Genomic DNA, 57,671 nt, shown 5'->3' with positions numbered 1-57,671 from the left:
CTCCAGGAAATGTCAAGGTGCCCGTAACGGCAAGGGCTTAGATCGCGGCTTCGTCCTCGGTCGACGAATATTGGGAGGTCCTCGAAAGTTATTCGCAGCGGCTGCTCCCCGAAATCAACTGGCGGCGCACGAACCAGGGCAATGTCGACGCCCTCAACGAAACGGCCAAATATTACCGTTACATCGACTGCAGCCGCCACGCCGAGTTCCTATACGAATGCGTGGAACAGACTCTCGAGCACGACCTTCCCGAGGAGGTCCGTTTCCTCAAGGCGTTCGACGCCTTCAACGGAGCAGTGCAGCAGCTGGTCGACATGCCGTCCACCAAGGTCGAGCTCCTGCGCAAATTCCTCGCCCAAAATGAGGGGCGCCTCTCTGCGCGCGCGCGACAAGGAGTTCGAAGCGCTGACGGATGACGAGACCGAACGGATCGAGGGGATGTACGCGGACAATTTCGGCGCGCCGCTACGGCTTGACGGTGCCGGGCCCCTACATCCGAGAAAATTATCAGCAGAATTGAACCCAGTTCCCCCTTGACTCGGCACAGCCAAGCAGCCGAACAAATCGAGAGGGGGGAATTATGCTGCAGTCCCGTTCGGTAAAACGCGCCGAACTCAACGAACAATTGCGAACGGCATTGACGGCGAAGGATAACCATTTCTTCGCCGACACTTCGTTTCTGATTACGGCAGCATCGCTTAACCCCGTTGCGCGCAGCGACCTCGACCGCTGGATTGCGGGTCTCGGAAACAGATTTCACGTACCAGCCTGGGTAGGGCATGAAGTCTTTGGCAAGATATCGGCCAAGCCCGAGCTGTTCATCCCAATGGCCAAAGCGGCCGAACAGGCCATTCAAGCCGTCGAGACACTGCAGGTCGAGGCTCGGCGATACGTCGACGACGGCCGCGCCAAGGCGACGGACGAGCAGTCCGACCGGCTAAGCTATCTGGGCAATCTCGACTCGCTTGCGCGGCCGCTGCTTCGGCAGGCGGGACTTTTGCGCCAGGCAAGGCAAACGGTCGAAGACTGTAGCGACTGGATCGTCGAGGTCGTGAACAAGTCGGTTCTGCAGAGCGACATCTACCGCGGCATCGCGAATCTGGATGCGGAATTCGCCGCTCGGGCGATCGGTGGCCACCCGCCCGGCTTCCTTGACAAGGGAAAGGCGGACAAGCAGCGAGCGGCCGACAATCGATACGGCGACCTCATCATATGGCGCGAGATACTCGATCATGTGCGAACACTCGAAAGTGGAAGCGTGGTCTTGTTGACCAACGACAACAAGCAGGACTGGGTTTATACGCCGCCAACCGTCATCGAGGAAAACGGTCGCCCGCAAGGAAATGATGGCCGCAATGGCTTGAAGGTAATTCTCCCTCTTCCGCTGCTCGTCCACGAAATGAAACAGGCGCGGGAGGATGCGGGGCTCGCGATCCTCAACCTCGGCATGCTCGCTCAGACCTTGCATAGTTTTCAGGGTGACGCCGAGCATCTGTTCAACGCATATCAGCCGATTGCCTTTACCCCGACCGAACCGGTCAGCCCCTTGCCCACGACCCCTGATGGCGCCGAAACTGACGCACCCGCAGCGCCCGAGCCTGCGGAACCTGTGTCCAGCATTGATGTAGGCCAGCTCGTCGAAGCGCTCGCCAGCAGCGATCCCGCAGCCGCCACGGAAGCCGTCGCGGGGCTGCGCGACGCGCTGATGAAGAACGCCGCCATCGATGATGTCAGGGCCTTCGTGCAGCGTTTGATGATGGCTGCCGAGAGGGATGTCGAAGCCGCCAGCATCCTGCTTCGGGAAATCATCACCGAATCGTTCGGGATCAACCGCGAGGCGCGCGTGGCCATCCTACGCGCTTCGATCGAGGCGCTCTATTATGATGCGCAAGGGAAGCTCCGCGACCGGCCGCTCCGCGAGCCTCTGGAGGATGTTTTCGCACTGCAAACCGTCCCGCAAATGCGGGATGCGGTCACCAGCCTTGCAGAACGCATCGGCCCGAGCCGCAGATTCTTTATGGTGACGCCGGATCCGGCCGCGCCACAGCTCAGCCTGTCGCCCGTTGCCGAGCGGGACGCTGAAGGCGTGCGCGAACTCAAGGGTCTTTACTTCGGCGAACTTGCGCTGCTCGAAGATGTCGCGCGCGACAGCCCGCGGTCGCTCACCAGAATCATGGGCGGAGTGACGCAGGCGCGCGTGGCGGATCTGCGCCATGCACTCGCTGGCTATTTCTGCGTTCCGGAGAGCCAACTCGACGTGGGTCTGTCTCGATTTGACAGCGTCTGCTGGGACGGGCTTACCGGGTTGATCGATTGGGGCACCAGCACCGGACTGCAGTTGCGGTGATGGAGAAGGGATGAAAGATGACGAACGAAAGCGAAGCCCAGCCCAAGACGGATGAGGAACCGAAATTTCTGATCGGTTCCTATGTCCTCGAGACCTTGACGACGGGCATGTATGTCGAGCCGCGCGACGCGATCCGCGAATATGTGCAAAATGCGTTCGACGCGATAAGGAGTTCTCGTGACGGGTCGGTCGCGCTCCAGGCTCCGCCCCGCATCGATATCGTAGTTTCCGAGAGCGGCGACGGCTTCATTCAAATCCGCGACAATGGTGCGAGCATCACGGCTGAAAGGGTCTGGGAGACGCTGACCTCGATCGGATCGTCGCGAAAGACCGCGCGTCGCCAAGCCGGTTTTCGCGGAATCGGAAGGCTCGCGGGCATAGCCTATTGCGACAGGCTCGAATTTACCTGCAAGGCCCCCGGAGAAGCCGTTACCAGCATCGTCTCCTATAACTGCTCTGAAATCCGCAAGGCCCTGCGCGAAGGAAATGAAGAGCTCGAGCCCGTCTTCAGACGCAGTATTTCGCACGAGACGCGGGATGGCGAGGCCCTCGACGATCACTACACGCTCGTCACGCTCCACGGCCTCTCGGAAACGCCGGCCGAGATGAAAGACATCGCCTCGTTGGGGGACTATCTGCGCATGGTCGCGCCCGTCGACTATAAATCGCACTGGGCACCGGGCGAGGAAATCAAGCGGCACGCCGAGAATATCGGCCAGACCATTCCGACGGTTCCGGTCTTTCTGGGTCCGCCGGACGAACCGGGCGAGGAACTGCGAAAGCCTTACCAGCAGACCATCCATGCCGGTTCGAAACCCGCGACCATACGCCGCATCAATTTCTTCAACGGCGGCGAGGCTTCGGGTTCGCGCTGGTGGGGGTGGCACGCCGAGACTGCATTATACGGGATCGTCAAGGACGACTTCGGAGGCTTCCGCCTGCGCACGAAAAATATCCAGCTCGGCGACGCGGAGATATTGAGCCGCACCCTCGCAAAGCACGGCAAATCCTATTCGCGCTTCAGTGCCTGGCACATTGGCGAGATTTTCATCGAAGGCGACACCGTCTTTCCGAATGCGCGTCGCGACGGGCTCGAGGACTCGACGGCCTGGCGCGAGATAGAAGGTCAGATTCTCGCTGAAATCGTACCGCTCGCCCGCGAGGCCTACAAGGCGAGCCGGGAGCGGAAATCGAAGGATTTCGACAAGGTCAAACTGCAGACCGATACGGAAATCAAGGAGGTCGAGGAATCGCTGAAGCCGAAGGCAAATCCTCAGGCCGACGAGCCCCCACCGGATCGCAAGGCAACCGAGCGCAAATTGAATGCGGCCTTGAAGCGCCTCGAGAATCTCAACCTCGACGATTATACTGAGGAACAACAGACCGATATCCGCGAGTCCGGGGTTCGCCTTCGCGCGCTCGCCCAAGAGGCATCGGTTGTCCTGAAGCCGACGATCACGTCACGCCGGTCGTCGCCCAACAACGGCGACGTGCCCCACCGCGATATTCTCGACATCGTCTTCGACGTGCTCCAGTCGCTCCTCGATACCCGGACCTTCAACAAGGCGCGGCAATTGCTCCTGAAGCGGTTCCGGGATCTATGACCATGAAGGTAAAATTGACCGCCACAGGAGACCGTCATGGCCGGTCGTAGGATTCTGCTGATCGAGCCGGGCTACAAGAATAAATATCCGCCGCTCGGCCTGATGAAGATCGCGGCCTATCACGGCCCCCATGGCAAGGGCGACCATGTCACCTTCATCAAGGGGCAAGACCCGCGTGCCGAAGCGAGCGTGTGGGACCGCGTCTATGTCACCACGCTATTTTCCTTCGAGTACCGCAAGATCGGCGAGACGATCGACTATGCGCTGAAGCTGGTCGGCGGGCGCGCCGACCGCGTTTTCGTCGGCGGCATTGCGGCGTCGCTGATGACCGAGCGGTTCAAGACAGAGGCGCGCTGGCGGGGGGTGCGGTTCATCTCGGGCCTGCTGACACAGCCCCCGGCAACCGCCCTCCAGCTCGACGAATTTTACGGCGACCTCTACGCGGACGACCTTGGCGGAACGCCGATCGAGGATCTGATCCCGGACTATGCGATCCTCGACCAGATCGAATATGTTTACCCGGTCAAGGATGCCTATTTCGCCTATGCGTCCCGGGGCTGCATCCGCAAATGTCATTTCTGCGGGGTACCGAAGCTCGAAGGTGCGCAGCGCGACGCAGCTTCCCTCACCCACTATGTGAACGGCATTCGCGAGCGCCACGGCGAGAAGCGCGACCTTACCTTGATGGACAATAATGTCGTCGCGTCGCCGCGCTTCCGCGAGATTATCGCCGAGATTCGCGACCTCGGTTTCGAAGCAGGCGCGACGCTGAAGCGCCCGGGCGAACGCACGGCATCGAAGCGCCGGGTCGATTTCAACCAGGGCGTCGACGCCCGTATCCTGTGCAAAGATCCGATGTATCTGCAGGAACTTGCGACGATTTGCCTGAAACCGCTACGCATCGCCTTCGATCATCTCGGGCTGAAGAAGCCCTATGAACAGGCGATCCGATACTCGGCCGATGCGGGCCTTCGCGAATTGTCGAACTACATGCTCTACAATTTCCGCGACGACCCCGCAGATCTCTTCGAGCGGATGTGGCTCAACGTCCAGCTCAACGAAGAACTCGATATTCGAATCTGGTCGTTTCCCATGCGCTACCAGCCGACCGACCTGCCCGAGCGCAGCTTCGTCAGCGACGGCTGGACCCGCTATGAGCTGCGCTCGCTTCAGCTCGTCCTGCAGGCAACCCATGGTGTGGTCAGCGGCGCGCCAGAGTTTTTTCGCCGTGCCTTCGGCGCCGACGTCGATGCATTCCGGCGTATCTTGCTCCTGCCCCAGCATTTCATTTTCAATCGCGAATGGTTCGAAGCGGAAGGCGGACGAGGGCAGCTCGACGATTATGAAGCGGCGATCCGCCGACTTTCACCCTCGCAGAAGGGGGAGTTGCTCGCTAAGCTCTCGTCGCGGCATCCCAGCCGCTTCCGCGACCTTCGCGACGAGGAGGAGGATGACCTCCTCCGCCATGTTCTCGATTTCTACATCCCTTTGAGCAAGGATGCGGAGCGCGCGATTTGGGACAAGCGGGCGCGGACAACGAAGATTCCGGCCGACGCCCCTGCCCCAGATGAATTTGTCGAGGACGCCGGCCTAGAGGAAGAAGACATGTTCGTTCCATCACACACTCGCGCCGTCGGCTCCGAAAGGCTCGGTCTGTGAAGCGGGCCGCGCGCCAACCGTCGGCCTCGCCAGCCATCACCGGAACGGGCGCCTCGGCCTCGCCGGGCGACCTTGTCGTCATCGGAAAGGACATCTTGGAGCTGCTCAGCAGCGCTATGTACACTGACCCGCTGACGATCTACCGCGAATATGTACAAAACTCAGCCGATGCCATCGAGGCACGACGGCTCGACGGACCGCGAGGCAGAGGCCGGGTAGATATCCGCATCGACCATGATGCACGCTCGGTCCGCATTACGGATGATGGCACGGGCATACCCGTCAGCGAGGCTCCCCGGAGACTTCTGGCGATCGGAGGAAGCCGCAAGCGCGGAACGGATGCGCGCGGTTTCCGGGGCATCGGCCGCCTCGCGGGCCTCGCCTACTGTCGCCAGCTCCTGTTCCGGACCCGCGCCGCAGGCGACACCGAGGTTGTAGAGCTCAGCTGGGACTGTATGCGGCTGCGAGCGGCGCTGCGCGCACTCGGACAGAATGATGATCTGCCAGGCGTCGTCGACGATATTGTCACGTTAACGGTGCAGCCTGCAGATCCCTCCGACCCGCCACATTTCTTTGAGGTCGAGCTGCGCGACATCGTCCGACACCATCGACGGGATGCCTTGCTTAATGAGGAACTTATCGCTGATTATCTCGCCGAGGTCGCACCCGTCCCGTTCGACCGCGCCTTCTCCTTCGCGTCGGCTATCGAGCATCATATCAAGGCGCACGCACCGCTGCCCGAACTAGAGATCCGGATCAACGACGGCGAACCGTTGCGGCGCCCCCACCGCGACCAATTCCCGGCAAAGGCCAATGAGGACGGGCATATCTCGGAATGCGAACTTCTAACCTTCGAAGACCGCGACGGCGGTGTCGCCGCAGTCGGCTGGATCGTTCATCACGATTATCTCGGCGCCCTGCCGCGTCGTGCGCGCATCGGAGGAATCCGGCTGAGGGCCGGCGACATCCAAGTCGGCGACCACCAAGTCCTGATCGATTATTTCGCGGAACCCCGGTTCAATTCTTGGGCAGTCGCTGAAATCCACGTTCTGGACCGCCGGATCATCCCCAACGCTCGGCGCGACTTTTTCGAGCATAATGTCCATTTCAACGATCTGACCGCCCAGCTCGAGCCGCTGACCCGGAAGATAGCGAAATGCTGCCGCTCTGCTTCTGTTGATCGAAATCGAGCGAAGGCACTTCAGCAGACTGCGTCGGCGCTAGGGCAAGACATCCAGCTGCGAGACCTAAATGCCATCAACAGCGACATAAGACCCAAGCTGGAAAAATGCGTCAACGCGATGCGTGCCTTCGCCCGAAGGCACTCCAAAGGAGACAGTGTGGACGAGCCAGTTTTCGCCGCACTCAGTGAGTTGGAAGAGGCGTTGGGAAAGCAACCATAATTTTCTCGCCCCTAGCGACGAGCTTGTGCACTTTCTTGCCCGCTCCCGAAAGTCAGCTTTCAGGTATTATGCAACATCCGTTCGAATGACCAATATTGGGCGCATTTCTGCCGCATACCAAGGTGAGGTCGCGGTGATCGCGCCAAGCTTTTGACGGAGCGTGAAGGGATAAAGATGACCATATGCTGGTCGAAACCCATCGTGACGTCTATGTCAGACCCAATCAGAAGCGCCCCTTCACGGTCAGGCCGAACGTGCGGCGATCGCCCGGTATCTTGAAGAAGGGTGCCACGGGATTGGCCGACTGGATGCCGACGGCATAGATCTTGTCGAGCAGGTTGCGGCCCCAGATCTGCACCGACCAGCGATCGTCGGGATCCTTGATGCCCAGTCCGGCATTGGTCAGCCCATATCCCTCCTGCTCGCCATAGACGGACAGCGGATTGAGGAGGTTGGTCCGGCTGCGATAGCTCTGGTTCACGAATGCCGAAATGTTGAGGTTCGACGTGACCGGGGCTTCATAGTTGAGGCTGGCTTGCCCCGACCATTTCGGCGCGCCGGTTCGTTGTCCGGACAGGTCGAGGATGCCGGAACCATATTCGATCGGTGCCGGCGCGTTGGCATAGGATTTGTAAATCGCATCGTTATAGGCGCCGCTCAGCGACAGGTTGAAATGCCGATCGATGCGGTAAGCCGCATCGAATTCCACACCCCGCATACGAACCGAGCCGGCATTGCCGAGATAGGTGCCTAGTGCGAGGCGGTCCGGATCGATCTGTCCCGCCTGATAATCCTTGATGTCGTTCCAGTAGAGGTCGACGTTGAACGTGCCGCGGCGATCGGCGAAGCTGGTCTTGATACCAATCTCATAGGCCGTCGATTTTTCCGGATCGATCAAAAGCGGCCGGCCCGGCAGGGCAGAGAGATTGGCCGCACCCGATTTTTCACCATAGCTGACCGAGGCATAAGCAAGAATATCGTCGGTCAGCTTGTAGGACGGATTGATCAGCCAGGAGAAGGAGCGGTAGGTCCGTTTGCCTTCGACAAGGAAAGGACCGCCAAAAGCACTGACCAGCGCGGCGCGGTAGGGTTCCAGCCCGGCGGGGAGCGTCTCTCCGCCGAAGCTGCTGCCCGTATTGGAGGCTTCCTTGGTCTCGATGGTGTAGCGCAGGCCGCCGGTCAGCGTCGCGCGATCGGTGACGTGCCAACTCGCCTGGCCGAACGCGGCGTAACTGGTGATCCTGGCGCGGCCGAACTGGTCATATTCCACGCCGTCGAGCACCGACGCCGGTAAAAGCGGGCTGAGAAAATAGGTGGTCGCGTCCTTCTGGAACCGCGAGCGGTTGTTGCTGTCGATCTTCTCGCGCAGAAAATAACCGCCGACCTGATAATCGAACGCGCCGCCGGTGGGCGAGGCCAGGCGGATTTCCTGCGACAGCTGCGATACGTCGAGGTCGAACCCCGCCTTCAGGATCGAGAAGGGCGACAGGTCCGAGTCATGATCGGGCCGATAGCTATAGTCCCGCCAGGCCGAGACCGAGGTCAGCGTATGATCGCCGATTTCCACATCGAGCTGGTTCGACAGACCGTTGGTCTTCGATTTCATCAGGCCGAGCTGATCGGAATTGGCATTGTTGGGGAAATCATAGTTCGGGTCATAACCGAACAGGGTCCGCATCTTCCGCTCCCAGCCATTGCGGACGGTGCCGTCATTCAGCGTATTGACGTCGGCGAAGGGCGAATAGAAGTTGTTATATTCCGACGTTTCATAATGTTCGGCGATGACCCGATTGGTCACGTTGCCATTTTCGAACAGCAATTGGCCGCGCACCGCCCAGCGGTTGAGGTCCAGCAGCTTGCGGCCATTATATGCGTTGCGGGCCCAGCCATCCCCCTTCGTGTTATAGAAAGTGACCCGGTAGGCCAGCGTGTCGCCTGCAATCGGCCCTGTCGCATTGGCCCGGATTTCATAGCGATTGCGGTTGGCGACCGTGCCTTCCAGCTCAAGGCCCGGATCGAAGCTGGGCTTCTTGGTGGTAACGACCAGCGCACCGATGGTCGTGTTTTTGCCAAGCAGCGTTCCCTGCGGCCCGCGCACCAGCTCGACATGATCGAGATCGACGAAGTCCAGCCAGCTGAAGCCCACATGGGTGAAGAAGACATTGTCGACGATGAGCCCGACGCCCGGTTCCGCGCCGTCATTGTTGGCGTTGCCGCCCACGCCCCGGATATAGAGGCCGGACGTACGTGTATTTTGCTGAAGCGCGGAGAAGTTCGGTATTTTTCCAGCATAGTCGCTGATGCGGAACAACCGCTCATTGGCCACAGTGTCGCCGGAAATTGCCGATATGGACAGCGGCACATCCTGAAGCCGCTCTTCCCGCTTTCGCGCCATGACCACGATGTCACCCGGGGCGGAGCCATCCTCTTCCGACACGGCCGTGGCGGGCGCCTCGTTCTGCTGTGCCATGACAGGCGGGCAAAGCGCCAGCCAGGAAATCCCTGACAGGGCGGCAAACAGGTTGCGGTTCGGTCGGTTCATCTTATCCCCCTTGATGCTGCACGGACGGCCTCCTGCGAACCGGGATGCCTGATGCGTCCGCGCGCTTCGGGTCATCGACTTGTGCTTGTATGGCGCTACATGGCAGCATCGCCGGCGACTGTTCCTGGGGAGACAATTGGTTCGATGGTGAACAAAGCCGCTGTATTCGAAGCGATGCTGCGCAGCGGCGGCTGGCTTGCGACCCTGCCCGAAGCGGTGCGTCAGGCCGTTTTCAAAGCGAGCAGCGTGCGCACGATCGCGCCCGGCGCGGCGCTGTTCGAACAAGACGGCCCGCCGACCGGCCTGCACGGCGTTTTCTCCGGCGACATTCGTGTCGTCGGCCATTCGCGCGATGGCCGGGCGGTCATCATGGGCGTCATCCATCCCGGTGAGTGGGTCGGCTATCTGAGCTGCCTCGACGGCCTGCCGCACGCCTATTCAGGCATTGCGAGATATGGCGCCCGGACCTTGTCGCTGGCTCCTGCCGACGTGGCGCGTATCTTCGAGCGCGACGTCGCCACATACCGCTTGCTGCTGGCGCCCGAACTGGCGGCGGAGCGAAAGCTGGCTCAGTTCATCATCGAAGGCATGGGCCTGCCGCTCGTCCAGCGAGTCGCCGCGCGTCTCTGCGATCTCGGTCGATGGCCCTATGGCGAGGATGCGGGGCCGGTGTCGCCGCTGGACCATATCAGTCAGGAGGAGTTGGCGATGTCGGTCGGTGCCACGCGCCCCCGGATCAACGAGATACTGCGCGATCTCGCAAGCCGGGGCATGGTAGAGCTGGGCTATGGGCGCATCGTCGTCCGGGATGTAGCCGCGCTCGAACAATTTGCGCGTGGCGAGTGATCCAATTGTTCCCCTGAAGACAGACCCCGGCAGGCCATGCGCCAATATTCGCCTTCTTGCATGCGCGAATGGGGAGATACTCGATGTTTGTACGATTACTGGCCGCAACCTTGCTGGCAAGCCTCAGCCCGACGTCGGGCGCCGCCGGGGCGGACGCCCCCTTACCGACCGTCAGCGGCGCAAGCTTTGCTTCCGCGCCAGTCACGCTTTCGAACGGTATCAAAGGAACGATCATCTCGTTCGAAAGTCGCACGCCCACCGAGTGGGCGGCCACGATTCAAGGGGAAACAGGACCGGCGGTGACACTCAATGCGCAGATATTCCTCCCGGTCCGCCGCGAGAAGGAACTGCCCGCGATCATCATGGTGCCGGGCAGTGGAAATATCGGCACGCACCATCTGGCCGAGGCAGCCGCACTCAATTCGGCAGGCTATGCGGTACTGCTCATCGATCCGTTCCGCGCGCGCGGAATCGCGGACACCATCGCCGATCAGGGACGGCTGACCTGGGTCGCCAGCACTTATGACGTGCTGGCGGCGGTCCGCTATCTCCAGTCCAGAGGCGACATCGATCCGGCGCGGATCGGCGCGCTCGGCGGAAGCCGTGGCGGCACGGCCGTGATGATGGCCGCCGCCGCGCCCTTTGCCGAGGCGGTGCTGGGGCCAGGCAAGGGGCTGCGCGCGGTGGTCGCCGGCTATCCCTGGTGCGGGACGCAGTTCCAGTCGGCGCGCCTGTCCGGAGGGGCGGCGTTGCTCGTCCTTCAGGGCGACCGCGACGACTGGGTGTCGCTTCAGCAATGCCAGGATGCGGTTCACGCGATGATCGTCGGCGGCCAGGCGGCGTCGATGCGGATCGTGCCCGGCGCTCTCCACGCCTTCGACAGGGCAGACGTCCCGCCGACGCCGATCCCCGGGGCGATCACCTCCACGACCTTTCCGACCATCTACATGACCGATACGGGCATCTATATCGATCCACGCACTGGACAAGCCGACCCGGCGCTGACGGCGAAGGATTTCACGAGCTATGCCGCCAAGGCCGGTTTTGGGCGCAAGGGCGTGACGATCGGCAGCCGGCCCGGCGATGCCGAGGCCTTCATGAGCGAAATGACCGCCTTCTTCGCGAGGGAGCTGTGAAGCGCGTGTCTGCTGCGATCCTGATCGCCGCAATCGCCCTTGCATCACCGATAGCGGCAGCGCCCGAGGCGCCTTCCGGAACGATCCGCGTCGGCTATCTGCGCCTTGCCAACGCGCAACTGGTCAGCAAGGCGCTCGGCCTCCACGAGCGGGCCGGGCTAAAAGTCGAATGGGTGCCGTTCGAAACGGGCGGACAGGTCAACGCCGCCATTGCCGCCGGCCGGATCGACTTCGGAGCCGTTGGCACACCCCCCGCTGCGGCGGGCATATCGGCCGGACTTCCTTATCGCGGCCTCTTCATCCTCAACATGCTGGGCAGCGTCGAAGGCTTGGTCGTGCGGGCCGACCTCCCCATTTCCGCACCCACCGATCTTTCGGGTAAGCGGATCGCGGTTCCGTTCGGGTCGACGTCCTACTATCTCCTGCTGTCATTGTTGCGGCTGGAACATATTCCCGAAAATGCCGTCACGCTGGTCGACATGACACCATCGCAAGCGCGGACCGCATGGGACCGGCGAGAGATCGATGGCGCCTGGCTTTGGGAGACGGCACTTCATCAGATGGTAGCAGATGGCGGCCGTATCCTGATAGACAATCGCGACATGGCAAAACATGGCCTGGCTGTTGGCGACATCGCCGTAGTAACCAAGGCGCTAGCCGAGGCGCGGCCGGAACTGGTCGCCCGCTATGTACAAGCGGAATGCGCTGCGATCACGTTCTGGCATGACCACCCCGAGGAAACGGCGCAAATCGTCGAGCGCGAGCTGGGTGTCGATCCACAGGAGGCTGCGCGAATGATGCGCGGCACGGGAGTCCTGCCCTGCCGCCAGCAATTGACGTCGGCATATCTGGGACAAGACGGAAATGCAGGTGCCTTTGCACGATCACTCCATCCGATCGCGCGGTTTCTCTCAGGGCGGGGCAGAATCAGAGAGGTGCCGGACGACCGCAACTTTGACAATTTCTTTGACCTACGGTTCCTGAATAACGCCTACGCCGTTGAAACGACACAAAAATAGACACTTCCGGCTTCCGCCCGGCATACAAGCTGTTCCTCTTGGACCCGATGCGCTCATCGGCAACGCCGGCCTGAATTCGATGCTCGAAACTTTCTGTCCGATTTCAGAATTCTGCGACGACCGCCAGAGCAACCGATATCCGGCGCGAAGCCGACTGGTCGCTTCTCCGTTTGGAATGCTCGTTATCGCAACCGGCGCTCCTGAAGGGAGGCACTCCGGTTCGTCCGCAAAATAGATCACGACATCGACCGATTCCACGGGTTAGGTCGGCTTTCAGAATTAGTTGGGTCGGATCTGCGAGGCGAAGATCGAGACCGGCGTGGATAGAAACGAGCGTTTGCCGGAACGAAAGGGACTCGAATGGTCGCAGATGCACAGTCTGTCATGCGAACCTGCATCGTCTCGATGGCCCTGCGGACAATTCCGCCGCCACACCCGGCTCCGATTGCCTCGCTCCGGAGCGCGATGAGGGCCGTGTTGAAGCGGTCGACAAAGTCCTGATCGACCGGCAGACCCGAGCCAGACATGGCGTTCTCCTTCTTCGATTTTGGATTCACTGCGGCCGCTGGTCGATGATTGCTGCGAGGATTTCGTCGGCCTTTTCAGCCGGAAGGAAGAGCCGCGTCTTGTACTGGATCACCTCGCTGAACGCGCCGCGAGCCTTGAGCCATTCGCGATCCTGCGGCTGGAAATCCCGGACCTCAAAGCGCCGGCTACTGTTCACCATCGTGGAAACGAGGCGCGCGCCGTGGAGGCCCGGGATCAGTGTGCCATCGCCGCCACGCGCCGCCTCGATCAATTCAGCAGGGGTAAGCTTGATGGACGATTCAAGACCAAATGCGGTTTCCAGTTTCTCGAGCGCCGCGGGCATCACGATGCGTCCGAGTATCGAGGTTCCCGCTGCGTCATCGATCCGCCAGACGCGAACATCATCTTGCGGCAGCTTGTTCCAGACGGGCAGTAGGAGGCCGGTCGCAACGCTGATCGTATGAATATCGACCTTCTCGAGCGCCTCGGACACCTCTACGTCCCAGAAGGCCTTGAAGCTGTCGCGATCAATTTCCTTCCAGAAGGTCTGCCAAAGCTCGGCGAGTTGGATGCGCTTGGAACCCGTCGGTCGGACAAACTCCAGCATCTTGACTGGGCGCCCCTCGTCGTCGGTAATCGACCAGGATGGAACGCAAAGGGCGACGCGTCCCGAACGATTGTTGCGGAGATACTGGACATCTGTGGTGCCGCCCCAGATTCTGTCGAGGCGCGCCCATCCTGTAACGTGCGGCTTCAGATGAAGCTCGAGGCGGAGCAGCCGGGTTTCGGCGCCGGACACCGGGTCCTTCTTGAGCACCCGCTCCGAGATCGGGACGATGTGCTCGGCGCGGATCGCCTCGACGCCGAGATCGAGCGTTCCGGCTTCGCGCGCGGCGTCGACCCGGGCCTGTATTAGACCCATATACTCCTCGAAGATCGCATTCTGAGTCGCGATCCGCAGCGCGAGGATGCGGTTGAGCCATCGCTGGATCGGCGGCAGCTTGTCGAGCAAGGTGCCGTGCTCATCGACGAGCTTCAGACCGGTGATGATCTGGAGCTTCTCGAGGCTGACGCTCGCGAGCTTGCCCGCGTGGAGAAGGTGATACCACTGGGTCAGGGCCTCGCGGGCGTAGCAGCTTTCGAGATTATCGGCCGGATCGAACAGGTTCTGGCCGCCCGTCTGGCGTTGGCCGCGCGTGAGCGCGCCGAGCATGTCGAGGCGGCGAGCGATGGTGCTGATGAACCGACGTTCGCCCTTGCAGTTGGTCGTGACGGGGCGGAACACCGGCGGCATCGATTGGTAGGTGCGGTGGGTGCGGCCGAGGCCCTGGATCGCGATGTCGGCGCGCCACCCGGGCTCGAGCAAGAAATGGATGCGCCGCTTGTGCGCTGTGGGGCAACCCAAGTCGGCATGATAAGAGCGTCCGGTGCCGCCCGCCTCGGAAAAGACGAGGATAGGCTTTCGCCCCGACATGAAATTGTCGGTCTCGGCGATGTTGGAACTGGACGTGCGACGCTCGACCTTCTGCCGGCCTTGCCCGTCGACGACGATGCGCCGCGTGCGTCCCGTGACTTCCGCGACCATGTCGGTCCCGAAATGCGCGAGCAGGAAGTCGAGCGCAGCCGGAACCGGCGGTATCGAGCAGAGCCGCTCGATCAGCTCGTCGCGCGCGTCGACCGCTTCCTGGCACAGGACACCGTTGCCCTCGTCGTCAAGCATCGGCTCGGAGCGCATCGATCCATCGGTCGCGCGAAAGGCGCGCATCTGGCGCGTCGGGAAGGCCGTTCTCAGATAATCGATCAGCGTGTCGAGCGGCGAGACATCGATCGACAGGTTCGCGCGTTCTTCGGGCGAAAGATCTGCAAGGCGGCGGCCGAGAATTGCCTCGGCCGTGCTGGTGAGTTGGACGACGGCGACATGGCCCGTGGCGAGTTCATCCTCGATAGCGCGAACGACCGTCGGCATCTTCATCGAGATCAGGACCTGCGAGAAGAACCGCTGCTTCGCGCTCTCGAACCGGCTGAGCGCCGATCCCTTGGCCTGGGCGTTCATCGTCTGGCCCGACATGCGGTCGACGATGTTCGATGCCATAAGGACCTCGTCGAGGTTCTGGTGGATGATGGCCCACGCGTCGGCATAGGCGTCGTAGATGTCGATCTGGTCGGGCGTGAGCTGATGCTCGAGTGGGTCATATTCGACGCCGGCGAAACTGAGGGCGCGGGCCGTATAGAGGCCCATGGACTTGAGATCGCGGGCGACGATTTCCATCGCGGCGATGCCGCCATCCGTCATCGCAGCGAGAAAGCTGTCACGGTTGGCAAAGGCGGTGCCCGGACCCCAGAGGCCGAGCCGCGAGGCGTAGCTCAAATTTTCGGGCTTCGTCGCACCGGTGGCCGATTCATAGACGACGCGGGCGCGCGGCAGCGCATTTTGCAGGCGGACCCCGGCAAGGCCCTGTTCGGAACCCTTGGCCCGCCGATACTCGTCCTTGGTGCCCGCGGCGTTGCCCATCGAATGGGATTCATCGAACAGGATCACGCCTTCGAAGTTTGCGCCAGTCCACTCGAGAATCTGCTGCAGGCGCGAGCATTGGTCGTGGCGCTGGGACCGGAGCGTCGCATAGGTGAGGAAAAGGATGCCGCTCGCCATGCCGATCGGCTGGCCGAGCGGAAAGGCGTCGAGCGGCTGGACATCGATCGGAAGTCCGCCAAGCGCGCTCCAGTCGCGCCGGGCATCTTCAAGGAGCGTCGCGCCCCTAGATATCCAGATCGCGCGCTGGTTGCCGCAGTTCCATTGGTCCCGAATGATCGCAGCGCCTTCGCGGCCCTTGCCCACGCCCGTCCCGTCGCCGATGAAGAAACCCATGCGATAGGCGGGGCCTTCGGAATCCTCGATCAGCAGGTCGCCGGCGGTGTTGGTGACGAACCGGCTCGGCAGGTCGCGCGAGAAGGCATCGCCTGCGTAGATGATCGCTTCGAGTTGGGCGTCGGACAGCGACTCGCTCGCCCGCTTCTGGAAGAGCGGACGATATTGGGGGATCGGCGGCAGAACCGACGCCATGGCGAGCGATTCCACGAGATTGTCGGGGTGTGGCTTCGCGCCCGGAATATCGATGCGGGCGAGCCGCCAGGGCGCGTAGATGCCGACCGGATCGCCGACCGGCAACGGCGTATCGCGAACCGAATAGGCGAGCGGCCGCGCCGAATCATCCTTGGCGGCAATCCGTGAAGGCGCAATGATCCTGGGGCCAGCGAGGCCGGAGAAGAGCGAAGACGACGAAGGCCCCAGCGCGGGCCGCATCGGGATCACCGCCGGGGACGCGGGCGGCGGTTCGTCGGACGGGTCAAGCCGCGGCGGAAGCGCGAGCACGATCGGCAGCGCCGCCTCGATCGTGTCGACCGTGTGTCGCTCAGTTTGGCCGATCCAGCCCTTGTCGAAGACGATCAGGCGGATAGCGACGCTGGTACCATGCTTCGCATAGGGGCGGCCGAGAATCGTGATCTCGACGCGCGGGCGGGCAATTTCGGCGACGGAGACATAGCCGCTCGCACCGCTCGCATCGTGCGCGAAGGTCGGCGACATGATCGCGACGCAGCGTCCGCCCTCGGCAAGACGCAGCAGCGCGGAGCGAAGATGGCGAGCCCCGGCATGACGGTCCTGGCCGCGCGCCTCGCTACGGCTGAAGGGCGGGTTGATCAGGACGACGGTGGGCCGAACATCCGCCGGCAGTCGGTCGTTGATAAATTCGGCGTCATGGGTCGTGACCGCGCGGCTCGTCACGAGGGAAAGCAGCGCCGCCCGGCAGGGATCGCGCTCGTTGAGCGAGACGCTCGCGCCGGCGGCAATCGCGTGCGCCGCGAGCATGCCCGTGCCCGCCGACGGTTCGAGCACATGATCGTCGGTCATGATCGCCGCCGTTCGGGCCGCTAGCCAGGACAGCGCGGCGGGCGTGCTGAACTGCTGCATGTCGATCTGGTGCTCGCTGCGGTAGGTCTGGGTCGGCAGCGCCTTCTCAAACGCGAGGATATCCGCGAAATCATCTTCGGGCGCGCAGTCCGGGTTCGGTTCATTGTCGGGCGCGAGCGTGTCAGAAGCCTGCGCGGCTTCGAGCGCGTCATAGGCATCGCGCATCGACCAGCGCCCGTCGGCATCGGACCCGCCGAACGCTTCGGTCATCAACCGCTTGAGCAGGGAGCGAGTCACCGATTGCGGAACAGCAAGCCGGTCGCGCAGTGCGCGCGCGACGCCATAGAGGCGTTCGGCGTTTTCTCGGGCCGCGGTATCCGGGATTTCGGCAAGCCTCAGAAGCGGAAGGGTCATGGCAATTCTCCTGAAGAAGTTCGGGAGCAACACGCCCCCGCTGCCATCGCCCTTCCCCCTCTCCTCCCGACGCGAATGGCAGGAAAAGAGGGGCCGCGGCGTGTGGCCGCGACCCAATAGGCCGGACGGAGAATCAGGCCGCGTCGGAGAGCTGCTCGTCCTCGTCGACATCATCGGCAGGATCGCCCGCCGCCTCGGGATCGACGGCGTCGGTCATTTCGTCATCGCGATCATCGTTCACCGGTTCGGCGACCGGGTGCTCGAAGCGCATGGCGTCAGGGAGCCACGCAAGCGCCTTTTCCTTGACGTCCGCCTCGACGATGATGTTCCCGGCGAAGAGCTGTTCAGCCGAGGACGCGAGCAAGTCCTTCTTCGATGCCCCGTAGCGCTGGCTGAGTTCGCTGCCACCGATGTCCTGGAAGAGGTCGATGATGGAGCTCTTGGTCAGCCGCTTGAAGTAATTCGCGGCCGTCGGGCGCCACCAGGCGGCGACGTCGATCTCGAGCTTGCGACCGAGATGATCGACGAAACCGCTGGCGGAATCTTTCATGGGCACCGCATGGATCGTCCGGGCAATCGCCCAGGCGAGCCAAGCCGCACGCGCTTCTTCGCCGAGCGCGCAGAAGGCATCGTAGCGCCCGGCGACGCCGATGTTCGGCTGGACCCAGCTTCGATCGAGCCCCTCTTCGAGCTTCGTCCATTCGTCAGCCGCGAGCGATCCGCTCTCGAAGCCAATGACGCGCGACGGCGCAGAGTCGGCGCGAAGGTCGCTCGCGAGATCGGAGGCGTAGCGCCGCAAAGCCGCATCGACCATCACGAACGTGCCGAGATCGAGCGCGAAGCGCGGATCGCTTGCGACATGGACCCGGAGCAGCTCGGCTTTCATCGTCGCGAGTTCGTCGATGAGCCGCTGGCTCATCGACGGTTTCGCCGAAACAGAGCCTTCGGTGTCGCCGTCGTCATCTTCGTCGCCATCGATGTCTTCGTCGGCCTCGTTCGGGACCATGTAGGCCTGATGATGAACGCGGGGCTGGCCGTCTTCGCCGATGACGAGGAAGGCGAGGGCCGCGGCTTTCTGGTCTTCGGTGAGGACTGCCGGTCGATTCTGGATGCCGCTCAGTTCGGATTCGAGTTCGCGATACCGCTGTTCCTCGTCCTCGGTGATGCCGTCATCACTCTCGTCAGCGGATTCGGCGATGGAGTTCATCTCGGCCTCGATCTCGGCGCACCGCGCTTCCTCCTCTGCCGTCGGTTCGGGGATCTCGCCGCGGACCGGGCGGAGGCCGTCATAATCCGCGAACGAGATGCGCGTCATTGGGACCGCGCGAATTTCCGCGTAGCCCTCGCGCGCGCGGATCGATTCAGCTTCCGCCGCAAGCTTCTCATCGGCGAGCCGGTCGAGGACGTCGCCGTCGATCCAGTTTTCGGACGCGCTGTCGGAGAAGAGGTCGGAGTCGATCCGCCCGCCCGCTTCGACATAGGCTTCGCGTCCAACGAGCAAAGCCTTCGGGTCGTTGCCTCGATAGTTGCCGGCGGCGAGCTCACGCCGGATGGTGAACGGGTCATTACGGTAATAGCTCTCGCGATATTGCTCGAAGACACGGGCCTGTCGGGCTGTGTCCGACGTGCTGCCATAGGCTTTCGCGATTTCGAGGGTGATTTCGCCCTTGCGCAGCGCATCGAAGACTGTCTCGTGCAGGTCCGCGAGACGGACGCGACCGAGAACAAAACGCTCGGTTTTGCCGAAGCGCGCCGCTACCTGGGCCGCAGTCTTGTCCTCTTTCTCGATCATATTCTTGAACGCCATGCATTCGTCCGCAGCGCTCATCGGCAGCTTGCGATTTTCAGCATAGCTGAGTTCGATCGCGTCCTTGGTGTCGGGCCGAACCATGACCGGTACTTTGAAATCTTCCGGAAGCTCGCCCTTCTCGATCAGCGCGTGCACCCTCGTGAGACGGCGCCCGCCGCCGAAGATGCTGTACTGATCCTTCTTGCGCTTGACAGCGGTGCCAATCAGATTCTGGATGATGAAGCCGGCCTGGCCGATCATAGCTTCCAGTTCGGCATCGGCATCCGGGTCGCTTTCGGTTCGGACATTGAGCGGCGACACGACGCAATTGCGCGCGAGAGCGTATATGATGGGAAATGTCATAGTCTGTCTCCTGGCGGCGATGGCCCGACCATTCAGGCCGCTCGGCGCCGCCAGTCCCTCGCTCCCTTCCCTCCATGTCGTAGGACGTCGTTCCAGTCGTTCCGATCGTTCCATGGCCAGATCGTCTCGATACGCCGTCCGGAGACCGCCTGCGCCTTCATGGCGAGCGGCACGGCGAGGCGGCCGGCACGGTCGTTGTCGGGCAACAGGATGAGACGCGACACCGAATCTGGCGTAGCAATACGTGGGATGCGCTCATTGCCGAGCGCAGCCCAGACCGGAATGCCGAGGAGGATCATCGCCGAGATCGCTGTCTCGATGCCCTCGGCAATTCCGAGTGTATCAGTGGCGGGCGCGAGTCGAACCGCACCTGTGCGGGGGTGACCGAGCAATCTGCGAGGATGCTGGAGGTCGCGCGCGCGTCGGCCCTTGCGATCCAGGAAGGTCCGGTGGACGGCCACCAATCCCGAATCATCTGTTACCGCGGCGAGCATCGCCGGTCGGAACACGGCCAGTCGCCCCCTGCCAAGCGGCGTTCGCGGAGCGAAGCGCAGGCAGTCAGGTGCAATATCGATCGACCTATTCCGCAAATAGGTCTCCGCGATTGTCCAATTTATTGGCCGACCAATGCCCCACAGCTCACGGGCACGCCGCTGTAGCCATTCCTTAGGCAGGCAGGATGGCACACCCCTGCCGTCATGCGCGTCGAGGGCGGTCAGATCGTCGCGACGGAGAGCCCGGAGCACATCGGAAATGTCGCAGCCGGCAAAGCATTTGAACAAAAGTCGTGTTTCGCCAACCCTGACCGACAGGCTCGGCGTTCGATCGTCATGAGCAGGACAGCAGCACATGCCAGAATCGCCTGACCAAGCCCCGCCTAAGCGGCGCACAAGAGCAGCCCCGGCGACCTCGAGTTCTGGCTTTCGAGACGTTGAAAACCCAGCAGGCATGGCAAGCCTCTTCATCAGGACGGACACGCAATCCCCCCCTCTCTTCCTCCTCGCTCGGCTTGGCTGCAGCATTGGTCCGATTGCCCCCGCGGCGCAGGAATGCCGCCGACCGGCAGATTTATGCCCTAACCCTTGTGACGAACGTGGCGCCGGGAATACTCGAGCCGGCGAAAGCTGCGTTGGAACCGCGCGCAAAAATGTCTCGTTGCGAGGACACGAAAGATGCGGGATTCTGATGACGCTCCGGTCGAGATCGTATTTGTCGAGCCCCTAACGGTGCGGATTTCGACCGCCGTCAAGCTTACCGGCATCAGTCGATCACGAATATATGAACTCATCGAGTCCGGCGACCTCGACACCGTCAAGGTCGGCCGGTCCACATTAATTCCATTCAAGAGCCTCAAGGCGCTGACCGGCGGCTAGCCACTTGAGTTCGCCGGTTTCCCGAAAGCGGGTCGCAGAATTTGAGCGCCATCGCGAAGCTCGTTCAGATAGTCGGACCAATGTTGCATCATGCGGACGCGCTCATCCCAATATTCGCCTCGCGTGTAGATACGGCGGGTCGCATTGGCATCGAGATGGGCGAGCTGCCTCTCGATCGCATCAGGGTGCCACATGCCCATCTGGTTGAGGAGCGTGGCTGCTGTCGATCGGAACCCATGCGCCGTCATCTCCTCGCGGCTATAGCCGAGGCGACGCAGTGCCGCGCTCACCGTATTCTCGGACATGCACCGCCGGGAGGTCCGAAACGACGGAAACAGAAATTGCCCATGGCCGGTGAGGCCGTGCAGTACTTCAAGCATTTCGAGAACCTGCCTCGACAGGGGAACACAGTGCTGGCGACGCATTTTCATTTTGTCGGCCGGGATCGTCCACACCGCGTCCTCGACATCGATCTCTGTCCATTCCGCCTGTCGCAATTCCCCCGGCCTGACGAAGACATGCGGAGTCAGTCGCAGCGCAATCGCCGTGATTTCGTGACCGGTATATCCTTCGATAGCGCGCAAGAGCGCCCCTGTTTCCTTGCGGGTCGTGATCGCGGCGTGGTGCTTTACCTTGGGTGCCGTGAGCGCGCCGCGCAGGTCAGCCGCGAGATCACGGTCGGCCCTTGCGGTGGCGATTGCATAGCGGAAGACTCTGCTAATAACGCTGCGCATTCGACGGGCACTTTCATACCGGCCATTTGCTTCGACCTTTCGGAGAACGGCCAGAACTTCCTGGGGCGTGATTTTTGAGATCGGCCGGCTGCCGATCAATGGATTGGCGATATCGAGAAGCCAGCGAATTTTGCGAAGCGTGACGGCCGCGCGCTCTTCCCGTTCGTTTTTCGCCAGCCATTCCGCCGCAATCGTCTTGAACGTGTTGTCCTCGGCGATCTTTCGGGTGATCCGTTCGACCTTCTTTTCCGCGGCCGGGTCGAGACCGGAGACGATTTTCTTGCGGGCCGCGTCTCGCAACTCACGGGCGGCGGAAATCCCGACGTCCGGCCAAGACCCGAAGTAGAGCGTCTTTTGCCGTTCGAGGTGCCGATAGTTCATTCGCCAGAGTTTGGCCCCGTTCGGCCTTACCAAGAGGTACAGCGCATCCGAATCGGCCATTTTATAGGCCTTTTCCATGGGCTTGGCGTTCGAGATCTGGATGTGGGTAAGCGTCATGATGGTTTCACCTGCAAGAGGCTGACCGGAACCATCAAAAACACCATCAAAGCTGATGGTATGCTGATGGTTCCGGCTGGATCAGCCTGGATTCCATTCAGCGATTCTCATCGAAAAAACGGTGGAAAACCAGCCGCTTGCTGGACATTCCCGGACGTTGCCGGAAAGGTCACTGGTGCCCAGAAGAGGATTTGATGGGCCGACCACTAACTATTGGAAAATAAAGAGATTTCCTAAAACGCCTAGTCCGGCTGTACTAACCCTTTGTACTAGGGAAATCAACGGTTATCCGTCGATGTGGGTCCCTGTTTAGGCACCGCATTTGCCGGTGATCTCTGATTGTCTGCCAAAACAGGGACCTGATTGCGAAGAATGTCTGCAACCCGCTCGCAGTTAAATGCTCCGTCCAAGCAGATGAGAAATGCAGTCACAGATAGAGCAATAGGAATATACTTCTCCAAAGCGGTAAAGCCAACTCGCTGAGACCTGCTAATTCTACTCGATATTATCTCTATTCTCTTAGAAAAATTAATGGTTCTAACTTCTATATCTTCAATTTTATTAAATATTTTATTATGAATTTTGTCAATCTTGCTCCATTTATCTTTAATGGATTTACTGTCTTTAAGGTATAATTGTATACCTACACTCATAGCATCCTTAATCTGGCCAATATGATCAAATAAACTATAGCCCTCCTTAGATTTTAGTTTTTCATAGTCATCCCCAATAGAACGAAGTATATTGATTTGCTTGTCCATATTATCTATATTTGATCTAAGCTTGGATCTCAGAATTTCAATATCGTCATCACCATTGCTACTCATTAAGGGTTTCACTTGGGCGTGAAATTCCGTGACAGCAGATACTTCAGCCTTAAGGGATGTCACAAACGCATTGAGCTTTGCAGCGACCCCGGCGCCCGTGCTGTCAGCCGTGATCTCCGAATTTCTCGCCTCAACAGCTAGAAGCTCGACCCAGTAGGACCAGAAGAAATAGAGCAGCGCAGCGCCGAGCAGGAAGTACGCAGCCGGGCCGGGGACCTGACTATCCCCTACTCCCGGTATCTTCACCTGATCGGGGGACGCTACGGCCAGTATCGCAACGATGGCCGAGACGAACAGGAGGTTGCGCTTATGCTTCGCAAAGCTCTCCGATAGCGACAGTTCGATATTTTGCCCTGACAATTTCGTCTCCCCCTAGCCCTTGCGGTATCACAACCGGCCACGGCCTGAAAATGATACTGTCATGCGCGGGGGTACCTCAGAGCATTTGTGCGCGATTGTCCCCGTGGGGTGGGCTGGCCGTAGCTGGGCTGCGCAAGCCGATCATTGCCGTATTGCATCCTACGTTGTTCATGGGTATACGAGGGTAGACATATGAACAGATAGGGCAGACAATGAACGATCATCGCCATACCAAGGCTATCGCATACCTACGGGTATCGACCGACCGACAGGGCAAGAGCGGGCTAGGACTAGATGCGCAACGGGATGCCGTAGCCAGATACCTAGCGAGCAATGGGCTTGGGCTTATCGCTGAGCATGTCGAGGTTGAAACCGGCAAGGGCAGCAATGCGCTAGCCCGACGGCCTGAGCTTGTCGCTGCGCTGGCTGCGGCGAAGAAGGAGCGGGCTGTATTGATCGTGGCCAAGCTGGATCGCCTAGCCCGTAACACTCGCTTCCTGCTTACCCTGATCGACAGCGGGGCAGATGTTGCCTTTGCTGATATGCCTCAGGTGTCCGGGCCTATGGGCCGGTTCATCGTCACACAGATGGCAGCCGTTGCTGAGCTAGAGGCTGGGCTGATTTCTCAGCGGACCAAGGCAGCCCTTGCCGCCGCAAAGGAGCGGGGACAGGTGCTAGGGAAGCATGGGAAGGTGCAGGCTGCCCGGAACAAGGCTGAGGCCGTGGAACGCCTAGAGCCGGTCCTGCCGGTGCTACGGGAATTGAAGGGCGAAGGGATGACCATGCGCCAGATGGTCGCGGCCCTGAATGACCGGGGGATTGCCAGCCCTGCCGGGGGGAAATGGCACCTAGCATCGCTGCACAAGGCGCTGGGCCGGATGGCCGCATAATCGTATTGGGACACCCTTGAGGAAAACGGCAGATTTTGGCTGTCTTATATCACTGATACACCTTGGATATACTGTGTTAGTGTATTGCTACACCCAATCGCTACACACTTGAGAGAAGAAACCTGCATCTATCTGAACCGGGAAGGGTCCAGCGCACTCACCGGCCTGCAATCGGGACCGCGACACGCGCTGGCTGATACACACTTGAGGGATGATCCGGCATACCAGATGCTGTGGCCGACGATGGAAATTGGCCACAAACTCTAGCTGGTACCGTCTTGAGAGAAACGGGCCGATCCATTTCGGCATCGTCTTGAGGAAAACGGCAATTCGTTACCGCTTTGAAGGATAGACCATTTCGCCGCCCTCTTGAGGACTAAGCCGCCCTCACCCGCCCATGTTGAACAGCCGGGCATATTATCGCGCCACCCGTAAAGCCGGGGAAACGTCAGGCATGACGGACTAAACATGATCGTTCCATACGTGCGCCGAAAGGTGCGCTAGCGTAAGCGGAGAGCAGCAGGAAAGGCTAAGGCCAATCATGCTGGGAACGAAACGAGACGGGCAATGCAAGCCAAACTCAAGTCAACTCAGGATCATGCAACCGCATACCTAGACTAGAGGCTGTGTTGTTTCGATCCTCTATATCCTCAGGGTGTTAGCTGAAAAGTTACATCTGTATTTGAGGGGAGAGGAACGAGACGGGATACAGCCAAAACTCAGTCAATCTAGGATCATACTATTATAGTATATCCTGATATGATCATATCATTCTCATAATCAGCTTAGATGCTTAGTTAATTTGCATCATCTAACTATCTAGGCTGTTTACGGGAATGATCCCTTACCCTTTATCCGGCTAGGTCAGCCTCCCTTGGTATGCTCCCAAGGTTTCCTTCCCGCTTGTCTGACAACAGGCGAGTAGCAGGCTGATCTAGTCGGGTAAGTTTCGGACAATTGGCCACGATTGGCCACAATTTCACCAAGTCCTCTGCCCTTCGGAACCAGTCCGAGCGCGGGAGGCATCTATCATACTCTTTGGGCCAATTGGCCACAATTCAGGACACGCATATGCTGACCATTGATATTTCGGTACTCCACGGGGAGGCCGTCACAGATTACCTTGCCTGCGCTGATCGTCGGGCAATTGGCGGCTTCCGTACCGCCCTTGAATTTTTGAACATACCGCTGCCCATCGCAGCCCTTCGGAAACCGGACCAGCGCCGGGGCATCCGTCATGTCATGCAGGCTTACAATGCCGATAATCCCGTTGAGGCGATCCGGGACAATCACGAACGGCTGAGCGCCGGGAATGAAACCAGCAAGGCGCAACAGGCTGCCCGCTCGAATGGCGACATACTGAACAGCTTAGACCCCTCAGACCTATTGAAAGGATCGGACGACAATGCCCGCTAATACGAAGGCAGCAACCTCTGCCGAGCTTACATCACAGCTTGAATATCTCCGGGCCGATCTGACCAAGGTCAATGCGACGATCGAGCTTATCGGTAAGCCCGCAATTACCAAGGCCGAGCAACTGGTAAAGGCTATCACCGATGCCAACGAACAGCTTGCCGTTGCCCTTGCCAATGAGGCTGAGGCGGAACGACAGGCCCGACTTGCCGGGTTTGGCAACATCACCGTCACCGTTGCTTACCCGTCGAACTATGAGGGCAACCTACTGCGGGCAATCTTCACCGTCGAATATACCCGGCTGCAATACAACATGGCTTTCCGGGCTGCGGTGATGAAACCGCACAAGCTGATTGGTTTCTCTGCACTCCCCGCCGATGCGCTGGAATATCTGGTCGAGAAACGCCCTGAGGCTATCCCTGTCGAGATTAGCAACCTTGCCCCCGGCGATCCTTGGGAAGCATTCCGCCGCTATTTCCTTGCCCTGCGCCGGGGACGCTTGGACAGCTATGCCATCGCAGCCTAAGCCCGCCACGGGTCACAAGGCGAGTTGGACCCCGGAACGCCGGGCAAAGCAATCTGCGGCCATGAAAGCTAGGCAGGCAGCGATACTTGCCGATCCGAACAGGAAGCCGAGCAAGGCCGAATTGACCCGACAGGCGCGAGCTAAGCGGGAAGCTGCCAAGGCCAAGCGGGACGCGCAACAGGAAGCCCTGCGGCAATACATCACCGACAAGGGCAGCACCATCAAGACCCCCGAACAGCGGGAAAAGGGACGACAGGAATATCTTGCCCGGAAAGCATCACAGCCCCGCAAGCAGGATTACAATGCACCCCCTTGGCCGCAATCGCTCGACGCCCTGCGATCTGAGTGCGGGGAGCATGGCGAGCTAGTCGCTTCCCATGCCGTCGCTATAGCTGCACGGGGCTGGGCCTGCGACCGTCTAACCGTTGATGGATTAATCCAGCCGGGCAACGCTAGCCGCAATCCCGCTGCCATCGTCCGAACCAGCCTAGATCTCCACCTATGCCAGCTATGGCAGGATGCCGGGGCCGCTGGGCATTGGGTCAAATATGGCAACCCTGCACTCCGCGACCTGTCCCCGGCATCACGACAGGAAGCCATGCTTGTGGTCGAAGAAACCATTGCCGAGTGGGAAGCTGCGGGCAGCCCCGGCTTGAACCATGCCGCCCTCTATGCCGCCTATCGGTATCTCTGCGGGCACGTCTGGACCGGGCAGCTAGCCCACTTTGCCCGCTGCATAGATGCCCCGCCCGAATTGATCGAGGCCGGGCTGGCCGAACCTATTAAACTCAAGGAAGGAACCGAATGAGCTTAACCCCCCGACAGCGGATCGAGCTAAATGCTGCCCTGTCTATGATTACCCTGCACGGGCATAATCCCCGCACTGTACAGGAAGCCGCTAAGGCGCAAATTGCACGGGGCATTCCCCATGTAGACGCATACAGCAACGCCCTTGAGGGCTTCGCTAAGCAAGTCCCAGGTATCCGCGAAACGCTGGCCACGATCATTGAGCTAGTGGCACATAGCGATGCCCCGACGCTGGCCAAATACGATGCCGCTATCAGTCAGTTTAACCAGACCGGCGACAACAGCGCGCTTACCACCCTTGAACCGATGATCGTTGAGGATTTCAAAGCCCTGATCGTCGCCAAGGGACTAGCAACGCCTGAGGATGCCGCTTCGCTGGATTGGGGCATTACCGACGCCCTCGCGTTTAGCGACCAAGCTGTTGCCGCTGAACCTTGGGCACCCACCCCCGCCGAGATTGCTGCCCCGACCGGGCAGACCGATACCCCACAGGAAGGAAATAACATGAACTCACGCGAATATGCCGAGGCCGTCCGCCAGCTTCGAGCTAACCTCAAAGGCCGTCCCATCGACGACAGCCCGGAATATGCGGCCCTACAGGCTCAGTATACCGGACGCCCGCCCGCTGCTGCCGGTCCCGCCCCGGTAATTCAGAACGGGCAGGTGGTCATTCCCGGCCATTGGACCGTCACCGGATACCGAGCAACTCAGACCGGCGAGCGCGCCCGATCATATGCGGGCGTCCCGGTTACCGACACCCCGGCCTGAGGCCCGACAGGGAATCTCTCAGGGGCAAATGAGGCGCTGGATAGGGCAACCTACCCGGCGACCTCTGCCGCCTCTGTACGGGCCGCAAATCGGCTCAGGGAGCGGCGTCGTTTTCCGCCCGGCGCTGCCGATCAAATTCCTCCCACCAATCCTTCTTGCGGCCCTCGCGGTAATTCCACCAGCCGAACGCTGCGGCTGCCGCAAAGCCGCCTAATATGAAGTTATCGTTTGGAGTTACATTCGCCCCATACATACCGACTGCGATTAACAGGCCGATCAATACCAGCCAGCCGGTATCGCCCGCTTGCCACTTTTCATAAGGCATCTTCATTGCAGCCCTCCCCCATCCGGGGATTAAGACGGCGATGGCGGAAATATCAACCCCGGCACCCGATAGGATGCGATGGCTTCAACGAGCTTTGTCATTGATGGCGCTGCCCCGTATTTGTCTGCGGCATCCTTACCCTCATGCCCTTGGAACTCCCGACAGACACGCTCAGCAATGCCCGCGTCAACGGCATAGGTTTTCCATGTATGGCGGAATGAGTGAAACACCTTGGTCCTGTCGGTGATACCGATCTGGCGCTTATACCGCCCGAACCATTGCCCCCACTTATCTGTAAGTTTTTGCCCGACCCCTACCGGCTTCAATTCGGGAAACACCCTGCCCTGTTGATTGGCTAGACCCTGCACATAGCGGATAAATCCAAGCTCGATCAGCTTGGGGTGCAGCGGGATAAGGCGGCGGCTGGCAGCGTTCTTAACCTGATTGGCCAGCCCTTCCCCGTCATCCGGGGTATCCGTAATATCAATGCACCATACCTGTTGCCGGTTTTCGTCCCCGTCCACATACGGGGCCTTCCGAACATCGCTGACCCGCAACTGGCCTAGCTCCTCTCTGCGCGCTCCCATGAACAGGGCGAGCAAGGGCAGCCAGTATGCAGCCTCTCCGCCACAGCCACTAGGCCGCTCGCCATTGGCATGAACCGGGCCAGCTAGCAGGGCGGTTAGGTCATCTATGTCAAAGTCTTTCCGGGCCTCTCCCTTATCCGTCACCCGCATACGAACATTTTTGACGGGGTTGGCCTCTATCTTGTCATCTTGCGCTGCCCAATCGAGCAACGTCCTGAGGTATCCCAGATGGTCCCGCACATTGACTTGCGACCGGGCAGGGTCCGCTATCAGCCGTTGCTTGTACGCCATGACATCGGCCTTGCTGATTAGCTCGACAGACTTACGGCCCATGATCGAATGGAACAGGTTGGCGGAACTGAGATAGGCAGCCTTGCCCTTGGCCGATGGATTGCGCTCAGCGGCCCACCCGGCAACAATATCGGTATCGAGATAGATGCCCTTCCCTTTCGGCTCAGGAATGGCCTCACCGGGGACGAGGGGAGCAATACGGGCAATCCGCTTGTTCGCTTCCTGCTCGATCCTGATTGCCGCCATCTCCCTTTCATGGGCAAGGGCTAGCTGAGCGGCGCGGGCAACGTCCTGCGGGGCAGCATCGGGAACCAGCCCGGCGCTCAGGGCATCCATGACAGGCTCAAGCTCAGCAATCTCTAGGTCAGCATCTATGTACGCCTCAGATGCAAGGGCGTCCTGTTCCTGATCGAACTCCCACCGCTGCCGGTCACGGGCAAGCTGGGCCTGCGATCTAGCCGGGGCGGGTTTAGGGGCTGGGCGGGTTGATGCCCTCGCCTGTTCAATCTGACGCTGGGCTGCCTTGGTCTGATCGGGGATAAGGCGCTTAGCGGTATCCCGGTCCTTTGTTCCGAGGCTGAATTTAATTTCGCGCTTCCCATCGAAGCGGGGGCGAAGCTCCACAGGGATGCCCATGCGGAAATAATAGACCCCGTTCGGGGCCTTGTGGAGATAGGTACACATAGCGATTGCTCCCTAGCACGTTTGTACTAGGAGGTTGTGAAAATCCCTAAATTTCCTATATTTCCCAAGGCTTTCAAAGCCCTAGTACAAATGGTGCCCAGAAGAGGACTCGAACCTCCACGACCTTGCGATCGCCAGCACCTGAAGCTGGTGCGTCTACCAATTCCGCCATCTGGGCACGGGGTAGGAGCGGGCGCTTAGCGGCGCGTATGTCGGCTTGTCAACCGCATCGGACGAGCCGAGGTGCATTTTATCGCAAAGCCGTCGGTTTCGCGTCACAATGCCGTCCTCGCCCCTTGCTCCCCTCTCCGCTTCGCGGCATGGGGAAGGCCGTCGGCGCGCCCCGCGCCATCCAGAGAATCGATCACAGGCGGACGACATGCAGAAACTCGACGGGCAATTGATCACGGTATTGGGGGGCGGCGGCTTCCTCGGCCGCTATGTCGTGCAGCGCCTGCTCGCGCGCGGCGCACGCGTCCGCATCGCGCAGCGCGAACCGCGCGCCGCGACCTTCCTGAAACCGCTCGGCGGTCTCGGCCAGACACAGTTCGTGGCATGCGATGTCCGCGATCCCGCCAGCGCCCTCCGCGCCGTGCAGGGCAGCGACGCCGTCATCAACCTCGTCGGCGCGTTCGGCGACATGCAGGCAGTGCAGGCCGACGGCGCGGGCCATGTTGCCGCGGCCGCCAAGGCTGCGGGCGCCGGCGCGCTCGTCCATGTCTCGGCGATCGGCGCCGATCCCGAAAGCGCCTCGGCGTACGGCCGCAGCAAGGGCGACGGCGAAGCGGCGGTTCGCGCGGCCTTTGCCGACGCCGCAATCCTGCGCCCGTCGATCCTGTTCGGCCGCGAGGACCATTTCATCAACCGCTTCGCGGGGATGATGCGCATGGCGCCGGTCGTTCCCGTTATCGCGCCAAATGCGAAGTTCCAGCCGGTCTATGTCGGCGACGTCGCCGATGCGGTGGTCGCGGCGCTGGGCGATGGCGCCGCGGGCAAGACTTTCGAACTCGGCGGGCCACAGGTGCTGACGATGGGTGAGCTGCTGCGCTGGGTCGCCGATGCGACCGGCCGCTCGCCCGTGTTCGTCGACGTGCCCGATTTCGTCGCGTCGTCGCTCGCGAGCGGCTTCGGCTGGGCGCCCGGCGTGCCGATCACCAAGGATCAGTGGCTGATGCTCCAGCGTGACAATATCGTTGCCGAGGGCGCCGTGGGGCTGGCCGAGCTCGGCGTCACGCCGACCTCGCTCGCCTCGGTCACCGAGGGCTGGCTCGTCCAATATCGCCGCCATGGGCGTTTCGCCGCGGTCGCTTCGCGATAATGGGCATCTGGCTGACCGCAATCATCCTCGGCATCGTCGAGGGTTTGACCGAGTTTTTGCCCGTCTCCTCGACGGGCCACCTCATCCTCGCTACCGAATTGCTCGGCTACGACGCCGCGCGCTGGGCGATCTTCAACATCGCGATCCAGCCGGGGGCGATTCTTGCGATCGTCGTCCTGTACCGGAAACTATTCTGGGAGATGTTCACCGGGTTTTTCCGGCGCGATCCGGTGGCGATCGCCTTTGTGCGCAACCTGCTGCTCGCCTTTTTCCCCGCAGTGATCCTCGGCCTCGCCTTTGGCGATTATATCGAGCTGTTGCTGGAAAATGCCGTCGTCGTCGCCTGGGCGCTGATCATCGGCGGCTTTGCCATCCTGCTCGTCGAGCGCTTCGCCAAGACGACGGACGTCGGCGGCGTCGCGAATGTGTCGGCGCGGCAATCGATGCTCGTCGGGCTGGTCCAGTGCATCGCGATGATCCCGGGCGTCAGCCGCTCGGGCGCGACGATCCTCGGTGCGATGTCGTTCGGGGTCGACCGCAAGACCGCCGCCGAGTTCAGTTTCTTTCTCGCGCTCCCGACGCTGACCGGCGCGACCGTACTCCAGCTGTTCAAGCACCGCGACGCGATCACGACCAACGACCTCAGCCTGATCGCGGTGGGCTCGCTCGTCTCGTTCGTCGTCGCCTGGGCGGTGATCAAGGCGTTCCTCGCGGTCGTCACGCGTTACGGCTTTGCCCCCTTCGCCTGGTATCGAATCATCGCGGGCGTCGCGGCGTTGATCTGGCTTGGCATGAGATAGGGCCGGTACGGTATCAATTGACGAAAGATAATTGCGCGAACCTATTTTGGGGAAAAATCACCCTCCTTTTAGGTTAGCAATACTGTCCTAACTCGCAATTTGGTCGTGACAGGCCAATTTCGCCCATGCAATTCGCCTCTCAACGAAGGGGATATTGCATGGCTTCCGATCGCATGCTCCAGTTTGTGGAGCGTGAACAATCCTATCCGGACAAGCGCTCCGCCGAAGAACGCGCGCGCGACTTTCGCGAGATCGCCGAGCGCTACGCCGCGCCCGACGCCGACGCACAGGCGGCGCGCTGCTCGCAGTGCGGCGTGCCCTATTGCTCGGTGCATTGCCCGCTCCACAACCATATTCCCGACTGGCTGCGCCTGACCGCCGAGGGCCGCCTGCGCGAAGCCTATGAGCTCAGCAACGCGACATCGACGATGCCCGAGATCTGCGGCCGCATCTGCCCGCAGGATCGCCTGTGCGAAGGCAATTGCGTGATCGAATTTTCGGGCCATGGCGCGGTGACGATCGGCAGCGTCGAGAAATATATCACTGACACCGCCTGGGCCGAGGGCTGGGTCGAGCCGCTGCACGCGGGCGCCGCGACCGGCCAGTCGGTCGGCGTCATCGGCGCCGGGCCTGCGGGCCTCACTGCCGCCGAATATCTGCGCGCCGCGGGGCACGAGGTCCATGTCTATGACCGCCACGACCGCGCCGGCGGGCTGCTCACTTATGGCATCCCCGGCTTCAAGCTGGAGAAGGATGTCGTGATGCGCCGCATCGACCGGCTGGTCGAGGGCGGCATTCATTTCCACCTCGGCTTCGCGGTCGGCGAAGACGCGACGCTCGATGCGCTGCGCCAGAAGCATGACGCGATCCTGATCGCGACGGGCGTCTACAAGGCGCGCGAGATCAACGTGCCGGGCAATGCCGCCGACGGCGTGATCGCCGCGCTCGACTATCTGATCGCGTCGAACCGCAAGAGCTTTGGCGACGCGGTTCCGGCGTTCGACGACGGCCGCCTCGATGCCAAGGACAAGCATGTCGTCGTCATCGGCGGCGGCGACACCGCGATGGACTGCGTCCGCACCGCGGTGCGCCAGGGCGCGAAGTCGGTGAAGTGCCTCTATCGCCGCGACCGCGAGAATATGCCGGGGTCGCAGCGCGAGGTCGCAAATGCCGAGGAGGAAGGCGTCGAATTCGTCTGGCTCTCGGCACCCGAAAGCTTCACCGCCGACAAGCATGTGAAAGAGGTCGCGGTTGCGGGCATGCGCCTCGGCGCGCCCGACGCGAGCGGGCGCCGCAGCCCCGAAGCCGACCCCGGCCGCAAGTTCGACGTGCCCGCCGACATGGTGATCAAGGCGCTGGGCTTCGACCCCGAAGAGCTGCCGCACCTGTTCGGCTCGCCCGACCTGTCGGTCACGCGTTGGGGCACTTTGCGCGTCGATCACCAGACGATGATGACCAGCCTGCCGGGCGTTTTCGCGGCGGGCGACATCGTGCGCGGTGCCAGCCTGGTCGTCTGGGGCATCCGCGACGGACGCGACGTCAGCGAACAGATGGCAAAGTGGTTGAAAGCCAAAGCGAAAAGCGAAAAGAAGGCGGCATGACCAACAGGGAAGGAAATATATGATGCCGTCGTTCCAATCGATCCTGCTTGCCGGTGCTGCCGCGATGCTGCCGCTGGGCGCATCCGCCCATGCCGCGCAGAAGGAAGCGCCGGTCGCCGAGGTCGTCGCGGCGCCCGTCGAGGATGAGACCGCCGCCCCGTACGACAGCGAAGCCGCTGCCGCCGAGGCCAAGGCGAAGATGCAGAAGGAAATGGACGAGGCGATCGCGCTCGTCGAAAAAATGTTCGACACGAGCAGCCTGCCGCCGATCGACCCTGCCCGCCTGACGCTCGCAGAGCAGACGACCGCCGCGCTGATCCCCGCCGGCAGCATCGAGAAGATGGTCGACAATCTCTACGGCAAGATGTTCAAGACGATCATGGGCGAGTTCGGCGGCCAGTCGGACCTGATGCTCTCGATCCAGACCGGCGTCGAAAGCGAACAGATCGCCAAGCTCGACGAAGCGACGAAGGCCAAGGTCGCCGACATGTTCGACCCGCACCGCAAGGAACGCGAAGACCAGATCACCAAGGTGATCAAGCCGCTGATCAGCGAAGTGCTGGGCGACATGGAACCGCCGATGCGGAGCGGCCTCGCCAAAGCCTATGCGCGCAAGTTCACCGGCGCGCAGCTCACCGACATCAACGGCTTCCTCGCGACGCCCACCGGCACACTCTACGCCAATGAATGGATGGCGCTGCAGGCCGATCCCGAGGTGATGCTCGCGGTGATCAAGGCGGTGCCGCCGCTGATCACCAAATTCATCGACCGCGCGCCCGAACTCGAGAAGGATTTCAAGGATCTGCCGAAGGAAAAGCAGCTCTCCGACTTCGACGACAAGGAACTCGCCAAGCTTGCCAAGCTGATGAAGGTCGATGTGAAGCTGCTGAAGGAACAGCGCGACCAGTGGAACAGCGCGACCGACGATGCCGTCGAAGCGACCGAGGCGGTCGCGGTTGAAGCTGCCGACGATTATGCTGTCGATGCGGCTGCCGATGCTGCGGCTGCCGATGTGGCGACTGCAGCTGCCGCCGCCGAAGCCGTGGACGCTGCGGTCGTTGACCCCGCCTATGACCGCGGCAACTGGTCGGCCGCCGACCTGAAGCGCGTCGAGGAACTCGAAACCGCTTACGAAAATGCCTCGCTCGCCGCGCAGCAAGCCGCCGAGGAAGCGGAGGCGAATGCGAGCAAGCGTTCAAAACTGCCCAACAACTAGACACCTACCCGTCAGGACGACAATGATGACCCACTATCCCACCCCCGATCACGCGCGGCTCGAAGCCGAAGGCATGTATCGCCCCGACATGGAATCCGATGCCTGCGGCGTCGGCATGGTCGCGGCGACCGACGGCAAGCCGTCGCGCCGCGTCGTCGAGGCGGCGATCGAAGCCCTGCGTGCCGTGTGGCACCGCGGCGCGGTCGACGCCGACGGCAAGACCGGGGATGGGGCGGGCATCCATGTCGACCTGCCCGTCCGCTTCTTCGACGATGCGATCGCCGCGTCGGGGCATAAGGTGCGCCCGAACCGTCTCGCCGTCGGCATGGTCTTCCTGCCGCGCACCGATTTGGGCGCGCAGGAAGAATGCCGCACGATCGTCGAGGCCGAGATCATCGACGCGGGCTTCACCATCTATGGCTGGCGCCAGGTGCCCGTCGACGTGTCGGTGATCGGCGACAAGGCGCAGCGCACGCGCCCCGAGATCGAGCAGATCATGATCGCGGGCCCCCTGCCCGACGAACAGTCGATCGCCGAGTTCGAAAAGCAGCTCTATCTCGTCCGCCGCCGGATCGAGAAAAAGGTCATCGCGGCGCAGATCGCCGACTTCTATATCTGCAGCCTGTCGGCGCGCTCGATCATCTACAAGGGCCTGTTCCTTGCCGAGAGCCTTGCGGACTTCTTCCCCGACCTCACGAACAAGCTGTTCGAGAGCCGCGTCGCGATCTTCCACCAGCGCTATTCGACGAACACCTTCCCGCAATGGTGGCTGGCGCAGCCGTTCCGCTGCCTCGCGCATAATGGCGAAATCAACACGATCCGCGGCAACAAGAACTGGATGAAGAGCCACGAGATCAAGATGGCGAGCCTCGCATTCGGCGAGCATTCGGAAGACATCAAGCCGGTGATCCCCGCGGGCGCGTCGGACACCGCCGCACTCGACGCGGTGTTCGAGGCTTTGTGCCGCGCCGGCCGCGACGCGCCGACCGCGAAGCTGATCCTCGTCCCCGAGGCGTGGACGACCGAATGCGACGTCCCCGACAACCACCGCGCGATGTACTCCTACCTCGCCAGCGTCATGGAGCCGTGGGACGGCCCTGCCGCGCTCGCGATGACCGACGGCCGCTGGGCGGTCGCGGGCATGGACCGCAACGCGCTGCGCCCGCTGCGCTACACGCTGACCGCCGACAATCTGCTCGTCGTCGGGTCCGAAAGCGGCATGGTGCTGCTGCCCGAGGCGAGCATCCGCAAGAAGGGCCGCCTCGGCCCGGGTCAGATGATCGCGGTCGATCTCGACGACGGCACGCTCTACGAAGACCTCGCGATCAAGGACAAGATCGCCGACGCGCAGGATTATCGCTCGCGCGTCAAGGGTTTCCGCACGATGGCCGACCTGCCCAAGGGCGGCAAGGCGAGCCTGCCGCAATGGGACCGGAGCGAACTGCTGCGCCGTCAGGTCGCCGCGGGACTGACCATGGAGGACATGGAACTGATCCTCTCGCCGATGGTCGAGGACGCCAAGGAAGCGATCGGCTCGATGGGCGACGATACGCCGCTCGCGGTCATCTCCGACAAGCCGCGCCACGTCGCGCAATTCTTCCGCCAGAATTTCAGCCAGGTCACCAACCCGCCGATCGACAGCCTGCGCGAACGGCATGTGATGAGCCTGAAGACGCGCTTCGCCAACCTCGCGAACATCCTCGATGAAAAGGGGCAGAGCGACCACGTCCTCGTGATCGACAGCCCCGTGCTCGTCGGCGACGACTGGGATCGCCTCCGCGCCTATTTCGGCGATGCGGTCGCCGACATCGACTGCACCTTCGCCGCGGGCGGCGATGCGTCGACGCTGCGCGAGGCGATCGCGCGCGTCCGCCGCGAGGCCGAGGATGCGGTGCGTGCGGGACGCTCCGAACTGTTCCTGAGCGACCAGTCGATCGGCGAAGGCCGCGTCGGCATGGCGATGGTCCTCGCCGCCGCCGCAGTCCACACGCATCTCGTCCGCAAGGGACTGCGAAGCTACGCCTCGATCAACGTCCGTTCGGCCGAGGTTCTGGACACCCACGCCTTCGCGGTGCTCGTCGGCGTCGGCGCGACGACCGTCCACGCCTATCTGACCGAAGCGGCGATCGCCGACCGTCAGGCGCGCGGGCTGTTCGGCGAGCTGAGCCTCGACGACTGCCGCCTGCGTTTCCGCAAGGCGATCGACGACGGGCTGCTCAAGATCCTCGCCAAAATGGGGATCGCGGTGATCTCCTCCTATCGCGGCGGCTATAATTTCGAGGCGGTCGGCCTGTCGCGCGCGCTCGTCAACGACCTGTTCCCCGGCATGCCGGCAAAGATCTCGGGCGAAGGTTATCAGTCGCTCTTCATCAACGCGACCGACAAGCATAGCGCGGCGTTCGACAAGCGCGTCACCACGCTGCCGATCGGCGGTTTCTATCGCCAGCGCGCGGGCGGCGAGGCGCACGCCTATTCGGCGCAGCTGATGCACCTTCTGCAGACCGCGGTCGCGACCGACAGCTATTCGACCTATCTGCAATTCGCGCGCGGGGTCGCCGACCTGCCGCCGATCTATCTGCGCGACCTGATGGAGTTCAACTATCCGGCGCAAGGCGTCGCGCTCGACAGCGTCGAGGCGATCACCGAGATCCGCAAGCGCTTCGTCACCCCCGGCATGTCCTTGGGTGCACTCTCGCCCGAGGCGCATGAGACGCTGGCGATCGCGATGAACCGCATCGGCGCGAAAGCGGTGTCGGGCGAAGGCGGCGAAGCGAGCGAACGCTATCGCCCCTATGCGAACGGCGACAACGCCAACAGCAACATCAAGCAGATCGCGAGCGGCCGTTTCGGCGTGACCGCCGAATATCTCGGCGCGTGCGACGAGATCGAGATCAAGGTCGCACAAGGCGCCAAGCCCGGCGAAGGCGGCCAGCTTCCGGGCTTCAAGGTCACCGAGTTCATCGCGCGGCTGCGCCATGCGACGCCCGGCGTGACATTGATCAGCCCGCCGCCGCACCACGACATCTATTCGATCGAGGATCTCGCGCAGCTCATCTACGACCTGAAGCAGATCAACCCGAAGGCGCGCGTCTGCGTCAAGCTCGTCAGTTCGGCGGGCATCGGCACCGTCGCGGCGGGCGTCGCCAAGGCGCACGCCGACGTCATCCTCGTCGCCGGCAACACCGGCGGCACCGGCGCCTCGCCGCAAACCAGCGTCAAATACGCCGGCACGCCGTGGGAAATGGGCCTGTCCGAAGTCAATCAGGTCCTCACCCTCAACGGCCTGCGCCACCGCATCCGCCTCCGCACCGACGGCGGGCTCAAGACCGGGCGCGACATCGTGATCGCCGCGATCCTGGGCGCCGAGGAATATGGCATCGGGACGCTCAGCCTCGTCGCGATGGGCTGCATCATGGTGCGCCAGTGCCATTCGAACACCTGCCCCGTCGGCGTCTGCACGCAGGACGAGAAGCTGCGCCAGAAGTTCACCGGCTCGCCCGAGAAGGTCATCAACCTGATGACCTTCATCGCCGAGGAGGTGCGCGAAATCCTCGCGAAGCTCGGCTGCCGCAGCCTCGACGAGGTGATCGGCCGCACCGAATTGCTGCGTCAGGTCAGCCGCGGCGCCGAACATCTCGACGACCTCGACCTGAACCCGATCCTCGCCAAGGTCGACGCGCCCGACGATCAGCGCCGTTCGCAAGGCCCGAGCTTCCGCAACCCGGTGCCCGACAGCCTCGACGCGCAGATCCTCAATGACGCGAAGCCCCTGTTCGAGCGTGGCGAGCGCATGCAGCTCACCTACAACGTCCGCAACACGCACCGCGCCGTCGGCACGCGACTATCGGCCGAGGTCACCGCGCGCTTCGGAATGAAGGGGCTCGCCGACAATCATGTGCAGGTGCGCCTGCGCGGCACCGCGGGCCAGTCCTTGGGCGCTTTCCTGTGCCAGGGCATCACGCTCGAAGTGTTCGGCGACGCGAACGACTATGTCGGCAAGGGCCTCTCGGGCGGCCGCATCGTCGTGCGCCCCACCGTGTCGAGCCCGCTCGTCAGCCAGCACAACAGCATCATCGGCAACACCGTGCTTTATGGCGCGACCGCGGGCACCCTGCTCGCGGCGGGCCAGGCGGGCGAACGCTTCGCGGTCCGCAACTCGGGCGCGAAGGTCGTCGTCGAGGGCTGCGGTGCCAACGGCTGCGAATATATGACCGGCGGCACCGCGGTGATCCTCGGCCCTGTCGGGTCGAACTTCGGCGCGGGCATGACCGGCGGTATGGCGTTCATCCTCGACACCGACGGCCAGTTCGAACGCCGCGCCAACGCCGAATCGATCGTATGGCAACGGATCGACAGCGCGCATTGGGAAGGCGTGCTGAAGGAACTTGTCGAGGACCACGCCAAGGCCACCGGCAGCAAATGGTCGAGCGAAGTCCTCGCCGACTGGGAGCGCTGGCAGGGCCAGTTCTGGCAGGTTTGCCCGAAGGAAATGCTGACCCGCCTCGCGCATCCGCTGAGCGAGACGCAAGCCGAGGTGGTGGCGGCGGAATAGTAGTCAAATCCTCCCTGTCGCGCAGCGATGGGGAGGGGGACCGCCGCCGCAGGCGGTGGTGGAGGGGCAGCGACGTTGCGCCAAAAGCCCCTCCGTCAGCGCTTCGCGCTGCCACCTCCCCATCGCTACGCGACAGGGAGGACCGTCTATCGCGCTGGTGTCGCGGCTTATCGCAAGCGTCAAACGCGTTCACCGCAGCGAAAGCGTCGCTTCCCTATAAACGCCGCTTTGCTGAACCTGACGTCCTTTGAAAGGATGGAGCCATGACCCGTTTCACGCTGATCGCCCTCCCCCTGCTCGCGCTCGCTGCGCCGCTGCCGGCGGCCGCCCAGGAAATGCGTGGCGCCGTTGCGACGCTCAACGACCCCGTGACGCAGGACCGGATGGCCGACACGATCACGGCGATGGTGGGCGCGCTGATGCAAATGCAGGTCGGCCCGCTCGCGAAGGCCGTGGCGCAGATCGATCCCGAATCCGACGCCGCCTATATCCCGCCCGATGCTACGCTGGGCGAGGTGACCGGCCGCGACCCCGAATATGCCGAGCGCATGGGCGCCGACGTCCGCGCGAGCACGCGCATGGCGGGGCACGCCGCCTCGGCGCTCGCGGCTTATGCGCCGGTGCTCAAGGACATGGCGCGCGACTTCGCGGCGCAATGGGAACGCGAGCGCGAGGCATCGCGCCGCTGACGCTTAATCCACAATCGCTGGGCCGGCGCGCGCCATAGGCGTTGCACGCGGCGCCCCGCTGCCGCTATGCCAGATGCATGTGGCAACTCTATCAATTCCCGCTCTGTCCCTTTTCGCGCAAGGTTCGCCTTTTGCTGGGCGAAAAGGGCGTCGGTTATGAATTGGTGCGCGAATCGCCGTGGGAGCGCCGCGACGAGTTCATCGATCTGAACCCGGCGGGGCGCACCCCGGTGATGGTCGATCAGGCGCGCGGCCAGGTGCTGATGGACAGCATGGCTATCGCCGAATATTTCGAGGAAACCGTCGAAGGCAAGGCGATGATCAACGGCACCGCGGCGAACCGCGCCGAGATCCGCCGGCTGACGTCATGGTTCGATCACGACTTCTATTATGAAGTCACCGGCCCCCTGCTGTTCGAACGGATGCAAAAGCGCATCGTCCACCGCCAGCCGCCCGACGGCGGCGCGCTGCGCGAGGCGATGAAGGCGGCGAACAACCATCTCGACTATGTCGATTATCTCATCGACCACCGCACCTGGCTCGCCGGCGCGACGATGAGCCTCGCCGACCTGACCGCGGCGGCGCATATCTCGGTCGCCGACTATCTCGGCGGGATCGACTGGACGGGGCACGAACAGACGAAGGGCTGGTATTCGGGCCTGAAGTCGCGCCCGAGCTTTCGCCCGCTACTGGCGGAGCGGATGGAGATCGTAACGCCGCCGAAATATTATGAGGATGTGGATTTTTAAATCCGCAGCTGCCCCCCTTTCTCTAACCCACATCCTGAACGACCGGGTAATGGCGGGTGCAGTCGGCGCCACCCGACTGGACAGTAAGCAGCCATTGGCACGCCCCCGCATCCAATGACCCTCCGGAGCTATGGCAAATCCGCCGTGTCGTTCTGCGTACCGAATTGACGCAACAAATATCGTTACACCATTGGCACCAATTACCCGGCCAATCTGCCTAGGCGGCATTAAGCATAGGTACTAGGCTCGGCCATCGCCCCACGACTCAGCAATTGAATCCAAAGTGAAGCAGAATTTTCCCTTGCCGCCCGAAGCCGCCGCTCTGGCCGCGCGCCTTAGCGGACGTCAACGTGAATGCCTGATACTTGTCAGAAATGGCCTTACTTCCAAAGAGATCGGGCGCTTGCTGTCGCTTGCTCCGTCGACGGTCGACAATCATCTGAACGCGGCGACCGAAAGGCTTGGCTGTTCATCGCGCGCCATCGCAGCTCAAATCCTGGAGATGGCGGAGCAATTTGGCGATCAATCCCGCACCGGGAACGAAACAAAAACCAGCAGCAATGAATCAGAACATTCCGGCGATATGACCGCTCATCCAAGGCCGCGGCGCAGCTATTTTCTGCCGCCGTTTGGAGGCTCGCCGAATGAGGAAACGGCGGCGCGCCGGATTACACATATCGGCTTGATAGCAATTGCCGCCACAATGGCGTTCGCCGCCATCACAATAACCGTTGCGGGGGTAATTGAGCTGTTCAGCAAGTAGCATTTTTCGGAAGCATCCATGACCAATCGATGGAGGAGGCATGTGATGCACAAGATAGAACAAGGGGTCGGGAGCGTGGTTGCAGCGGATACGCGGACAACGATGGCGTCGGTGGATGCCACCTATCTCGCCCAAGCCCGAATGGCGGCCAGCATCGTCGAAGCAGCCACGGCCTCCGATCTGCCGGCAGGCGCGACGCAAGAATTGCTGGAAGCGGTGACCGACAGCATGACACAAGTCGTGGCGGGCCGAACCAAACTGATTAAGGCTCTTAGCCAGCTTCAGCAGATACAGAGCAAGAGCAATCTGCGGGAAGTCGGCTTCGGCTGCCCCGGCGGCCTCCCGAGCCAAGCGTCCCTGGCGGCGCAGAACGAACAGATCACGCCTTAGATTCAACGGGATTCAATGATACAAGCATTATTCTACTTCTACCTTCTATCTACGCTCGCCATATCATCGATTTTCGGTGAAACTGTCGAGCGTAGATTCTGCTTATATCTATTGATTTCATCAATAATAACCCATGCTATTCAGGCAAATTTTCCCTTTCCTTCCTACCTTTATTATATCATTCCGATCGATGCTTCGATTTTCACATACTCGCTCTACCTTGCATTAACGAGAAATCGCTTTTGGCCCATTTGGTTTGCCGGCTTTCTAGTGGTCGGTATGGCGGCGTCGGTGAGCATATTGGTTTTCCGTAACCTCAACCCGTTCATCGTGTTCGCGGCCAGTGCCTTCTGGTCGCTGCCAGCGCTCGCCTGCATGGCCTATGGAACCTATCGCGACGGACAACGACGCACGAAGCCCTCCCCCGCATTCAGCAGGGTGATCGATTAACTAGCAGCCCTTATATTTCCAGTTCCGGTCCTTGCCCTCGGCGACCTGCGCGACGATCGTTTCGATGCGTTTGACGCGCGTTTCCTCGCGCTTCGCCTCGAGCACCCATTCGATATAATCGCGCCGCTTGCCGGGCGAGAAGGCGTCCCAATGGCCTTGCGCCGCGCTATTGGCCTTCAGCGCCGTGCCGAGATCGGCCGGCAGATCGAGCGCCGCCTTGGGCTTCGGCGCCGGGCGTTTCGGCTTGCCCCCGGCACAGAGCGCCGCCGCCTTGGCTATGAACGCTGCCATCTCCGTGTCGGAGGGCAGGTCGGCCAGCGAGGCCAGCCGTCCCATGCTGCCCATCGCGCCGGTATCGCGCGGCGATCCGGTGACCTCCTCGTCGCGCCAGAAACCGAAGGTCGCATGGCCCTTGAACGCCGCCATGCCCGCGAGATTTTGCCCCTTCAGCACGAAGGCCGGCACGCCCCATTTCAGCGTCTCTTCGGCGCCCGGGGCGTATTTGTGGACCAGTTCGCGAAGGTGATTGAGGATCGGCTGCGCGAAGGGCTGCGCCTTCGCGATATAGGCATCGACGCGCGGGTCGCGGCTCAGCCCGGCCACCGTGCCGCGACCAGATAGTTGAGCGCCTCGCTGCCGCCGAGCTTGAAGCCCTTGGCAGGCGACGGCGACAGGCCGGTGCGGTCGACGACCTCCAGCCCCGCGCCTTCGAGCAGCTTCGTCAGTTCCTCGGGCTTCAGAAACTGATCCCAGTCGTGCGTCCCGCGCGGCACTGCGCCGACGCGCTCCGCCGCCTCGACGAGCAGCAGCTTTGACAGCATCGTGCGATTGGGGGTCGACAGGATCATCAGCCCGCCGGGCGCGAGCCGTGCCGCGAGTTCGCCGATAAAAGCCGCGGGGTCAGTGACATGCTCGACGACTTCCATCGAGGTGACGAGGTCGAAGGTCGAAGGCGGCAGCGCGGCCAGTTCGCCGGCGAAATAGCTGATCGAAAGCCCCTGCCCCGCCGAATGACCCTGCGCCGCGGCGATATTTTCGGGCGCCGCATCGACGCCCGTCACCTTCGCGCCCATGCGCGCCAGCGGTTCGGCGAGCAGCCCGGCGCCGCAACCGACATCGAGCGCGGCGCGGCCCGCCAGCGCATAACGCTCGCGCGCATCGACGTGCCAATGCGCGTCAATCTGGTCGCGGATGTACGACAGCCGCACCGGATTCAATTTGTGCAGCATCGCCGACGACCCATGCGGGTCCCACCAGTCGGCGGCGAGCGCGCCGAAATGGGCGGCTTCGTGCGGGTTGATCGTGGCGGCACTCATGCCCTGCGATGTGGCACCGTGCCTCGCGCCATGCAAGAAATTCTATCGCGCGCATACGATGCCGGTCTTGCCATCGCCCGCCCCCTTGCCTAACAGCGCGAGCGCCGCAGAAATGCTCGGAAAAGTTGCGGCCGAAACCAGATTGAGAAAGCGGGGCGACATGGCGCGGATCGTGATGAAATTCGGGGGCACGTCGATGGCGGGCACCGAGCGGATTCGCACCGTGGCGAAACTCGTCGCGCGCGAAGTCGCCAATGGCAACGAGGTCGCGGTCGTCGTCTCGGCGATGGCGGGCGAAACCGACCGGCTCGTGGGTTTCTGCCGCGAGGCGAACCCGCGCTACGACCCCGCCGAATATGACGTCGTCGTCGCCGCGGGCGAACAGATCACCTCCGGCCTGCTCGCGCTGACCTTGCAGGCGATGGGCACCCCCGCGCGCAGCTGGCTCGGCTGGCAGCTCCCGATCCGCACCGAAGAAGCCCACGCCCGCGCGCGCATCACCGACATCGACACCGGCGCGCTCGGCGCCGCGATGGCGAAGGGCGAGGTCGCGGTGATCCCCGGCTTCCAGGGCCTGATGGACGACGGCCGCGTCTCGACGCTCGGCCGCGGTGGGTCCGACACGAGTGCGGTCGCGGTGGCGGCGGCGCTCAAGGCCGACCGCTGCGACATCTACACCGACGTCGACGGCGTCTACACGACCGACCCGCGCATCGTCGCGCGTGCGCGCAAGCTCGACTATGTGACCTATGAGGAAATGCTCGAACTCGCGAGCGTCGGCGCCAAAGTGCTCCAGACCCGCTCGGTCGGGCTCGCGATGAAAGAGGGCGTGCGCGTGCAGGTGCTCTCGAGCTTCGTCGAGGGCGACGAGGCTCCCAAAAAAGGCACGATGATCGTCAGCGACGAGGAAATAGAGGAACATCAGATGGAACGGCAGCTGATCACCGGCATCGCCCACGACAAGAATGAAGCGAAGATCATCGTCACGCGCGTGCCCGACAAGCCGGGCGCGGTCGCGAACATCTTCGGCCCGCTCGCCGCGGCCGGGATCAACGTCGACATGATCATCCAGAACGTCGGCCGCGAAAAGGGCGAGACCGACGTGACCTTCACCGTTCCCGCCATCGACCTCATCCGCTCGATCGACCTGCTCGAAGCCGCGAAGGACAAGATCGGCTTCAACCGCATCATCAGCGACGACAAGGTCGCGAAAATCAGCGTCGTCGGCGTCGGGATGAAGAGCCACGCCGGTGTCGCGAGCACGATGTTCCGCGCGCTGGCCGACCGCGGCATCAACATCCAGGCGATCTCGACCAGCGAGATCAAGGTCAGCGTGCTGATCGACGAGGATGAAACCGAACTCGCGGTGCGCGTCCTCCACACCGCTTACGGGCTCGACGCCGAGTAATAGGTTACGTCGCCCCAGCGAAAGCTGGAGCCGCTGTCGTCATTCCACGCCGCCAGCGATCCCGGCTTTCGCTGGGATGACGGGCGAAATGTGCTGCAGCTCGCCGCCCGCGCGGCGGCGCAGCCGCGCCTGCCCGATGAAATGCACCACCGCGATGTGGATCGCGAACAGCCCGAATTTCGACGCCAGCGGGAATATCCCGATGAACAGCGGCCACCATGCGGTGAAGAAGAGCGCGATGACGAGGTTCAGCCCCGCGCTCGTGAACATCAGCGCCGCCCAGATCATCCCGAAGCGGTCCATGACATCGCCGACGAGTTCCAACTGCTCGGGCAAGATATAGCGGTTGAGCCAGCCGCGACGCAGCATCACCGACCCGACGATCAGATAGACGATCGTCGGCTTCGCCATCACGAACCGCGGATCGCCCGTAAAGAGCGTCGCCGCGGCGGTGAAAAGCACCGAGGCCAGGCTGATCCACTGGAGCGCCGCGACCTTCTTCCCACGCGCGAGTTCAAAACCGACGACGCCGAGCGCGACGACGGTGCCCGCAATCGTCGCGGGCACGATCCCCGCACCGGCGACCAGCAGCACCGCAAAGACGAGCACGCCGAGCGAGTCGAACAGCATCGGTCCGAGAGCGTAGAGCAAGGTTTTCATCCGCCTGTCCTTTCCGACTCAATGTTATCGACGTAAACATTGGTTGCAGCTCGCGTCGGCGTCAAGGATAAATTGACATTGTTAACATTGGTTGCGGTGAAACGCCGCGTTGCGTCGATCAGCTGCGGAGCCGCACCCTCACCCAAAAAAGAAAGACCCGCCCCCAGGCCCATGTCCCCGGGGGCGGGTCGCGACCCGTCGTCTTGTACGGCCGCCGCTGTCCCCGCGGCATGATGCGGGGACAGCGGCGCCAGAAGATCAGGCGAGGTCGAAACGGTCGGCGTTCATCACCTTGGTCCATGCTTTGACGAAGTCCTTCACGAACTTCTCTTCATGGCCGGTCTCGGCATAGACCTCGGCGACCGCGCGGAGTTCGGCGTTGGAGCCGAAGATCAGGTCGGCGCGGGTGGCGCGCCACGTCTCGCCGCCGCCCTTGCGGTCGGTCGCGACATATTCCTGATCGTCCGAGCCGTCGACCGCCTTCCACACATTGGTCATGTCGAGCAGGTTGACGAAGAAGTCGTTCGTCAGCTGGCCCGACCGCTTGGTGAAATGGCCATGCCCGCGCTCGCCGTGATTGGCGCCGAGCACGCGCAGCCCACCGATCAGCACGATCATTTCGGGCACTGACAGGCCGAGCAGCGAGGCGCGATCGAGCATCATCTCCTCGACCTTCACCGCCAGCTTCTTCTTGCCGAGATAGTTGCGGAAGGCGTCAGCCTCGGGCTCCATCACCGCGAAGCTGTCGGCGTCGGTCTGCTCGTCGGTCGCATCGCCGCGGCCGCCGGTGAAGGGCACCGCGACGCTAAAGCCCGCATCCTTGATCGCCTTTTCAAGCCCGACCACGCCGCCGAGCACGATCGCATCGGCGATCGACAGATTGCCGCGCAGCCCGTCGAGCGTATCCAGCACCTTGGCGAGCATGGCAGGTTCGTTGACCTCCCAATCCTTTTGCGGCGCGAGCCGGACGCGCGCGCCGTTGGCGCCGCCGCGGAAGTCGGACTTGCGATAGGTGCTCGCCGACGCCCAGGCGGTCTTGATCAGCTGGCTGACGGTCAGGCCGCTGTTGGCGATCTTGTCCTTCACCGCCGCAACATCGGCGTCCGATGGGCGGGTGCCCGCGGGGATCGGGTCCTGCCAGATCAGGTCCTCGGCGGGGACTTCGGGGCCGAGGTAACGGATCTTGGGTCCCATGTCGCGGTGGGTCAGCTTGAACCAGGCGCGCGCGAAGGCATCCCGGAACGCGTCATGGTCGTCGCGGAATTTTTCGCTGATCTTGCGGTACGCCGGATCGCGCTTCAGCGCCATGTCGGCGGTCGTCATCATCGTCGGGACCTTGATGTTCGGATCCCAGGCCGCGGGGGCCATATCCTCTTCCTTCTGGCCGATCGGCTGCCACTGGTTGGCGCCCGCCGGCGACTGCACCAGTTCGTAATCATAGTCGAACAGCAGGCGGAAGAAATTGTCGGTCCATTTGTCGGGCGTGTTCGTCCACGCGCCTTCGAGGCCGCTGGTGACGGTATGTTCGCCGATGCCGCCGCTCTCATGGCCGCTGACCCAGCCAAAGCCCTGCGCGGCGAGGTCGCCGCCCGAGGGCGCGGCGCCGAGCAGCGACGCGTCGCCGTTGCCGTGCGCCTTGCCGAACGTATGGCCGCCAGCGGTCAGCGCGACGGTTTCCTCGTCGTTCATCGCCATCCGCGCGAAGGTTTCCTTCATGTCGCGCGCCATGCCTTCATTGTCGTGCGAATTGCCCTGCGGCCCTTCGGGATTGACGTAGATCAGCCCCATCTGGATCGCGGCGAGCGGGCCTTCGATCTCGTGGAAGCCATGTTCGGGGGCGATGCGCGTCTGCACGCCCTGATTCACCCATTTGTCTTCGCTGCCCCAATAAATGTCGCGCTCGGGCTCGAACACGTCGGCGCGGCCGCCGCCGAAGCCGAACACCGGGCCGCCCATGCTTTCGATCGCGACATTGCCGGCGAGGATGAACAGGTCGGCCCAGCTGATCTTGTTGCCGTATTTCTGCTTGATCGGCCACAGCAGGCGGCGCGCCTTGTCGAGATTGCCATTGTCGGGCCAGCTGTCGAGCGGCGCAAAGCGCTGTTGCCCGCTGTTCGCGCCGCCGCGGCCGTCGGCGGTGCGATAGGTGCCCGCGGCGTGCCACGCCATGCGGATGAAGAAGGGTCCATAATGGCCATAGTCGGCCGGCCACCAAGGCTGGCTATCGGTCATCAGCGCGGTCAGGTCGGCCTTCAGCGCCTGATAGTCGAGCGACTTGAACGCAGCGGCATAATCGAAATCGTCGCCCAGCGGATTCGACGGACCATTGGGGTTGAGGATCTCGGTCGCCAGCATCTCGGGCCACCAGTCCTTGTTGGTGCGGCCGAGCAGCGCACGCGCGCCGCCGGGCTGGTGAACCGGGCAGCCGCCCGCGGGATCGATGGGGGTGGGGTCGTTCATGCAGTCTCTCCTTTTATGGTTTGGGCCTTTTATGGTTTGGGAATGCTGACGCGGCCGGATGACCGGCGCATGACGAGCCGACGACTTCAAGGTCGCCGGGTGGTTTCGGCGCAGGCAAGCACCGAGTCGGTCACACCATCCTTTCGCTCTGACCAGGGGAGGATAGGCCGCGCCGGCCAATCGACCTAAACGAATAAGGTGAATTCAGTGATTGAGTGGTCCGATTACAACGCCGCAGCCGCGAAGATGTTCGCTGGCCTTGTCGCGCAACCGCCACGGCCCGGCGAAAATGCGACGAGTGGCGGAACATCGGCTTGGTGGGACGGGTTGACCCCATGCCGCATGACTATGTTTTAAGCGGCAAAAGGAGATGGAAAGTGGCTAACACCCCCAACCAACCGAATGAAAAGAAACCGCAGGCGGACCGCGACGAAGAACAGCGCCGCCAGCAACAGCAGCAGGGCGGCCAGAACCGCCAGCCCGGCAGCGACCAGCGTCCCGATCAGGGCCGCCAGAACCCGCAGCAGCGCTGACACAGGCTGCATGAGAAAGGGGCGGCCCGCGGGCCGCCCCTTTTCATTTGGGCGCTGATAATTGGAGACTCAGAAGCTCGCCTTGATCGTCCCGCCCCACGTCCGCGGGTCGCCCGGCAGACCGACGATCAGGCCGGTGTTGCCCGGCCCGACGCTCAGCTGGTCAAGATATTTCTTGTCGAACGCGTTGCGGACCCAGCCAAAGATGTCGATGCCATTTTCCGTGCGGAAACCCGCGCGGAAGTTTGACAGTGAATAGCCCTCGATCCAGGTGTAAGCCGACGGCGACGGGTTCGACGAGAAGCGCGACCGGTAGCTGCCGTCATATCCCAGATAAAATTGGCCATCCTGCCCGAACAGCTTCGATTCGGCGTTCGCTTCGGCCCCGAAAGAGAAAGCCCATTTCGACACGCCCGGCAGGCGCTCGCCCGAAATGTCGCAATTCGCGGGGCTGAGCCCCGGCCGGCCGGGCGCGCCCGGCGTCTGCCCCGCGCCGACCGTGGTGCCGCCCGAAAGTTCGGGGGGGCACGGCGCGTCGACGAAGCGCTTGTATTTGGCGTCGGTGTAGGCGCCGTTGACATAGGAACGGAACCGTTCGCTCGGCCGCGCCGAAAAGTCGAACTCGACGCCTTGCGTCCGCACCTTGCCCGCATTGGCGAGATAACCGCGCAGCACCCCGAACTGGCCATTGTTCACATTGGCCTGATAATTTTTGATGTCGGTGCGAAAGGCGGTGAGGTTCAGCGTCACCTCGCGGTCGAGGAATTCGGCTTTCACGCCCGCTTCATAATGGTTGACCGATTCGGGCTTCACCGTCGCCGCGTCGAGGATCGGGTTGTTCGCGGCGTCGCTCGGTACGCCATTCTGGTTGATGCCGCCCGATTTGAACGTCTTGGCATAGGTGGCGTAAAACAGCAGATCCTGCGTCGCCTTGTACGTCGCGGTCAGGTCATAGCTGAAGTTCCAGTCGCTGAACGACGGCGAGATTTCCTGCGGCGCGAATACGCCGAGCCGCGCGACGGTGATCGCGTCGGTCGGACCGAAAACGACGGGGGTGCCATCGCCCGCAAAGACGCGGCGCTGATAGAATCCGTCCTTCTTGTCATAGTTCAGGCGAACGCCCGGCTGGATCGTGAATTGGTCGGTGACCTTCCAGCTGACCTGCCCGAACAGCGCCGCGCTGGTGTTCTTCAGATATTGGGTGTTGATCGCGGTCAGCCCGTTCAGCACCGCCGGATTGTTGGCGAGCGCGCTGGTCGGGTTGAGCGTCCAGCGGCTCGACGCCGGGCCGTGCGCTTCGGTGCCCTGCGTGTCGATGCGCTGGTAATAATAGAAGCCGCCGAGCACGAAATCGAAGCGGTCGCCGGTGTAATTGTAACGCAATTCCTGCGTATACTGGTCCTGCTGCGACGGGTTTTGCGACTTGGTGACGATCGGCAGGCCTGTGAAATCGCGGTCGTTTTCAGGCTGCCAGTCCCAATAACGCCATGCGGTGACAGAGGTCAGCGTGCCGGGGCCGATGTCCCATTTAACGCGCAGCGCCGCGCCGCCGATCTCGTTGCCGGCATTGAGGTTCGCGTCGAGGTCGGTCAGCCGGTCATAGGGATTGGTGCTGGGCACCACATAGCCCTGCGCCGCAGCGAGCGCGGCATATTGACGGTTCAGCGGACGCTGCGTCGCGCCGGTACGGACGAATACCGAACTGCAGCACACCGCGTCCTGCTTGTTCCAGTCGCCGGAAAGGGTAACGCTGAGGTCGTCGTTCGGCTGCCACAGCAATTGCCCGCGAATGCCGATATTGTCCTGGCTCTGGGTCCAACGGTCGCTGGTGACGTTATAGATCGTGCCGCGGCGGCTGGTCGACGACACCGCGATGCGCGCCGCAAGCGTGTCCGACAGCGGGCCCGAGATCGCGGCCTTCGCCTGTTTGAAATTGAAATTGCCGATGCTGACCTCGGCCTTGCCCTCGAAATCGAAGGTCGGCTGGTTGGTCGTGATGTTGATCGCGCCGGCCGTGGTGTTCTTGCCATAAAGTGTCCCCTGCGGCCCGCGCAGCACCTCGATCTGCGCGACATCGAGGAAGTCGAAGGTCGAGGAGGCGACCCGCGAATAATAGACGTCGTCGACATAGATGCCGACGCCCTGTTCGATCCCGTCGTTGGTCAGGCCGAACGGCGCGCCGATGCCGCGGATGTTGACCGCCGTGTTGCGCGGGTTCGACGAGTAGAATTGCAGGGTCGGCGCCAGCTGGGTCAGGCGGCCGACGTTGAAGCTGCCCGTATTGTCGATCTGTTCGCCCGCGACGACCGAGATGGCGATCGGGACGTCCTGCGCGGTTTCCTGGCGGCGGCGTGCGGTGACGATGATTTCGCCGCCATAGCTGCCGCCCTCGGCCTGCGCTGCGGCATCGTCAGCGGCCGCCGACGTTGCCGCCCCGGCATCGTCGGACGCCGCAGCCTCATGCGCCGCGGCGGGCGTCGCGGCGCACGCGAGCAAGAAGGACAAGGTAAGCGACGAGGCCCGCACGCGGCGGCGGACCGAAGGATATTTCGCAGTCATGGGTCATTTCCTGTTGCATAAGAAATCACCACATCCGGCGGTCCGGTCTGCGGCAGGTGGGGACGCATGTCCCCTTTGGGAGCTCAAAAATTCAGTTGGGGTAGCGGTGCCGCTCGGTCACATCGACCTGCACCAGACGGCCCTCATGCACGGTCAGCTGGATCGCACCGAACTTCAGCTTGTCGAGTGCTTCGAGCACGGTCTGAATGGCGCGCGGCACGTCTTCGGAGCCGCCTTTGGCGACTTCGTTGATAGCGCTCATGATATTTCCTTTCCCTCGTGGATTCGCCGGCCAAGCATATGCCAAGTAATTTAGTAGACAATGATTGATTTGCTTTCTGCGCCGAAAGGTTGGGTTGTTGCGCCAAACGGACCGCGGCGAACGGATTCAAGTGTGCGACAGGCGGACCGGCGCAACGACGCTAGGGATTGCGCGCGAGTCCCAGTGCTGGCAAAGGCTGGCTCAATGAGCAAAATTAACGATCTGATGGCCCGCGGAACCGAGCTTCTCGGCAGCGACTACGCCATTCTCTGCGGTGCGATGAGCTGGGTTTCCGAACGCCATCTGGTCAGCGCGATCAGCAATGCCGGCGGGTTCGGCGTGATCGCGTGCGGCGCGATGACGCCTGAGCTTCTCGACACCGAAATCGCGGCGACCAAGGCGCTGGCAAAGCGCAATTTCGGCGTCAACCTGATCACGATGCACCCGCAGCTCTTCGAACTGATCGACGTTTGCGCGAAGCATAAGGTCGGCCATGTCGTGCTCGCGGGCGGGTTGCCCCCCAAAGGCAGCCTCGAGGCGATCAAGGCATCGGGGGCGAAGGTCATCTGTTTCGCCCCGACGCTCGCGCTCGCGAAGAAGCTCGTCCGTTCGGGCGTCGATGCGCTGGTGATCGAGGGGATGGAGGCCGGCGGCCATATCGGCCCGGTGTCGACGAGCGTGCTGGCGCAGGAAATCCTGCCCACCCTGGCCGATGAGGTTCCGGTCTTTGTCGCGGGCGGGATCGGCCGCGGCGAAGCGATCGCCGCCTATCTGGAGATGGGCGCATCGGGGGTCCAGCTCGGCACACGCTTCGTCTGCGCGACCGAGAGCATCGCGCATCCCAATTTCAAAAAGGCGTTCATGCGCGCGTCGGCGCGCGAAGCCATCGCGAGCGTCCAGATCGACCCGCGCCTGCCCGTGATTCCGGTCCGCGCGCTCAAGAATGCGGGGACCGAAGCCTTCACCGCCAAGCAGCGCGAAGTCGCGAACAAGCTCGACAAGGGCGACGTCGACATGATGGAAGCGCAGCTGGAAATCGAGCATTATTGGGCGGGCGCGCTGCGCCGCGCGGTGATCGACGGCGACGTCGAAAATGGTTCGTTAATGGCAGGGCAATCTGTCGGTATGGTATCCGAAGAAGAGAGCGCCGCAGCAATCGTCGCATCTCTGGTGCAACAGGCCGAAGCGGCGTTGCACGCTCGGGGTTGATCCCGCATGATATGCGGATGGGGAGTGGGTCATGAATTTGTCGCGTAAGATCATCGTAGCCGGTCTGCTGGCGAGCGTCGCCGCCTGTGCGCCGAAGCCCCCGCCGCCTCCCCCGCCCCCGCCGCCGCCCGTCGCGGTCGTCATCCCGCCGCGCCCGATGCCGCCAGGCAATGCTGCAGTGACGCAGATCCTGCCCGGCCGCGGGATCGACGGGCGCTTCGTCACCGCGAACAGCGGCGTGACCGGCGACCGTGCCTTCTGGCAGCTCAAGATCGGCCTCAACGTCGCAGCGATCGGCTGCCGCGGGCTCGAGGAAACGACGCTCATTTCGGCGTACAACAACATCATCAAGACGCACGGCAAGGTGATCAAGTCGACCGAGAAGAGCGTCATCACCCAGCTCGGCAAGGAAAATAAGAACAACGGCATCGCGCCGCGCGACCGCCTGTCGACGCAGCTGTTCAACTATTTCGCACAGCCGCCGGCGCAGCGCGGTTTCTGCGCCCGCGCCAACGAGATCGCGCAGGTCGTGTCGTCGACCCCGACCGCGCAGCTCGTCGAACAGGCACCCGCACATCTCGCGCGGCTCGACGAGCCGTTCAACGAATTTTATCAAGCCTATGCCCAGTATCAGGTCGACGCCGTCGCGTGGGATGCGAAATATGCGCCGCGGCCGGCGATCATGAACACCCCGGCGCCAGTATCGCCGGTCGGACCGACCGCTTCCGTGACTGTTCCGCCGGGTAACCACTGACGCCGGCTTCGAACGGCATCGGAATCAATTCGACAATCGCGCGCGGGGTATTGGCGCGCACCGCATCCTTCTGTTAGCAGGATTGCGATGACCAACGCCCCGCCACCGCCCTCGTCGGCCGCCCAGTCGGCGCGCACCATCCTGACCCGGTTGCACGAGGTCATGGCATCGCGTTCCAATGCGCAGGGCAAGCTCAATCAGGTCGTCGGAATTATCGGCGAATGCCTCGATAGCGAAGTCTGCTCGATCTACCTGCTGCGCGATGGCGCGCTCGAACTTTATGCGACCCGCGGGCTGAAGCAGGAGGCGGTGCACGTCACGCGCCTCGGCCTTGGCGAAGGGCTGGTCGGCATGATCGCCGACCAGATCGAGACGCTGAACCTCGACGAAGCCGCCGCGCACCCCGACTTTTCCTATCGCCCCGAAACCGGCGAAGAATTGTTCCACAGCTTTGCCGGCGTGCCGATCATCCGCCGCGAGCGCGCGGTCGGCGTGCTCTGCGTCCAGCACAGCGATCCGCGCCGGTATGACGATATCGAGATCGAAACGCTGCAGACCGTCGCGATGGTGCTGTCCGAACTGATCGCCAACGCCGACCTGGTCGATACCGCCGCGCGCACCGACGCCGCCGCCGCCGATCAGTCGGCGCAGCGACTGAACGGCCAGAAGCTGGTCGACGGCATGGGCGCGGGGGTCGCGGTGTTCCACCAGCCGCGCATCACGATCGAGCACACCGTCGCCGACGATACCGAGGCCGAACGCCACCGCGTCTATGCCGCGTTCGACAAGATGCGCGAGCAGATCGACCGCATGGCGAGCTCGGCCGATTTCGGCGTCGGCGGCGAGCATGAGGAGGTCATCGAGACCTACAAGATGTTCGCCTATGACGAGGGCTGGTCGCGGCGGATCAACGAGGCGATCGACAGCGGTCTGACCGCCGAGGCGGCGATCGAGCGCGTGCAGCAACGCACGCGGATGCGGATGCGCCAGATCGACGACCCGCTGCTGCGCGACCGCATGCACGATCTGGAAGATCTGTCGAACCGGCTGATCCGCATCGTATCGGGGCAGATGGGCACCGCGGCGCAGATGGGCGGGCTGCGGCAGGATTCGATCCTGATCGCGCGCAACCTCGGCCCCGCCGAGCTGCTCGAATATGACCGCCGCCGCCTGAAGGGTGTCGTGCTCGAGGAAGGATCGCTGACGGCGCACGTGATCATCGTCGCGCGCGCGATGGGGGTGCCGGTGATCGGCCGCGTCGCCGACGTGCGCGCGTCGATCCGCGAAGGCGATTTGCTGCTGCTCGATTCGGCGGCGGGATCGGTGCACGTCCGGCCGACGCAGGCGGTGCAGGATGCGTTCGACGCCAAGCTGGAGATTTCGCAAAAGCGCCGCGCCAACCTCGCGTCGCTGCGCGATCTGCCCGCGGTCACCAAGGACGGCGTACCGATCGAGTTGATGATCAACGCAGGCCTCCGCGAAGACGTCGCCGCGCTCGACCTGACCGGCGCGCGCGGGATCGGGCTGTTCCGTACCGAATTCCAGTTCCTTGTGTCGGCAACCTTGCCCTCGCGCGACCGCCAGCAGCGGCTCTATCGCGACGTGCTCGACGCCGCCGGCGACCGGCCGGTGATCTTTCGCACCGTCGACATCGGCGGCGACAAGGCGCTGCCCTATATGAATGTCGAGGGCAGCGCGCAGGAAGAAAATCCGGCGATGGGCTGGCGCGCGCTGCGCCTGGCGCTCGAGCGCGAAGGACTGCTGAAGGTCCAGGCGCGCGCGCTGATGGAAGCCGCCGCCGGGCGCACGCTCAACGTCATGTTCCCGATGGTGTCCGAGCCGTGGGAATATGAAGCCGCGCGCAACCTGTTCGTCGGCCAGCGGGCGTGGCTTGCGAGCCACAACAAGAAATTGCCGGTCGCGATCCGCTATGGTGCGATGCTCGAAGTGCCGGGCCTGCTCGAAACGCTCGACCTGATGCTGCCGCACCTCGACTTCCTGTCGGTCGGCACCAACGACCTGACGCAGTTCCTGTTCGCCGCCGACCGCGCGCACCCGCGGCTCGCCGAACGCTATGACTGGCTGTCGCCAACGGTCATGCGTTACCTCGCGCGCGTCGTGCGGACGGTATCGGGGTCGAAGGTCGCGCTCGGCGTGTGCGGCGAAATGGGCGGCCGCCCGCTCGAGGCGATGGCGCTGCTCGGCGTCGGCATCGAACGCCTGTCGATCACCCCCGCCGGCGTCGGCCCGGTGAAGGCGATGATCCGTTCGCTCGACCTCGGCGCGCTGCGCGCCGACATGGCGGCGATCCTGGCCCAGCCGTCATCCGACCCGCGCGGCCAGTATGAGGCATGGGCGCAGCAGCATCAGGTCGATCTGGGCGACTAAGCCGATTTTGGCCGGCACCGCCATTGTCACGGCGCATATGTTTATGTTATGTTCTCCATTCGATTCCACGAGGAGAGAGTGATGAGCGAGCAAGCCCCCCGTGCCAGCGGCCAATGCCATTGCGGCGCGATCCGCTATTCGATGACCACCGCGGTCCAGCATCATGCGCTGTGCCATTGCAGCGACTGCCGCCGCCATTCGGGCGCACCGCTCGTCGGCTGGGCGCTCGTCGGGAATGATGAGATCGAGATCGATGGCACGGCGAAGGTCTACGCCTCGTCCGAGCATGGCCGCCGCCATTTCTGCGCCGATTGCGGCACCGGGCTCTTCTATTCGAACGAGGCGATCTTTCCGGGCCAGATCGACGTGCAGACCGCGACGCTCGACGATCCCGACCTCATCCCCGCGCAGGCGCAGATCCAGACCGCCGAGCGCATCGGCTGGATGGAAAAGCTGAACGGCCTGCCCGCGTTCGAGCGCTACCCGCCCTTCGAATAATCAGCTGTCGGCGGCGACGACCGCCTTGACGAGCTTTGCGATGTCGAGCCGGGTCTTGTCGTCGTCATAACCCTGCCGCACGATCACCAGTTCGCGCGACGGGATGACGATGACATATTGGCCGCGGTTGCCAAAGCCGCCGAAGGCATCGGCGGGGATGCCCTCCGACTTATTGAGCAGCCAGAAGCCCGCACCATAGCCGAACGCGCCGTCGGGCTGCGGCCCGCTGGGCGTCGTGACGAAGCGGCGCCAGTCGGCGGGGAGCAGGCGCTCGCCCTGCCACATCCCGTCGTTCTGATAGAGGAGGCCAAGCCGCGCGAGGTCGCGCGCCGTCGTCCACACCTGGCTCGACAGGATATAATCGCCGTCCTTGTCATGTTCGACGAAGGTACGCGTCATGCCGAGCCGGTCAAAGAAGGCGGCGGGATCGAGCGGCGTACCCGCCTTTTGCAGCGCGGTCTTCAGCGACAAAGTCGCGAGCAACGTGTCGTTGTTCGCATAACGATAATGCGTGTTCGGCGGGTTGAGCAGCGGCCATTGCGTGGTCCACTGGCGCACCGATGCGCCGCCCATATAGATGGCATCGCTGCGGTTGCCCGCGGTGTCGCTGGTCAGCCCGCTCGCCATGCGCATGAGTTGCTCGGTCGTGATCGCCGCGCGCGGGTCCCCCGGCGACTGCCATTCGGCGATCAACGCGGGCTTCGTCACGTCGATCGAGCCTTGCTGCACCGCATGGCCGATCAAGGTCGCGGCCATCGATTTGGCGACCGAGAAAGTGCGCTGCGCGGTGTGGATATCGTGCCCGCCCCAATAATGTTCGAACGCGATCCGGCCGTTCTTGACGATCAGCAGCGAACTGGTGCGGCCGCCGAAACTGTCGATGTTTGTGGCCGTGTCGGCGAACCGGCTCTTGCTCTTTGGCACCGGCCGGCGCGCATCCTTGTCGCCGATCGGCCACGGCCGGGCGTCAAGGTGAGCGCGGCGGTCGGTGGCGGGCATCGCCGCCCGCTGCGCGCCGATCGGCAGGGTGACGCAGCCCTCGCGCCCGCTCCATTCCGCAATCCGCGGCGGCATGTCGTCGCGATAGCGCACGCTCACCCGCTTCGCCCCGGCGTCGACATCGGCCTTCAGCGTACGGACATCGGCCTCGATCTCGGGGTAGATACCGGTGAGTTCGTCGCGTTCGATCGCCTCGACCGGCTTGCCCGCGCCGTTCCACAAGGAGGAGCAGACGAAGGCCGCGCGATAGCCCGCCGCCCAGGCGCGGTTCAGTTCGGCGTTGGGCTTCGGCGCCTGCGCCGCTGCGGGCACGGCACCGGCAAGGAGCGCAACGCCGAGGACGCGCAGCAGGTCAGGGGCGATCGCCGAAAGCCTGCCGCTGCGCTTTCTTTGCGCGATCCCACCAGGCCCGGCGGATGACATCGGCGACGCGATCGGGATCGTCCGATCCGAAGCG

The 57,671-nt window shown here is 62.7% G+C and carries 46 protein-coding genes and 1 tRNA gene (1 of these 47 only partly in view); 30 read left to right on the top strand and 17 right to left on the bottom strand.

The window, feature by feature from the left end; genetic code table 11:
- The first annotated feature begins 221 nt into the window (after window positions 1-221).
- The 5 genes from J2X38_RS16235 to J2X38_RS16215 all read left to right on the top strand — a co-directional run bounded on the left by J2X38_RS16235 (window position 222) and on the right by J2X38_RS16215 (window position 7,013).
- On the top strand, window positions 222-416 hold the full coding sequence (locus tag J2X38_RS16235; protein WP_039575676.1) for a hypothetical protein: 195 nt from the start codon (window positions 222-224) through the stop codon (window positions 414-416).
- A gap of 164 nt (window positions 417-580) precedes the next feature.
- Entirely contained in the window at window positions 581-2,347 is a 1,767-nt protein-coding gene (locus J2X38_RS16230; RefSeq protein WP_039575678.1) for a PIN-like domain-containing protein, read from the top strand.
- A 17-nt stretch (window positions 2,348-2,364) separates the two neighbouring features.
- Window positions 2,365-3,951, top strand: coding sequence for an ATP-binding protein (locus tag J2X38_RS16225; protein ID WP_039575681.1), 1,587 nt, complete (start codon window positions 2,365-2,367; stop codon window positions 3,949-3,951).
- 36 nt (window positions 3,952-3,987) lie between these two features.
- Window positions 3,988-5,610 carry a radical SAM protein gene (locus J2X38_RS16220; protein ID WP_039575682.1) on the top strand — a complete coding sequence of 541 codons (1,623 nt, stop codon included), beginning with the start codon at window positions 3,988-3,990 and terminating at the stop codon, window positions 5,608-5,610.
- Window positions 5,607-7,013, top strand: a complete 1,407-nt coding sequence (locus J2X38_RS16215; protein ID WP_052208318.1) for an ATP-binding protein — start codon at window positions 5,607-5,609, stop codon at window positions 7,011-7,013. Before J2X38_RS16220 ends, J2X38_RS16215 begins: the two co-directional genes overlap by 4 nt.
- Window positions 7,014-7,236: 223 nt before the next feature.
- On the opposite strand, the gene J2X38_RS16210 is transcribed toward J2X38_RS16215, so the two are convergent.
- Window positions 7,237-9,900, bottom strand: coding sequence for a TonB-dependent receptor domain-containing protein (locus J2X38_RS16210; protein WP_081997377.1), 2,664 nt, complete (start codon window positions 9,898-9,900; stop codon window positions 7,237-7,239).
- Here J2X38_RS16210 and J2X38_RS16205 point away from each other — a divergent pair.
- The 3 genes from J2X38_RS16205 to J2X38_RS16195 all read left to right on the top strand — a co-directional run bounded on the left by J2X38_RS16205 (window position 9,802) and on the right by J2X38_RS16195 (window position 12,556).
- On the top strand, window positions 9,802-10,401 hold the full coding sequence (locus J2X38_RS16205) for a Crp/Fnr family transcriptional regulator (RefSeq protein ID WP_310255448.1): 600 nt from the start codon (window positions 9,802-9,804) through the stop codon (window positions 10,399-10,401). The two genes, J2X38_RS16210 and J2X38_RS16205, sit on opposite strands and share 99 nt — an antisense overlap.
- Window positions 10,402-10,700: 299 nt before the next feature.
- Window positions 10,701-11,537 (top strand): dienelactone hydrolase family protein, encoded by an 837-nt coding sequence (locus J2X38_RS16200; RefSeq protein WP_158514389.1) that lies wholly within the window; start codon window positions 10,701-10,703, stop codon window positions 11,535-11,537.
- A gap of 5 nt (window positions 11,538-11,542) precedes the next feature.
- Window positions 11,543-12,556 (top strand): ABC transporter substrate-binding protein, encoded by a 1,014-nt coding sequence (locus tag J2X38_RS16195; protein ID WP_158514388.1) that lies wholly within the window; start codon window positions 11,543-11,545, stop codon window positions 12,554-12,556.
- A gap of 553 nt (window positions 12,557-13,109) precedes the next feature.
- Here the strand turns inward: J2X38_RS16195 and J2X38_RS16190 are convergent.
- The 3 genes from J2X38_RS16190 to J2X38_RS16180 form a co-directional block, all read right to left on the bottom strand.
- Window positions 13,110-17,405 carry a strawberry notch family protein gene (locus J2X38_RS16190; RefSeq protein ID WP_039575694.1) on the bottom strand — a complete coding sequence of 1,432 codons (4,296 nt, stop codon included), beginning with the start codon at window positions 17,403-17,405 and terminating at the stop codon, window positions 13,110-13,112.
- 133 nt (window positions 17,406-17,538) lie between these two features.
- A complete protein-coding gene (locus J2X38_RS16185) occupies window positions 17,539-19,557 on the bottom strand; it encodes a ParB/RepB/Spo0J family partition protein (RefSeq protein WP_039575697.1) in 2,019 nt (672 codons plus the stop codon).
- Between the two features lie 32 nt (window positions 19,558-19,589).
- Window positions 19,590-20,534, bottom strand: a complete 945-nt coding sequence (locus J2X38_RS16180) for a toprim domain-containing protein (protein WP_234716070.1) — start codon at window positions 20,532-20,534, stop codon at window positions 19,590-19,592.
- Between the two features lie 195 nt (window positions 20,535-20,729).
- Here J2X38_RS16180 and J2X38_RS16175 point away from each other — a divergent pair, with 195 nt between their 5' ends.
- Window positions 20,730-20,930: a helix-turn-helix domain-containing protein gene (locus tag J2X38_RS16175; RefSeq protein ID WP_039575699.1), complete on the top strand. Its 201-nt coding sequence runs from the start codon at window positions 20,730-20,732 to the stop codon at window positions 20,928-20,930.
- On the opposite strand, the gene J2X38_RS16170 is transcribed toward J2X38_RS16175, so the two are convergent.
- On the bottom strand, window positions 20,927-22,162 hold the full coding sequence (locus J2X38_RS16170) for a phage integrase central domain-containing protein (protein WP_039575702.1): 1,236 nt from the start codon (window positions 22,160-22,162) through the stop codon (window positions 20,927-20,929). The genes J2X38_RS16175 and J2X38_RS16170 overlap by 4 nt on opposite strands.
- A 278-nt stretch (window positions 22,163-22,440) precedes the next feature.
- Window positions 22,441-23,349, bottom strand: coding sequence for a hypothetical protein (locus J2X38_RS16165; RefSeq protein ID WP_310255438.1), 909 nt, complete (start codon window positions 23,347-23,349; stop codon window positions 22,441-22,443).
- A gap of 212 nt (window positions 23,350-23,561) precedes the next feature.
- Here J2X38_RS16165 and J2X38_RS16160 point away from each other — a divergent pair, with 212 nt between their 5' ends.
- From J2X38_RS16160 to J2X38_RS16140, 5 genes are all read left to right on the top strand, one after another.
- A complete protein-coding gene (locus J2X38_RS16160) occupies window positions 23,562-24,239 on the top strand; it encodes a recombinase family protein (RefSeq protein WP_310255436.1) in 678 nt (225 codons plus the stop codon).
- 1,071 nt (window positions 24,240-25,310) lie between these two features.
- On the top strand, window positions 25,311-25,655 hold the full coding sequence (locus tag J2X38_RS16155; RefSeq protein WP_310255434.1) for a hypothetical protein: 345 nt from the start codon (window positions 25,311-25,313) through the stop codon (window positions 25,653-25,655).
- Complete coding sequence (locus tag J2X38_RS16150) at window positions 25,645-26,178, top strand: hypothetical protein (RefSeq protein ID WP_310255432.1); 534 nt, start codon at window positions 25,645-25,647, stop codon at window positions 26,176-26,178. Before J2X38_RS16155 ends, J2X38_RS16150 begins: the two co-directional genes overlap by 11 nt.
- 61 nt (window positions 26,179-26,239) lie before the next feature.
- Window positions 26,240-26,986 carry a hypothetical protein gene (locus tag J2X38_RS16145; RefSeq protein WP_310255430.1) on the top strand — a complete coding sequence of 249 codons (747 nt, stop codon included), beginning with the start codon at window positions 26,240-26,242 and terminating at the stop codon, window positions 26,984-26,986.
- A complete protein-coding gene (locus tag J2X38_RS16140; RefSeq protein WP_310255428.1) occupies window positions 26,983-27,753 on the top strand; it encodes a hypothetical protein in 771 nt (256 codons plus the stop codon). Before J2X38_RS16145 ends, J2X38_RS16140 begins: the two co-directional genes overlap by 4 nt.
- Before the next feature lie 94 nt (window positions 27,754-27,847).
- On the opposite strand, the gene J2X38_RS16135 is transcribed toward J2X38_RS16140, so the two are convergent.
- From J2X38_RS16135 to J2X38_RS16125, 3 genes are all read right to left on the bottom strand, one after another.
- The gene (locus J2X38_RS16135; RefSeq protein WP_310255426.1) at window positions 27,848-28,084 is read right to left on the bottom strand and encodes a hypothetical protein; all 237 of its coding nucleotides are present in this window, start codon (window positions 28,082-28,084) and stop codon (window positions 27,848-27,850) included.
- A gap of 23 nt (window positions 28,085-28,107) precedes the next feature.
- A complete protein-coding gene (locus tag J2X38_RS16130) occupies window positions 28,108-29,640 on the bottom strand; it encodes a site-specific integrase (RefSeq protein ID WP_310255424.1) in 1,533 nt (510 codons plus the stop codon).
- 91 nt (window positions 29,641-29,731) lie between these two features.
- Window positions 29,732-29,818, bottom strand: a tRNA-Leu gene (locus J2X38_RS16125).
- A gap of 201 nt (window positions 29,819-30,019) precedes the next feature.
- Between J2X38_RS16125 and J2X38_RS16120 the strand changes: the two genes are divergently transcribed.
- From J2X38_RS16120 to J2X38_RS16075, 10 genes are all read left to right on the top strand, one after another.
- Window positions 30,020-30,958, top strand: a complete 939-nt coding sequence (locus J2X38_RS16120) for a complex I NDUFA9 subunit family protein (protein ID WP_310255422.1) — start codon at window positions 30,020-30,022, stop codon at window positions 30,956-30,958.
- Window positions 30,958-31,758: an undecaprenyl-diphosphate phosphatase gene (locus J2X38_RS16115; protein ID WP_310255420.1), complete on the top strand. Its 801-nt coding sequence runs from the start codon at window positions 30,958-30,960 to the stop codon at window positions 31,756-31,758. The genes J2X38_RS16120 and J2X38_RS16115 overlap by 1 nt, the downstream gene beginning before the upstream one ends.
- 158 nt (window positions 31,759-31,916) lie before the next feature.
- Window positions 31,917-33,359, top strand: a complete 1,443-nt coding sequence (locus tag J2X38_RS16110) for an NAD(P)-dependent oxidoreductase (protein ID WP_058537161.1) — start codon at window positions 31,917-31,919, stop codon at window positions 33,357-33,359.
- A gap of 22 nt (window positions 33,360-33,381) precedes the next feature.
- Window positions 33,382-34,575, top strand: a complete 1,194-nt coding sequence (locus tag J2X38_RS16105) for a DUF2059 domain-containing protein (protein WP_231744497.1) — start codon at window positions 33,382-33,384, stop codon at window positions 34,573-34,575.
- 22 nt (window positions 34,576-34,597) lie between these two features.
- Complete coding sequence (gene gltB, locus J2X38_RS16100; protein WP_058537163.1) at window positions 34,598-39,127, top strand: glutamate synthase large subunit; 4,530 nt, start codon at window positions 34,598-34,600, stop codon at window positions 39,125-39,127.
- A 263-nt stretch (window positions 39,128-39,390) separates the two neighbouring features.
- Complete coding sequence (locus J2X38_RS16095; protein WP_310255417.1) at window positions 39,391-39,816, top strand: hypothetical protein; 426 nt, start codon at window positions 39,391-39,393, stop codon at window positions 39,814-39,816.
- Between the two features lie 77 nt (window positions 39,817-39,893).
- Window positions 39,894-40,565 carry a glutathione S-transferase family protein gene (locus J2X38_RS16090; RefSeq protein ID WP_058537165.1) on the top strand — a complete coding sequence of 224 codons (672 nt, stop codon included), beginning with the start codon at window positions 39,894-39,896 and terminating at the stop codon, window positions 40,563-40,565.
- A gap of 283 nt (window positions 40,566-40,848) precedes the next feature.
- Window positions 40,849-41,328 (top strand): helix-turn-helix transcriptional regulator, encoded by a 480-nt coding sequence (locus J2X38_RS16085; RefSeq protein ID WP_310255415.1) that lies wholly within the window; start codon window positions 40,849-40,851, stop codon window positions 41,326-41,328.
- A 45-nt stretch (window positions 41,329-41,373) separates the two neighbouring features.
- The gene (locus tag J2X38_RS16080; RefSeq protein ID WP_058537167.1) at window positions 41,374-41,718 is read left to right on the top strand and encodes a hypothetical protein; all 345 of its coding nucleotides are present in this window, start codon (window positions 41,374-41,376) and stop codon (window positions 41,716-41,718) included.
- 291 nt (window positions 41,719-42,009) lie between these two features.
- Entirely contained in the window at window positions 42,010-42,168 is a 159-nt protein-coding gene (locus J2X38_RS16075) for a hypothetical protein (protein ID WP_156419692.1), read from the top strand.
- Here J2X38_RS16075 and J2X38_RS16070 read toward each other — a convergent pair whose 3' ends face one another.
- Both J2X38_RS16070 and ubiG read right to left on the bottom strand, forming a co-directional pair.
- On the bottom strand, window positions 42,169-42,771 hold the full coding sequence (locus J2X38_RS16070; RefSeq protein WP_310255412.1) for a YdeI/OmpD-associated family protein: 603 nt from the start codon (window positions 42,769-42,771) through the stop codon (window positions 42,169-42,171). It lies immediately after the preceding gene.
- Window positions 42,759-43,484, bottom strand: a complete 726-nt coding sequence (gene ubiG / locus J2X38_RS16065) for a bifunctional 2-polyprenyl-6-hydroxyphenol methylase/3-demethylubiquinol 3-O-methyltransferase UbiG (protein WP_310255410.1) — start codon at window positions 43,482-43,484, stop codon at window positions 42,759-42,761. The genes J2X38_RS16070 and ubiG overlap by 13 nt, the downstream gene beginning before the upstream one ends.
- Before the next feature lie 160 nt (window positions 43,485-43,644).
- Between ubiG and J2X38_RS16060 the strand changes: the two genes are divergently transcribed.
- On the top strand, window positions 43,645-44,892 hold the full coding sequence (locus J2X38_RS16060) for an aspartate kinase (protein ID WP_310255408.1): 1,248 nt from the start codon (window positions 43,645-43,647) through the stop codon (window positions 44,890-44,892).
- 39 nt (window positions 44,893-44,931) lie between these two features.
- On the opposite strand, the gene J2X38_RS16055 is transcribed toward J2X38_RS16060, so the two are convergent.
- Together J2X38_RS16055 and katG are read right to left on the bottom strand one after the other, a co-directional pair.
- Window positions 44,932-45,552: an inner membrane-spanning protein YciB gene (locus J2X38_RS16055; RefSeq protein ID WP_082639823.1), complete on the bottom strand. Its 621-nt coding sequence runs from the start codon at window positions 45,550-45,552 to the stop codon at window positions 44,932-44,934.
- Window positions 45,553-45,810: 258 nt separating this feature from the next.
- The gene (gene katG, locus J2X38_RS16050; RefSeq protein WP_310255405.1) at window positions 45,811-48,012 is read right to left on the bottom strand and encodes a catalase/peroxidase HPI; all 2,202 of its coding nucleotides are present in this window, start codon (window positions 48,010-48,012) and stop codon (window positions 45,811-45,813) included.
- Window positions 48,013-48,389: 377 nt separating this feature from the next.
- Here katG and J2X38_RS16045 point away from each other — a divergent pair, with 377 nt between their 5' ends.
- Window positions 48,390-48,545: a hypothetical protein gene (locus J2X38_RS16045; RefSeq protein WP_156419693.1), complete on the top strand. Its 156-nt coding sequence runs from the start codon at window positions 48,390-48,392 to the stop codon at window positions 48,543-48,545.
- A gap of 69 nt (window positions 48,546-48,614) precedes the next feature.
- Here J2X38_RS16045 and J2X38_RS16040 read toward each other — a convergent pair whose 3' ends face one another.
- Window positions 48,615-51,104, bottom strand: coding sequence for a TonB-dependent receptor (locus tag J2X38_RS16040; protein ID WP_310255403.1), 2,490 nt, complete (start codon window positions 51,102-51,104; stop codon window positions 48,615-48,617).
- A gap of 91 nt (window positions 51,105-51,195) precedes the next feature.
- Window positions 51,196-51,366 (bottom strand): YezD family protein, encoded by a 171-nt coding sequence (locus J2X38_RS16035; protein WP_081940683.1) that lies wholly within the window; start codon window positions 51,364-51,366, stop codon window positions 51,196-51,198.
- A 204-nt stretch (window positions 51,367-51,570) separates the two neighbouring features.
- Here J2X38_RS16035 and J2X38_RS16030 point away from each other — a divergent pair, with 204 nt between their 5' ends.
- The 4 genes from J2X38_RS16030 to J2X38_RS16015 all read left to right on the top strand — a co-directional run bounded on the left by J2X38_RS16030 (window position 51,571) and on the right by J2X38_RS16015 (window position 56,215).
- Entirely contained in the window at window positions 51,571-52,575 is a 1,005-nt protein-coding gene (locus tag J2X38_RS16030) for a nitronate monooxygenase family protein (RefSeq protein WP_137893436.1), read from the top strand.
- A gap of 31 nt (window positions 52,576-52,606) precedes the next feature.
- Complete coding sequence (locus tag J2X38_RS16025) at window positions 52,607-53,329, top strand: hypothetical protein (RefSeq protein ID WP_310255399.1); 723 nt, start codon at window positions 52,607-52,609, stop codon at window positions 53,327-53,329.
- Between the two features lie 87 nt (window positions 53,330-53,416).
- On the top strand, window positions 53,417-55,717 hold the full coding sequence (ptsP, locus tag J2X38_RS16020; RefSeq protein ID WP_310255397.1) for a phosphoenolpyruvate--protein phosphotransferase: 2,301 nt from the start codon (window positions 53,417-53,419) through the stop codon (window positions 55,715-55,717).
- An 81-nt stretch (window positions 55,718-55,798) separates the two neighbouring features.
- A complete protein-coding gene (locus tag J2X38_RS16015; protein ID WP_310255395.1) occupies window positions 55,799-56,215 on the top strand; it encodes a GFA family protein in 417 nt (138 codons plus the stop codon).
- Here J2X38_RS16015 and J2X38_RS16010 read toward each other — a convergent pair whose 3' ends face one another.
- Together J2X38_RS16010 and J2X38_RS16005 are read right to left on the bottom strand one after the other, a co-directional pair.
- On the bottom strand, window positions 56,216-57,637 hold the full coding sequence (locus J2X38_RS16010) for a serine hydrolase (RefSeq protein WP_310255392.1): 1,422 nt from the start codon (window positions 57,635-57,637) through the stop codon (window positions 56,216-56,218).
- Window positions 57,567-57,671 carry the end of an MmcQ/YjbR family DNA-binding protein gene (locus J2X38_RS16005; protein WP_310255390.1) on the bottom strand. The gene runs 249 nt beyond the window's last position, so 105 of the gene's 354 nt are visible here — the last part of the coding sequence; its start codon lies beyond the right edge, outside the window; its stop codon occupies window positions 57,567-57,569. Before J2X38_RS16005 ends, J2X38_RS16010 begins: the two co-directional genes overlap by 71 nt.

The sequence above is a fragment of the Sphingopyxis sp. BE235 genome, assembly GCF_031457175.1.
In the GTDB taxonomy this organism is placed as follows: domain Bacteria; phylum Pseudomonadota; class Alphaproteobacteria; order Sphingomonadales; family Sphingomonadaceae; genus Sphingopyxis.
Note: the sequence above shows the minus strand (reverse complement) of the source record. Positions and strands in the feature narration are given on the sequence as shown.

Bases quoted from the DNA above. Each gene is read 5' to 3' on its own strand.
- J2X38_RS16095 (WP_310255417.1), top strand. From the start codon at position 39,391: ATGACCCGTTTCACGCTGATCGCCCTCCCCCTGCTCGCGCTCGCTGCG.
- J2X38_RS16060 (WP_310255408.1), top strand. From the start codon at position 43,645: ATGGCGCGGATCGTGATGAAATTCGGGGGCACGTCGATGGCGGGCACC.
- J2X38_RS16080 (WP_058537167.1), top strand. From the start codon at position 41,374: ATGCACAAGATAGAACAAGGGGTCGGGAGCGTGGTTGCAGCGGATACG.
- J2X38_RS16210 (WP_081997377.1), bottom strand. From the start codon at position 9,900: ATGGCCGACGACACGAATGTCGCCGGAGAAAACGCCGTGCAGGCCGGT.
- J2X38_RS16170 (WP_039575702.1), bottom strand. From the start codon at position 22,162: ATGACGCTTACCCACATCCAGATCTCGAACGCCAAGCCCATGGAAAAG.
- katG (WP_310255405.1), bottom strand. From the start codon at position 48,012: ATGAACGACCCCACCCCCATCGATCCCGCGGGCGGCTGCCCGGTTCAC.
- J2X38_RS16015 (WP_310255395.1), top strand. From the start codon at position 55,799: ATGAGCGAGCAAGCCCCCCGTGCCAGCGGCCAATGCCATTGCGGCGCG.
- J2X38_RS16145 (WP_310255430.1), top strand. From the start codon at position 26,240: ATGAAAGCTAGGCAGGCAGCGATACTTGCCGATCCGAACAGGAAGCCG.
- J2X38_RS16135 (WP_310255426.1), bottom strand. From the start codon at position 28,084: ATGAAGATGCCTTATGAAAAGTGGCAAGCGGGCGATACCGGCTGGCTG.
- J2X38_RS16040 (WP_310255403.1), bottom strand. From the start codon at position 51,104: ATGACTGCGAAATATCCTTCGGTCCGCCGCCGCGTGCGGGCCTCGTCG.
- J2X38_RS16220 (WP_039575682.1), top strand. From the start codon at position 3,988: ATGGCCGGTCGTAGGATTCTGCTGATCGAGCCGGGCTACAAGAATAAA.
- J2X38_RS16190 (WP_039575694.1), bottom strand. From the start codon at position 17,405: ATGACCCTTCCGCTTCTGAGGCTTGCCGAAATCCCGGATACCGCGGCC.
- J2X38_RS16155 (WP_310255434.1), top strand. From the start codon at position 25,311: ATGCTGACCATTGATATTTCGGTACTCCACGGGGAGGCCGTCACAGAT.
- J2X38_RS16120 (WP_310255422.1), top strand. From the start codon at position 30,020: ATGCAGAAACTCGACGGGCAATTGATCACGGTATTGGGGGGCGGCGGC.
- J2X38_RS16130 (WP_310255424.1), bottom strand. From the start codon at position 29,640: ATGTGTACCTATCTCCACAAGGCCCCGAACGGGGTCTATTATTTCCGC.
- J2X38_RS16105 (WP_231744497.1), top strand. From the start codon at position 33,382: ATGCCGTCGTTCCAATCGATCCTGCTTGCCGGTGCTGCCGCGATGCTG.
- J2X38_RS16090 (WP_058537165.1), top strand. From the start codon at position 39,894: ATGTGGCAACTCTATCAATTCCCGCTCTGTCCCTTTTCGCGCAAGGTT.
- gltB (WP_058537163.1), top strand. From the start codon at position 34,598: ATGATGACCCACTATCCCACCCCCGATCACGCGCGGCTCGAAGCCGAA.
- J2X38_RS16035 (WP_081940683.1), bottom strand. From the start codon at position 51,366: ATGAGCGCTATCAACGAAGTCGCCAAAGGCGGCTCCGAAGACGTGCCG.
- J2X38_RS16160 (WP_310255436.1), top strand. From the start codon at position 23,562: ATGAACGATCATCGCCATACCAAGGCTATCGCATACCTACGGGTATCG.
- J2X38_RS16225 (WP_039575681.1), top strand. From the start codon at position 2,365: ATGACGAACGAAAGCGAAGCCCAGCCCAAGACGGATGAGGAACCGAAA.
- J2X38_RS16030 (WP_137893436.1), top strand. From the start codon at position 51,571: ATGAGCAAAATTAACGATCTGATGGCCCGCGGAACCGAGCTTCTCGGC.
- J2X38_RS16055 (WP_082639823.1), bottom strand. From the start codon at position 45,552: ATGAAAACCTTGCTCTACGCTCTCGGACCGATGCTGTTCGACTCGCTC.
- J2X38_RS16175 (WP_039575699.1), top strand. From the start codon at position 20,730: ATGCGGGATTCTGATGACGCTCCGGTCGAGATCGTATTTGTCGAGCCC.
- J2X38_RS16025 (WP_310255399.1), top strand. From the start codon at position 52,607: ATGAATTTGTCGCGTAAGATCATCGTAGCCGGTCTGCTGGCGAGCGTC.
- J2X38_RS16185 (WP_039575697.1), bottom strand. From the start codon at position 19,557: ATGACATTTCCCATCATATACGCTCTCGCGCGCAATTGCGTCGTGTCG.
- ptsP (WP_310255397.1), top strand. From the start codon at position 53,417: ATGACCAACGCCCCGCCACCGCCCTCGTCGGCCGCCCAGTCGGCGCGC.
- J2X38_RS16140 (WP_310255428.1), top strand. From the start codon at position 26,983: ATGAGCTTAACCCCCCGACAGCGGATCGAGCTAAATGCTGCCCTGTCT.
- J2X38_RS16150 (WP_310255432.1), top strand. From the start codon at position 25,645: ATGCCCGCTAATACGAAGGCAGCAACCTCTGCCGAGCTTACATCACAG.
- J2X38_RS16115 (WP_310255420.1), top strand. From the start codon at position 30,958: ATGGGCATCTGGCTGACCGCAATCATCCTCGGCATCGTCGAGGGTTTG.
- J2X38_RS16010 (WP_310255392.1), bottom strand. From the start codon at position 57,637: ATGTCATCCGCCGGGCCTGGTGGGATCGCGCAAAGAAAGCGCAGCGGC.
- ubiG (WP_310255410.1), bottom strand. From the start codon at position 43,484: ATGAGTGCCGCCACGATCAACCCGCACGAAGCCGCCCATTTCGGCGCG.
- J2X38_RS16110 (WP_058537161.1), top strand. From the start codon at position 31,917: ATGGCTTCCGATCGCATGCTCCAGTTTGTGGAGCGTGAACAATCCTAT.
- J2X38_RS16230 (WP_039575678.1), top strand. From the start codon at position 581: ATGCTGCAGTCCCGTTCGGTAAAACGCGCCGAACTCAACGAACAATTG.